Genomic DNA, 57,671 nt, shown 5'->3' on the forward strand with positions numbered 1-57,671 from the left:
GGGAGATAGATTATATGAGTTCGACCAGATAGAAGACCAAACTACAAGAAGAATTCTTATATAATCACAACTTATCTTCTGCCTTTTCTGATCACGATAGATTATCAAAATTGAATCAATATTTATCACAAAGTTTCAATACTCATACGCTTGCCGTTTCTGCAAATATCGTTACGTCTGATGGGTATCTTCTAATTGCAAAACGCTCTTCAGGGTCAATTGACTCTAATACATATTATTGCTCAGTTAATGGTCAATCAGAGTTTTATGATGAAAATGTACAATTCTATCAGAACTCAGTATATGAAGATTTGCCGACTATGCATTTTGATAAAAATAATCGTATTGATTTCTCCCACGAAATGAGCAGAGAAGCTATCGCTGAATTAGGTATTTATCATCTGAAAGATCAGTGGAATATTATTGGTTTATCATATCTTTCAATTAATAACAATAATCGACCTATTAAAAAGAGACGAATGCATTTCAATTTATTGATGGAAAATCAAACAGATCAAACATTCAAGGATATTTATGATAAAAAAGATAGCCAAACAGAAAGTTTTGAACACGATGATTTACTAGGGTTTAAAACTGAAATATTTAGATCAAGAGCCCAGCTATCAAGATTCTATATTAAAAAGTCAGTTGGTTGGATTTTAAATCAGCAAATTTACTCAGTACCTTTATTGACCGCACTTCTAATCTTATTGTATTTATTTGGACAAAATAACAGCAAAATTTTTCTTTCTGATTGGCAAAATCTTTTGCAGCCTTTCATTCAGGATAGCATTACTTGGTTAGTAATCAGTATACTTATCGTTTTCCATATCATTAAAGTATGGATGGGAAATTACTATCTAATATTCAAGAAAAATTCATATAAAGGCATTCTAAAAAAGGATGATAATATATTTAGCCATATTTATAAAGAGCATAAAAATTTTAGTCAGTACAATGTTGTTGCTAGGATGTTGATTGTATTACATTATAGAAACATGTTAAAAAAATAACTATCAACGAGGTATTGTGATGAAAAAAATAAAAAAAGCTATTATACCTGCAGCCGGACTAGGTTCCCGCTTTCTACCCGCTACAAAAGCTATGCCAAAAGAAATGTTACCAATTTTAGATAAACCCACTATTCAATATATAGTTGAAGAAGCAGTTGCGGCAGGAATAGAGGATATAATTATAGTAACCGGTAAACATAAGCGAGCTATTGAAGATCACTTTGATACTCAGTTAGAACTTGAATTAAACTTAAAAGAAAAAAATAAAATAGAACTACTTAAAAAAGTTGAACATTCTACTAATTTGGCTAACATATTTTATGTTAGACAGAAAGCACCAAGAGGATTAGGTCATGCTATATGGACTGCAAGACAGTTCATAGGTGATGAGCCTTTTGCAGTCTTATTAGGTGATGATATCGTCGATGCAGAAGTTCCAGCCATCAAACAACTCATTGATGTTTATGAAACAACGGGAAAATCGGTTATTGGTGCTAAGACTGTGTCTAAAGATGATACAGAACGATATGGAATAATAGAATTCAGTGAGAAACATGAGCGAACTTATAGGGTTGAGAATTTAATTGAAAAGCCTCAATTAGGTACTACAGAATCACAACTTGCCATAATGGGACGATATGTTTTAACGCCTGAAATCTTCAAGTATCTTGAAGCGCAGGAAATTGGGACAGGTGGAGAAATACAGTTAACTGATTCTATTCAAAAAGTAAATACATCCTCGGGTGTATATGCTTACGACTTTGATGGTAACCGATATGATGTAGGCGACAAAATCGGATTTGTTAAAACAACTCTTGAGTATGCATTACAATCTGAAATGAAAGAAGAACTCATTATTTATATGAAAGAATTATTAAACGCTGATAGTAAAATTAAGCTAGATAAGTAAAAAGCCTTCTGTGCTAAAATTAATATGTATTTCCGAGCAAAGAAAACATAAGGATTTAGTACAAAATGGTCTATACACATCTTAACACGGAAGAACTTGCGTTCATAGAATCATATTCAGTCAAATAGATAGCTAGCAGATTAAAACGTTCTAGACAGACTGTTTATAACGTAATCAAGGCTCTTGAGTCAGTAGATCTGCACTTGAACACTACCAAGAATACAAGAAAAGAAAATCAAATTGTGGCAGACGTAGAATCGTGCTTCCTGAAAACCAATCAGCTTATATCCGGAAAAAATAGCCGATGGCTGGACACCTGACACTATTATGGATTGTCATCATGGAATTAATGTTATTACCTTAGTAGAAAGAATATCTAAACTAATTACCACCATACGTTTTGATGGTCGCAAGGCAGTCGATATTGAAAAAGCTCTTCACTCTATGTTTTCGGTATTACCTTCTCATATCTTTAAATCAATTACATTTGATTGTGATAAGGAATTCTCTAACTGGAAAACAATTTGTAACTGTCATCTTCTTTGCTAATCCTGGTAATCCATCGCAGCGGGATTGGAATGAATATTCTAACGGGATACTTAGACGTAGCGGATTAGATAAAGAACTAGGCTTCAATTTAGTAACTGAAGATTATATCATTAGTGTCGCCCAAAACATCAATCATCGTCCTAGAAAATCTTAGGCTATAGAACACCGTTGGAAGTATTTATGAGTTTCATCGAAGATGAGAAACTGTCTAGCTTAATTTGACAATCTAAAACGTATAACTGGCACTACGATGAAATAGAAGATTATTTTATCTGTCCTGAAAATCATGAACTAAAATTCAGCTTTTACTCAACCAGAAAGAATGGAGATTTTAGTAGTGCATCAAAGGTCTATCAATGTGAGATGTGCCAAAGCTGTTTTCTAAAACATAAATGTATCTCAAAAAATACTAAAGGCAACAAACGTATTTTCAGAAACAATAACCTTGAATACTTCAGAACAGTGATTCGCAAGAAGCTTTCAGATAAGAATACCAGAGAAATCTACGCACAGAGAAAGATTGACGTAGGACCAGTATTTGGATTTCTGAAAGCTATTTTAGTTACACGCGAACAAAACTGCACGGGAAATCCAAAGTGAAATAGAGATAGGTCTGGTCTTAATGTCTGTAAATATAAGGAAATTAGCTACCGTAGGTAGTGAAATCCTCAATAAAAATAAAGAAATAGCGATAAAATCTTATTCTCATCAAATTTTATCGCTATTTTTATTGTACTGTGCATTTATGTCCCAGACTCTTTTAATGACTAATTCCTTCTGATTTAGCAACATTTCTAATTGTTTTCCAAATAATCCATATATCAAATGTAAAACTTTGATTATCAACATAATACTTATCGTATTTTACTTTTAACTCATCTGAGATATCATCACGTCCCATAACCTGCGCTAATCCTGTTATACCGGGTTTAACCTTATGGATTCCTAATGCAGTTCTCCTTTCAATAAGGTCATATTGATTGTATAGGGCTGGTCTTGGTCCAACTACTGACATATCACCTTTAATAACATTAATTAATTGAGGCAATTCATCTATTGATGTTCTTCTAATTATTTTGCCAATGGGTGTAATATAGGATACACCGTTACCTAATTTAGAAGTTTCAACATTGGGGGTATCTACCGCCATAGATCTGAACTTATAAATTGTAAATAAATGATTATCTACTCCTGGTCTTTTCTGTATAAAAAAAATGGGTCCTTTAGAATCTAATTTTATAGCAACTGCTGTTGTTACTAAAATTGGAGAAAGCGCTATGACACCAACAATAGACGACACTATATCAAAACTTCTTTTAATCATTTTTACTCGACCTACTTTTTTTATATTCATCAATTTGAAAACTGATACCATCTTTGAAAGCCATAGGTGAATAACCAAAATCCTTACTTGCTTCCTCATGACTGAATACTTTATCTTCCTGCATCCTTAAAACTTGCTCATCCTTTATTGGAAATTTAGGGATGAATTTTTGTCCTAATTTAGCTAGTTGATACGACAATTTTATCGGTAAATGAATAATTTTAGTATTCTTATTAAGTTGTTGAGTAATCAAGCTAATAATTTGGTTATAACTAACTTTATCAAGCCCTGAGAGGTTATACTCTTTATTTTTAGTTTGATTTGGATTATTAAGAATATCATATAATGCTTTTCCTAAATCCTGCGCACGTACAGGTTGCAATAGGTTTTCTCCGTTACCGAAAACAGGGAAAAACTTATTTCTATCTAAAAATTTGATAAGTTTACTCATATTATGATCTTTCATCGATCCATAAATCATAGTTGGTCTTATAATAGTTAAATTCATTTTTCTATCATTCAATAACTTATCTTCAATTTCTATATATTCAGCAGAGGCACTTTTAAATTGAGAATATCTACCCGTAGTGTGTACAGCAATGAGCCAATCAACTTTATTGCTAATAGCTGCATTTTGTAATAAAGGTGTGAACCTTATATTAGCAATATTAATAATTACATCAGTATTGCGAGTTACTTCTTTTAAAAAATTCAGATCAGTAATATCTCCTGAGACTATTTCAATAGGTAGTTGTTTAAATTTATTTAATTCAGTTATTTTTGTAGTCGGCCTGACCAAACATTTAATTTTTGAAATTTGTATATCAGAATGACTCAAATAATTTAAGAAAAACATGCCTGTGTGTCCCGCAGCACCAGTTATAAATATTTCCACTTATATATCATCCTTTTATATTATTAAAAACTTCAATTTGTTTTCTAACCACTTTATTCTCATCATAAAGTTCATGTGCTCTTTTCAAACCATTCTGTTTAAAAAGCTCTAATTTCTTTCTATCATTATTTAAATAATCAATAAAATGAGCTATTCGACCACTACTTCCAGTTTCAAATAGGTAACCAGTTTCACCATCGATTACCTCTTCTCTACTGCCACGGATATTTGTAGCTAAAACTGCATTCTTCATTGCCATTGCTTCAATTATTGAACGAGGCATACCTTCACGATACGACGGTAAACAAAAGATATCACTTAAAAACAAATAATCTTCAGCATTATTTACATGGCCTACAAATTTAATATTATTATTCAATTTGTAGTTTTCTAAACTATTATATGTCTCATTATCCCTTTCACCTTGTGGCAACATACCCATAACAATAAATGAAACATTTTTGTATTTCAATAAATCATATGCCTCAAGTAAATCTATTATACCTTTCTCTTTAACTAATCGCCCGATAAAAGACACTACTAGATGATCATTAGGAATACTGAGTTGTTTACGTAGTCCATAATTTTTAACTTCAGTTTTCAACTTAATATTGTATTTATTATCTAAATCAATACCATTACTAATCCAAACATAATTATTATTTTTATTTGAAGTTAGAAAACGATTTGTTTTTGCTACTTCATAATCTTCCTGACTTTGTGTGAAGATATAATCTGTACAAAGACGCCCCACATATTTTTCTATGTTATAGAAGAAACGATATTGTTTGGCTGTCATGCCTTCATGAAAGTAAAAACCATGTGCTGTATAAATAATATTAGGAACACCAGCCAATTTAGCTGCAATCCTTCCTAACACAGATGCTACAGGAGTATGAACATGCACGATGTCAGGTTTTTCTTTTCTAAATAACTTGATTAAACTTAGAATTGATTTAATATTAGAAATAGGGCTGATTTTTCTATCAATACTGACATTATGAAATTCGAATTTATCATTCTTAATATATTCAGTAAACAACCCTTCTTGGCAAACGCAATGAACATCCCATCCCTCTTCTTTAGTAGCTAAATTAAGTGGACGTAAAAAATTGTTCATTGTCATATCTATTGCGGATAGTTGAATAATTTTCTTTTGCACTTTACAACCTCCAGATTGATTGACCCTCTTTAACGTCCTCATCTTTGATAATTCCTTTAATATCAATAATCAGTCCGTTGTCGCTAACTTTACTTAAATATTTCTCTTTATCTTGAATATATTCACCATGTGATACAGCAAATATAATAACATCAGATTGCTTTAACTCATCAGCATCTAATAATTCAATATTATAAAAGCGTTTAGCTTCTTCTTTATCCGCTTCTACATCGTTAACAGCTAATTTAATGCCGTAATCTTTTAATTCGTTCAAGATGTCGATTACTTTAGTATTTCGAAGATCAGGACAATTCTCTTTAAATGTCAAACCTAAAACATTAATAGTCGTGTCTTGTACAGAGATGTTTTTCTTAAGCATCTCTTTTATTACAGTAGAAGCAATGTATTTGCCCATACCGTCATTAATACGACGCCCAGATAGAATAACTTCAGGATGATGTCCTAATTCCTGAGCCTTATGCGTTAAATAATATGGATCTACACCTATACAATGCCCACCAACTAAACCAGGATGAAATTTAAGGAAGTTCCACTTAGTACCCGCTGCTTCAAGAACATCGTTAGTGTTAATACCCGCTTTGTCGAAGATAAGGGCTAATTCGTTCATCAATGCAATGTTTACATCACGCTGAGTATTCTCGATAACTTTAGCTGCCTCTGCTACTTCAATTGAAGGTGCCTTATGTACACCTGCTTTAACAACTGAAGAATAAACTTTAGCAACAATATCAAGAACTTCAGGCGTCTGGCCACTTACTACTTTTGTAATAGTTTCGAAGGTATGCTCCTTATCACCTGGATTTATACGTTCAGGAGAATATCCAACGAAAAAGTCTTTACCATTTTCAAGACCAGAGAACTTCTCAAGTACAGGTACACAATCATCCATAGTAGCACCTGGATAAACAGTAGATTCATAAACGACAATAGTACCTTCAGTTAAAGCTGAACCAACCGTTTCACTTGCTTTAACAAGAGGTGTAAGATCGGGTTGATTATGCTCATTTATTGGAGTAGGAACCGCAACTATGATAAAATCTGCTTGCTTGAGATCTTCCTTGTTACAAGTGAACTTGATTTTAGTATTCTTTAGTTTATCATCCTCAACCTCATTAGTACGGTCATAACCACTCTTGAGTTCCTCAATTCGTTTCTCATTGATATCGAAACCGATAACTTCTGACTTATTTCCGAATGCAACTGCAACAGGTAACCCAACATACCCAAGCCCCACTACCGCTAATTTTCTATTCATTTATTTATTCTCCTTATTCAGATTATTAATTATAAATCTTGTTTTTCCTCCAGATGTTCTTTCTAACTCTTCAACAAAATAAATTTTGTAAAGTGTACTTTTTCCAAACCTTGTTTCCATTATATCACTGAATGTTTCGTTAATTATTGTTTTCTCATTATCATTATCAACAACGATATTAATAATAATTTCATCTGTTTGATTCTGTATAAATTGTGCTTCTTTTACATTTACATTCAATTTACTAATGACTGTTGACAAAATAGAATTGGTTACAATTCCTTTTTCATTTGATATCAGAAAATCATTATTTCTACCAATTATCCGCTTTATCTTAATATCTGATTGTTGATAATTTTTGGGTAGTGGCTCGCTAAGTTCAACTGCATCACCAATTTCATATCGTATTAATGGTGTCGTTGTAGTATAAAATGAGGTCATAATCATTTCGTAGATGTTATCTTGAATCTTTTTAAATTCAAAATAACCAGTTGCTGGACAAATATCATAACTACCGTCATTATTCTGTGTGATAAATGGGGCACCTTCAGATGAAGAATACTGATCAAAAACTTTGCAATCGAATGCTTTCTCTATATCAATTTGCATCTCTTCCGTAAGTGCTTCAGCAGTTGGGAAAATAGCTATCGGTTTGAATGTGAGCTCTATTTCATTGTCATTAATATACTGAGCCATACGATGAATCACACTTGCTACACCATCAATTGATTGTGGTTTAAATCTATTCAGCTCCTGTACATAATATCTTATATTCTCATTACCCGCATGAAATAATGAAAATAACAATTGATTGAGAATATAATTATGTCTCCAGAAAACTTTAGATTTTTGATTATCAGGTATCATCATCCTGCCACCGATACTTGCTCTCCTCATACCTTTATACACACCATGTTTTGATTTGAAGAAATCTAAATAAGCTATTCTTTTGGAGATATCAGAAGGATGAGTATAGATATTAAGTTTTTTTCCTGTACTACCACTTGTCGACATTTCAATCAAACTTTTGTTCCTAGTTACAATTTCCCCAACGTTTTTACGTATATCTTCTTTAAATAGAATTGGTAACTCTCTGAACTTCTGCAGTACATTATTTTCATTCATTTCAGGAATAATTGAAGCATAATAAGGACTGTTATCACGAGCATAATTAAGAAAATTACTTAGTCGCTTCAATTGTAAATCATATTCATCAGTAGATTTTAGAATTTCAAATTCTTGCCAGTAGGTCTTATTATAGCGTTGCTTATATATTTGTAATCCTTTCAAACTAATTAAAATATTCTGCAAAAAAATCGGTGATTTATCATAAAAAAAGTTAACCATATTCACATCTCTATTCCTTATATCTATTTTATATCTTAGATCAGAACAATTATATATTATCCATACCCATTATTTCTTAATTAAATTTGTCCAGATTATTAATCGTGAGTCTCGTTTTTCCACCTTGAGTTCTTTCAATCTCATCAACATAATTAACTTTATATTTAGTAGAATTACCAAATCTCATATTCATTACTTCTGTTAAGTTCTTTTCAATGAGTTCTTTATCTTTTTCATGATCTACGACTAGATTAATTATAATCTCATCTAATTTATTCTGTATAAACTGTGATTCTTTTATATTGGCGCCAAGTTGTCTCGAAACAGATGCTAAGTTAATATTGTAAACTATGCCTTTTTCATTTGACATCAGAAAATCATTATTTCTACCAATAATTCTTTTAATTTTAATATCTGTCTGTTTATAATCATCCGGTAGCGGTTCTATTAGTTCGACTGCATCACCAATTTTATATCGTATAAGTGGTGTAGTAGTAGTATAGAAAGCAGTCACTATCAATTCATATATATTACCTTCTATTTTTTCAAGCTCGAAATAACCAGTCGCAGGACAGATATCATAACCTCCTTCATTATTTTGAATAATAAAGGGAGCTCCTTCAGACGAAGCATACTGATCATAAGTTTTACATCTGAATGCTCGCTCAATATCTGCTTTCATTTCTATTGTTAATGTTTCAGCCGTGGGGAAAATGGCTATGGGCTGGAAAGTAAGCTCTATCTGATTATCATTAATATATTGAGCCATTCGATGAATCACACTTGGCACTCCGTCAATTGACTGAGGCTTGAAACGATTCAATTCCTGTACATAGTACTTAATATTATCAGTACCTGCATGAAAAATAGAGAACAGCAGCTGATTAAGAACATAATTATGTCGCCAGAAAACTTTAGATTTCTGATTAGCAGGTATTAACACTCTACCACCAATACTTGCTCTTCTCATACCTTTTTTAACACCATGTTTTTCTTTGAAATAATCTAAATATGCTATTCGTCTGGATATATCTGAATAATGTGTATAGATTTTCAATCTCTTCCCTGTACTTCCTCCTGTTTCCATCAATATTAAATCTTTTTTTCTTGTTATAATATCATCAATATGATTACGGATATCTTCCTTTGTTAAATAAGGAATATCCTTCATTTTATTTAGCTCATTCTCTTCATTTATTTGAGGTAATTTTAAAGCAAAGTATTCACTATTGTAACGAACATAGTTTAAAAATTCTTTCAGTCGGTACCGTTGCAATTCAAACTCATCTGTATTTTTAAGAATACTTATTTCCTGCATGTAATTTTTATTGTATCGCTGTTTATATATCTGAATCCCTTTTAGTGTGACAAAAATATTTTGAAGAAATATCGGAGAATGATCATAAATAAAGTTGACCATAATTACACCACTACTCCCGTTTAAGACTTTATTTGCTGATATATAGTATAAACTTTTGAAGAACCAATTATATTTATCAATCTTCTATATTTCTTAATATTGTTAAAATATTCTTGAGGTACTTCATTTACGATAACTTTCGTTTTAATAAAGATTTCTTCAATAATCTCTTTTCTGTCTTGCCAGTTCCATTTTTTTAAAGCTTCAAGTCTAGCAATTTCGCTCATTTCTTCTAGCCTACTTCGATTATCCACAAAAAACTGTAATTGTGAGATCAATGAATCTTGTTCTACAATTGATAAGGGCCAGTAATAGGCGTCTGCTCGGCAGGTGAATTCTTTTACTTTCACTAAGCGGCCTACACGTTCATCAATTACTTCATTCATCGGTGCATTATCCGTTGTAATAACTGGCATACCACATGCTAGTGCTTCGTACATGGTTAATCCTAGTCCATCCAGTTTTGTTGGATAAACATATACATTTCCTAGATGATAAAGTCCTGGTGCCCCTACAGTTTTTTCTACTATTTCAATATTATACTGTTGGAGTTCTGAAGGATTATATGAAAAAGTTTTTTCAAAATCTTTTTGAGTGTGAATAATAAGCTTTGAATTTTTGTAAATTCTTCCATCAATGAATGCTTCAATTAAATATGTTGTTCCTTTTCGTTTCGACATTCCTGCACTATGAAAGAATACTAATTCATCATATTGCTTGTTCATAGGTTTGAATATGTCAATATCAGTTCCCCAAGGCACATAATAGCATTGCGGATGGTCTTTAAAAACCGAGTAATGTCGTTTAGTATTACAGATTAAAAAATCATAAATATTAAACTCTTTAACTGTATTTTCTTTGTAATAATCAATATATGAACCTATTTTGATTTCCGGGAATTTTTTCTTTAAATAAAGTACTGGTTCAATTTCCTGCTGTTCATTAAAGAAAATAGTATCAATGCCATTCTCTTTAATCCAATTACTGAAGTGTGAAAATCTTATATTTGTTGAATATTGGTCAGGTGCCCATGTAACAAAATCTTTGTCCCAATTTTCATCCCCTTTTGCATGATTTCCACCCCCCCTTGCATATACAAAGATTTCATGGTTGTCCTTTAACAGGTCAATATATGCTTTAGTTACGTATGCAGCTCCGCGTTCCATCCATGTCGTAACAAATCCAATTTTCATTTCTTAAACCCCCTATTTATTTTAAACTTTTTTTTGCTCGTATCTTCATTATCTGATACCATACCTTTGATGGAATAAGTCCAATTATTATAGTTCTCAAAATAAATAGTTTGTCTTTTGTCGTTAAGTCTTTGTAAGAGTAATACTTAAATTTATTTCTTACGGCCTTTAATCTATGTTTCAGATTTCTTTTTCTCACTGTATCAATAGTTTCCTGATAATAGTAAAGAACATCCATCAGATTACTCCCCTTAAATCCCGCATTATACAATCTGATAAGAAGATCTCCATCTTGACCTCTCTCCGTATCTTTAGAAACTCTATAACCCTCTACTTGTAGCATTGCGCTTTTACGAAACATCATACTGCCGTGAACAAAAGGAAAACGTCCTTTATAGAAGTGAGAAAGTAGAGGAGTAGCATTCAATTGTGTTTTTTTCCATATTCCTTTGTCATCGTAACTATAGGCATTACTTCCCACGAAAGCAAATTCGTCATTTTTATCAAGAAATTGAACCTGTTTTTCAATCCGAGTATTGTCACTATAATCATCAGCATCCTGAATAGCAATTAACTCCCCAGTCGAATGCTTAATGGCTACATTGCGTGTAAAGGCCGCTTTAGAGTTTGTTTCATTCCGAAAAATTTTGATTTTTTCATGCTGTCCGTAGTGCTTGAGAAGTACTCCATAAGTATTATCAGTACTGACATCATCTACTATAATGATTTCAAGATCTTTATAAGTTTGTTCTAATATGGAGTCAACACATTTTTTGATATCTTTTTCAACGTTATAGGTGGGTATAATGACGGAAACTCTGCTCATCTTATTAAACCCCTTTCAGATTAAATTTTTGATAACGTTTTTAATATAGCCTCATCTATATAAGGTGTCATAGACTTAGTATATGTTGCTGTTAAATGATGGGTATCCCAATACATTAAAACATTCCCTTGTATGATCTGGCACTTATCTTCAGGACATAAAATTGGCGTGAAATCGATATAATCAACATTTGGTGGTTTTTTATCTAGCAGAGTCCATTTATCAACAGAAGAAAGAACTTCATTTTTTTCTGAGTAGCATTCATCTATATTTTTATTCGCACGTTTAAGACAATTCAGAGTATCCGCTTTCAACCAAGGCGTATCACGAAATGCAATTACTTTAGTATTTTTTTCTTCTAAATCTGCAAAATGCTGTAAGTATCCTTTCGGGATACCAGGATAATCTTTACTATTTATATCCCCATTGGTAATGACTATATCGATGTTATCTTCCACAAGTTGTTTCATAACGTTTTCATTCCATTTTACACAAGATTGATCTTTTAGTTTCTCAGCGGTAAATCGGCAATCTAATTTTGTATAAGTAACTAAATTGAAATTTCTCTCTTCTGCTATTATTTTGATTGGATCAAACCACTGAACAGTATGTGACCCTCCTACAAGAGCCACTTTGGTCTGTGCATCTTGAGGACCATAACTACAAGAGATTACTTCATCTTTTCTAGCTACTTGATTACAGTTATCTTTATATAAAGTACCGATATCTTGTTTAACAGTTTCCATTGAAGGTTCGACCTTCTCGAGTGAGGTTTGCTGTACGAGGTAATCAGTTGCACCTGGATATTGTTCACTCTTTAAATACTTTGAAACAGGTATCTTATGGTTCAACTCCAGATTACTGTTCGAATCATTATGATTACTAAAACTTAGACCAATCAATGTACTGATCGCCATTATTAAAGCCATGAGTCCCAATATGACTTTTCTTTTATTTTTTCCTATAGAACGCACGACTAAACTTGAAATATAAGCTAATAAAATGGCTATAGAAATGATAAACAGACCTTCAATAAGATTGAAATTTTGCTTGTTTAATAACAATACAGCATATACATAGATAACCCAATGCCATAAATAAAAAGGATAGGATAAAAATGAAATTTTTGTAATAACTTGATTGGTTAATAGCTTATTAATTACAGATAGCTCTGTTGAGCGTGTAGAAATTAAAACTAATGCAACACCAATGGTGGGAATTAAAGCGATATACCCGGGAAAGTTATTTTCAATATTGAGCAATAGTCCCATACTCAATATAATAAACATTCCGATAAAGCTAAAAATACTACTCAAAGTCTTGCTTATATTTATTCTGTAAAAATATAGATAAAGTAACCCTCCGGCGGAAAATTCAAATAATCTTGTAAAGGTATGATAATAGGCAATGGATTGACTGTTACGTGTCATTACTACAGATATAACAAATGATGAAAGAAAAATAATGACAAATGCAACAGACAATAGAATTTTGAGATTTATATTTAATTTTTTTGAACTTTTGAGTACTAAAACAAATAGAAGAGCCCATATCACATAAAATTGTCCTTGAATGGACGTAGCCCATAAATGTTTAAATATTGAACTATCATCTATCGTACCAATATACTCATTATACTGACTAATAAGCTCCCAGTTTTTACTGTACGTGAGTGATGACAAAACACCTAATACATAATTAAATGGTGAAAAATTTCTAACGATAAAAGGAAAGGTTAAAGTAACAAAACAAACTAGAATGAAGATATGGGGATATAAACGTTTTAAAATCCTGATTACAAACTGAAAGGGATGGATCTCATTGTTTTTCTCTATACTACTTAATAAAGATTTTGTAATGAGGAAGCCAGTGATGACGAAGAACACATCAACTCCACCCGAAACTTTATGTACCCATATATGGTAAATAGCTACTAAAAGAGCAACAATAATTCTCAAGCTTTCAATCTCAAGAATTTTCTTATTTTTCATTATGTTTAGCCTTTTTCAAATCAGATTTAAAATACTCCATATACCATTCGACGAAACGGTTAACACCTGATTGAATCGTAGTATTTGGTTTAAAATCTATTGTTTCAAATAAGTCAGATACATCTGCATATGTTTGAGGAACATCTCCAGGTTGAAGTTCCATATAGTTTTTTATCGCCTTAATACCAGTCGCATTTTCAATAGCATCAATAAAAGATTCCAGTTTAACTGGCGCATTGTTCCCGATGTTATAAATTTTATAAGGTGCATGTGATTCATTTGGTGCAAATGTTCTATTTGGATTTTGCTTATGTGGAGCCTTTTCAATTAAACGAGATATTGCTTCGACTATATCATCTACATAGGTAAAATCTCTCATCATATTACCATTGTTATAAACATCAATCGGCTTATGATTAAGTATAGATTCAGTAAATTTGAACAATGCCATGTCAGGACGTCCCCATGGCCCATAAACTGTGAAAAATCTTAATCCTGTGGTTGGAATATTAAATAAATGACTGTATGTATGTGCCATCAGCTCATTACTTTTTTTTGTAGCCGCATAAAGACTAATCGGATGATCGACATTATCAGAAGTTTTAAATGGTAAGTTTTTATTAGAACCATATACTGAGCTCGAAGAGGCATAAATAAGATGCTCACAATTTACAGAACGACATCCTTCCAAAATATTTAAAAAACCATTAATATTACTATCAATATAGACATCAGGATTCTCTAAGCTATATCTTACACCAGCTTGAGCAGCCAGATTGATTACAATCTCTGGTTGCTCTTGATTAAATATGGATTGAACATCTTTTTTATTTTGCAAATCAACTTGATAGTTTCTAAAATTTTCACCTAACAAAAATTTTATTCTATCTTTCTTTAATTGAGGTGAATAGTAATCATTGATATTATCAATACCCAACACATCATATCCCTTATTGACTAATTTACTTGCTAAATTAGAGCCGATAAACCCAGCTGTACCTGTAATTAGAATCTTTTTCATTTAATTTCATCCTCCAACTTATTTTGTCTGTTGATTATATAAGATACAAAAATTAAAAATATGAAATGATAAACAATTAAACGATTATAAATGAAGAATAAATTCTCAGTTAGTGATGTTAGGAAAAAATAGCTAAAAAAGTAGAAGGCTTTATAATTTAAAAAACTAGATTGAACAAATATAGAACGGGCGATATTAAACAAAAATATGATAAACAATATCAAAGGTATCATTCCATATATGCCCAAAATCTCTATAAATAAATTATGGGAATCACCAATTGAAAAATATTCAACAAAAAAATCTTTACCATTTCCCCAAGCCTTAATACCATATTTAATTGTTCCTTCCCAGAATATCTGTCTGTCAGCTAAGAAGTTATTTCCTGTATTCGATCTTTTATGAAAGATTAACTCGATGAACTTATTAACAATGGGAATAGAGAAAATCACTAAAAAGATTAGAAAGATAATATTTAGTAAAAAATTGAAATAAGTTAGCCTTCTTTTACGAAGGAAATAAATAAAATAAAAACTGATGAAAATAACAAAACTAAGTAATGTTGTCCTCGACCCAGTTAAGTAAATATAATAGAGTGCAATAGGTAAAATCCACATCATTAAGTAAATATTCTCTTTTTTAGTGAATGCAATAAAGAAACAGACAAAACCTAACGCGATCAATAATCCAAATGTATTTGATGACTGCACTGTATAAATCAAAGGTAATATTGATATTGCACCACTCATTAAGAATAAATTAAAGTTTGAGTAAATACGTTGATTGAGAAGAATAATGACAGGCATAACTAGATAAACAACTAATATTTCTATTTTAAATTCATGATTAAATCTCATAGAAACCATACAGCTTATCCAGAATAATACATAAGTAACGACTAAATTTATTGAATTCTTATTAAATGAAATAAGTTTAAAACCCACTATAAAGGTACTGATAAAAAGAATAAAACTAAACTTATAGATATTTTCTTCTGTATTGATTTGGTTATAATTTATTGAAATTAAATGGCAATAGAAAAATAGAATTGAAAAATAAATTATTAGAAACAATTTATATAAGTTTTTAATCGCCATATATTACTCCTTTACTATAAAATACTTTTCATGAAATATTTAAATTGATGACGAGAAAACATGATTAAAAAATTCAACAATATAACAGTTAAAATGATAGTTATCCATTTAATGTGAAGCAATGAATTCATTAATAAGAAAATCAAAATAATAAATCCTGTTACATCCGCTACTTTTATCTTTTTATGCTGATGACTTATCTTTTTGAAGAATAAAAGTCTGCAAATATAAATAGCAAGATAGGTTAAGAATAATGAGTAAGCTGCACCATATACCCCCCAGACCATTGAAAGAATATAAGAAGCTAAACTATTTACAACTAGTATAATGATAGAAATAAATAAATGATAACTTGTTTTTCTTTTAATAGTAATGAATGTTGAATATACTTCTGACATTATCATCACGATTGGAATAATCATTAATATGTCAAGTAAATGTGAACTGCCTCCAAAGTCATTACCTAAGACTTCAATAATAAGATCTTTAAATAACAAGTAAAAAATAATAATACAACAAGCGATTATCTGAAAAATCTGAGATGTTATCTCATAGTAATAGGTATCTCTCTCTTCTTCACTATCACTTATTTTCACCGCTTTAGGAACCCATACTAAGCTTATAACAGTATAAACAATACTTATGATTCCAATTAATTTAAAACTGGTATAATAATAACCCATTTCCTTATTAGAAACGAATTGACTTACTGCAAATTTATCCACATTTTGAGTAAGTGTAGTGAGTAATATAGAAAATAGCATTGGAAAACTGAAAGTTATTTGTTCTCTAATATTAATCTGTTCTTTATATAGGGAGCTTTTAATGATATTACTAATAGACTTAAGTTGAAAAATACTTACTAGTATTACACTCACGATAAATGGAAATAACAAAGTCTGATAATCTTCACTAAATGTATAAACAAATGAAATTATAAGAGTTAACTCTATCACTTTTGATAAAGAAGTTTGTATAAAGTAATTTTGAGCATCATTATTCATGCGAAATAATGTCAGAAAAACTTTATTGTTAACTAAAGCGATTGAATAAAATAAGGTAAGGAAAATATCTATTTTGTTAAAACTGATAGAAGAACTTATCAAAAATAGTATTGTTCCTAAAATAACCGATATTATTATCGAATATTTAAAATAATTCGTTAGTATTGATTTTAAACTTACTCTATAATAAAAATGGATTAGCACTTGATCAACTGCAAAGGAAACGATAGTACTTATGACAACTGCATAACTAATCAATAAATTAGCTTTACCATAGTCAGCCGGAGTAAATAGCCTAGTTAGTATCATTAAGCTTATCAGATTAATAATAGCTACTGACAAAGTGGACGAAGAAAAACCTAATAATTTTTTCATTACTTTTCGCGTGGCTGATTGACAAATTGTATAAGAGATGAGTAATCTCTGTTTTCAACCACCTCATTTATAAAATCTATTAAGTAATTAAGATCTACTTCCGTTGCTTTACCTAAATAAATTTTTTCATAAACTTGATCAGGATGAATTTCATTTTTATTTAAAAGTTCCTCGTACAATTTTTCGCCTGGTCTTATTCCTGAAAAAATAATTTTGATCTCGTCCTCTGTATATCCGCTAAGACGAATCATATTTTTAGCTAAATCAACAATTTTTACAGGTTCGCCCATGTCTAGTACAAAAACTTCACCACCACTTGCAAGAGCTCCAGCTTGAATAACTAATCTTGATGCTTCAGGAATAGTCATGAAAAAGCGGGTCATTCTTTCATCGGTTACAGTGATAGGACCTCCAGCCTCGATTTGTTTTCTAAATTTTGGTATGACTGATCCCCTACTGCCTAACACATTTCCAAACCTAACAGCTACTAATGTAGTGGAATCAGTTCGTTTGTCAAGCGCTTGTATAATCATCTCAGCTATACGTTTTGTTGCTCCCATTATATTTGGAGGGTTAACAGCCTTATCAGTTGAAATCATTACAAATCGCTTAACATTTGCATTTATCGCAGCTTCTGCCGTGTTTTTTGTTCCAAAAATATTATTTTTAATACTTTCACTTGGATTAGCCTCCATTAAAGGAACATGTTTATGTGCAGCTGCATGATAAACTATGTCAGGTGAATAATTTTTCATAATTTCAAACATTCTTTTTCTATCCTGAACATCAGCAATAACAGGAACATATTTTACTCCATTGGAGATTTGAGACATTTCTTCTAAAATAGTATAGATACTATTTTCACCATGACCGAGTAAAATGATTTCTTTGGGATCAAAATTAGTAATTTGCCGCACGATTTCTGAACCAATGCTTCCCCCCGCCCCTGTAACTAAAACTATTTTATTTTTAATCTGAGGAAAAATTTCTTTGGCATTTAGGGTAACTGGCTCCCTGCCTAATAAGTCCTCAACTTCAACTTTTTTTAATTGTGAGACTTCAAGTTTTCCAGCAAGAACATCATCAATATTAGGCATAATGAGTACATCAACATGAGTTTGAGAAGCGAACTCATGGATTTCTTGTAACTTTTGTTTACTTAATGAAGGAATAGCTATGACTATTTTTTTTATTGCGTACTTTTTGACTAGAGAAGCTATATCTTCTCTAGTCCCTTCAACTTTGACTCCCCCATTTAACTCTATTTTCTGTTTAGTTGGATTGTCATCCACTGCCACTATAGGCTTCATGCCCATAGCCGGAGTGTCTAATAATTGTCTAATCAGAATCGATCCACCTCGCCCAGCTCCAACTATCAGGGTAGATTTCAAATCTTGAATACGAGAATCTCTATCTATTACTCTGTATCTTAATACACGCCAAGAGAGTCGGGAACCTCCGATTAGAAGTAAATGCATCATCCACGTGATAATCATCAGCCTGATAAATGAAGTATTTAAAAAAATAAAGTTAAAAGCATAGGTAAACAATATTGATGCACTTACAGCTTTAAAAATAGCTATCAATTCTCTGACACTGGCATATTCCCATGCTCTGTGATAAAGATTGAATATATATGCGAAAAAATGATGACTAGCCAGTAAAACTAAAGATGCTATCATCAGTTTAATGAAAGAATAACCTGTAAAGAAAGGTGACATTAAATAATATCCAATAAAAATTGAGATGGTTACTACTATGGAGTCTATGACTAATAAAAGCAAATATCTTTGTTGAGAATTCAATACTTATCATCCTTTCAATAAAACAAAAACATTTAAATTTTATATAATACTTTAAATAAACTTTAAGACTTCTTTCATAACAAATGAAATAGTTTATTTTACCATTTACTGTTATACATAAGTTATTTATCTCCCCCGTAGTAATAATAATAACTATCACGTGTCGTCATTTTTTTATTATTAAGAACGATGCCTAAAATATTTGCATTAGCTTTTTGAAGAGATTCTTTTGTTTTCCTTAATTCATCTCGACTATTTGTTTTAGTATTTGTCACAATTAAAACTCCATCAACAATATCACTTAGAATAGATGCATCAGCTACAGAGAGTGCTGGTGGCGTATCTACTATTATGAAGTCAAAATTTGCTTCTAATGTTTTCATCAAATTCTTCATTTTAAAAGACTGTAACAACTCTGCAGGATTAGGCGGAATCGGTCCAGCCGTTAATAAATGCAAATTATGTATATCAGTCAGCTCAATAAGTTCTTGAATATTAATGTCATTGACAATCGCGCTGGAAAGACCATTAGTATTAGTAGTTTCAAAAGTATAATGCATAGTAGGTCTTCGCAAATCACAGTCTATGAGCAATGTTTTTTTTCCAGTCTGAGCAAAAGCAATTGCTACATTTGCAGCAGTAGTTGATTTCCCGGCATTTGGAGCTCCAGATGTGAGTAGTATAGTTTTCATTTCTTTATCTACAGCTGAGAAAATAATATTAGTTCGAATCGTTCTATACTGTTCACTTATAGGAGACTTAGGGTCGTTATGTACAATTAATTGTCGTGGATCTGAAATGTATTCAAGTTTATTCTTCTTTTTAAACATATTTGTTACTCCTCTTTATTTAAATTCTGCTACAGTTCCCATAACTGGTAATTCAAGATATTTTTGGACGTCATCTTCAGTAGTAATTCTTTTATCTAACATACTTCTGAATAATGCTAATGCAAGACCAATCAAACCCCCTACAATAATCCCTAATCCTAAATTAATAATAGGCTTAGGGAATATGGGCTGAGGGTTATCTCCAACATCTGCTTTAGCGAGTATAGAAACATTATCTACATTCATTATCTTTGGGATTTTCTTCTGAAAAACGTTCGCAAGTTCATTAGCTATTTTTTCTGCAGTTTCTGGTTTTTCATTTGTCACACTTATATTTAAGACTTGCGACTGATTCTGACTTGAAACATCAATCATAGATGAAAGACCTGACGTACCATATTCTAAATCTAAATTTTTTACGACTTCCTCTAATATAGATGGTGATTTGATAATATCGCTATAAGTATTAACAAGCTGTAAACTCGCCTGGATATCAGTATTAGTGATTGTTTCTCTACTCTGAGATTGACTGACTAAAACTTGGGTATTAGTTTCATATATAGGTTCAATTAAAAATGATGTAATTGCAGTAGAAACTAATCCCCCTAATAACATTAAGCCTATAATAAGCTTAAAGTTCTCTCGTAATACTTTAAGAAACTCTTCAAAATTAAATGTCTCGTTCATTTTAATCCTCCATTACTTTATTATATTTATAAATATATCATTAAAGTAACGAATTTACATTACAATCTATAGATTTAATGCCATATCTTTCAGCATATAACTTACAATAATCGAGCTATATGATACTATGTATATTAAACTAGATTTAAAAATAAAAGGAGAAATTATGAGTACAAGATTTGTATTGTATTGTATTATTTTATTGTTGATATTAACTGGCTGTAATAGAAAAAGTGAAGAAGAGCAAATAAAAGAAGGGATGGATGAAGCAAAAAAGGAACTAACAACAAGGGCAGAAAAAATTCAAAATGAAAAGTCAGAAGAGAAAATCTCTTATGAAAAAATAAACGATTTGCCTCAATCTAAAGATAAAACCATCAAACACAATGGAGTAAAAATAAAAATATTAAAGGCAAAGCTTGATTCTGCTTCTGGACAAAATGCTGAAAATAAAGTTAATATAACTTTTATTATTAAAAATGATAGCGATAGAGATGTTACAGCATTATCTACTTTCCAACAAAATTTTGAAGTTTTTCAGTTAGATGGTAATAAACTAGTTAAACTTGATGCTGTAAGCACAAGCATGTATAGAAATATGCAAAATGAAATTCAAAATCAAAATGAAATTATAGTTAAAAATAAAACTGTTAAAAGTGTTATTACTTTTCAAACTATTAATGTTAGCTCAAATATACTTATAAAAAGCAAACACTTACAAGAGAAAATTTTACTTAAATTAAATTAAATTTAAATACTATATCTGAATTCAACAAATATCTTTATACACTTATTGCAAAATATTATACTTAATTCCCTAATAACATTTGCCTCTTTATAATAATGCAAATGTTGAACTGCACCCCAAAAGTTAGCCCACAAATCTAACTTTTGAGGTGTTTTTAATTGGCTAAATATGACTTGAATTTCAAACTGCAGGTTGTAAATGAATATATTGAAAGTTCGGGCGGATACAAACATATCGCTAAAAAATATAAATGTCGCTTTTACAAATAATAAATTATATTATCATTTTATGTACATGTATAACTATAAGAGTAATAAATTATTTTACAAAAAAAGAAAAGCCGCTGCTTTTCTCTTAATCATGTACATTTATTTTATTCGGCTAGCACCTGGTTCAGTTTCTCGATATTACGCTCCCAGAGAAATTCCTGCTGTACAAGCGCCCGTGCATTCTGACGCATCTCCTGTTCCAGCGCATGATCATTCTTAATATCTTCAATCGCCTGCAGAATTTCCTCTGTCGTCGCCCGCTCTTTAGCAAAGCCGACGTTATTGTCATTAATCAGCTGATTGGCATAGCCGCCGAGGTTCGTGACAACGGGTACACCGCAGCCGATGCCATCAATGATTTTACCAGGTAGTACGGTCAGGAAGGTTTCTGTCTCTTTCATCAATGACAGCTGAATGTTATGTGTACGGATCATGGAGAGACATTCCTGTCGACTTTTCTCCGGATAGACTTTTACATAGTTGAAGGGCTGCGCTTCGATATAGTCGATAAAGTTGTGTGCGTTCATTCCGTAGACGACTGCGTTGAAGTGAATCTTTCTCGCTTCAAGCCCTCGCGCCACTTCTACGAGCTGGTCATAGCTCTGCGCAAAGCCGATATTGCCGGTGTAGATGACCTTGAAGTCATCAGTCACTTCACTGAAACTGATTTCCTCCTGATTGAAGGCATTCGGAAAGTAATGCTGCTCGACTTTTGGTGCGAGTCTTTTAATATGTGCTCTGAAGCCTTCGTTATTGATGATGACAGCATCTGTTACACGGTACATCCGCTTCTCAAGTAATTTCAGTACGGGGAAGATAAACCTGAATGACTTCAGCTTATCGACGCCGACAAGTGAGTCCGGCCACAGGTCTCTGACTTCGAGCACTCGCTTCGTCGTATGCTTCTGACCGAAGAATGCTGCCCATGGCATAAAAATATTCGGCGTTGTGACATAGAGAATATCGTATTGCTGCTGCTTCTGTTTAATGAGGCGACGGACTTTAAAACCCAGCTCGAAATAATAGAGCAGCCGCATCACCATCGACTTACTCTGCTTGCTGGTCTTCATCGGGATGCGGTGAATATCCGTCGACTGATTGATGGCTTCATCGTACCAGAACTTCTTGTCCTCATACATATGCGCGTTCGGGTAGGCAGGATGTGTCGTCAGTACATCGACCTGGTTACGACCCGATAGATGTTTGTATAGATTTCTGAAACGATTCGCACCTGAACCAATCTCAGGATAGAAGTTCTGTGTCACGAGTAATATCTTCATGTCTCTCACCCTTTAATATAGTGTTTCCATTATAGCATTTTACGTTATTAAGTTCTATGACCATCAAAAAAAGGAATCCATCGCTGGATTCCTGATCTATTGCAGTTCTAATTTCAGCAGTTGTTCTGATGTCAGTTCACTCATCGGACTGCCCGGCTCGACAAAGGCGATGATCGGCTGATGGCTGCCCATGTAGTCGCTCAGCTTACTCGGTAAGTACGGGTTACGTTTCTTGTAGGCTCTCGTATGCGCATCCATCACGAGCAGTGCATCCAGATGTGTCGTCATATTCAGAAATTCGAAGTATGACAGATACGGATAGACTTCGACACTTCGGTTCAGCCCATGCTTCATCAGTTCAAGTTTCGCCTGCTTCGGGTTAGAGGTGAAGATATGCAGTTTCAGTGGTCGCTTGTCTGGATTGAGTTCAGCGACCTGTTCAGGCTGTTTGACGAGTGAGATGATTTCATTTAAGCCCCGCGTCTCATAGAAGTTACCGAAGTATCCGATATGGAACTGCTTGTCGTCCAGCTGTATCAGTGCCTTATCGAGATGATAGAAGTCAGGCGCCACGACAGGGTGGGCTTTAATGACTGCCTTCTCTGTGATCAGCTGTCTGATTTCCGGTTCCTTGAAGCGCTCACACATACTGAACATCTGATTATAGTTCGTAAAGACGAGTTCGTCTGCGTGTGCGAATGCAATGATCTCTGTCATATTGAAGAGATTATGGTCGATATAAGGCTTCCAGCGACTATCCAGCTGACTGAATAATTTATGCATCTGTCGGCTGTTCAGTGCTGCACTCCGTTCATTATTCTTAATGTCCAGCAGCACAGGATCTGAGAATTCAGCAATCCATTTTGTCTCCGGACGCTGCATCTTCAGCTTGAACGCCAGAAAATGACTGCCCGGCCAGAGAACACGTGAATAGATTTCATCATACGTTCGCCCTTTAACCCGTCTTTCACCGAGCACAACAAAGCTCTCAATCAGACTCCAGCTGCTGAACGACGGTCTTGTCGGCAGTTCGAAGTGCTGATAAATATAAGGTGCCGCAATGGCATTCAATGAATAGTCCATCGTTCTCACCGCAGACATATCATTTGAGATGACGTCGCACGGTCTGCCGCGCTCGCGGATTCGCTTCGCCAGGACAATTCCGCTCGTATCAGCAAACGGTGTGAAGCAGTAGCCGATATACAGCGTTTTAACGTTATTGCGGTTGATGGCGGTGTACGGCTTATAGTCAGTCTCTAATGTCTGGAATAATTGAGTGACCCGTCCATAATCAGCGGGATGCTGTTCGAGATAACGGGAGACAAAGCCTGCCTGTGCATCCATACGATTGATAATGATCTGTCTGACTTCAGGATCTGCGATATCTGCCAGTTCGCCGAGCAGCCGGATGACATCATAACGCTGCTGCACATTAAAGTCATAGCTCAGCGCTGCACGACTGACTGAGTTATCGACAATATGACGATTGTAGACAGCCGTCTGTTCCGGCACCACTTTAATTTCAGGCATGTAGCGCGTCAGAATCGACATCATCAGCACGACATCTTCTCCGCTTCTTAAGTCTTCCGCGTATTGTGTATTGAGCAGATAGAATGTCGGAATGACTTTCGCACCGTTCATGGATAAGATTTTAGTCAGCTTATGATAAGCCGTTGTCGTCTGACCGAACAACGGCTTGATTTCCTGCTGGATGACATTGCTGCCGTTATCACTCGCTGTACTGATATTATGAATCTCAAACACCGTGATTGTGCCGAGGGCCAGATGCGGTTCCAGCTGATCGATAATATTGTCAGATAATGTATCATCACTGTCCAGCATCAATGAATGTGAATATTGTGCTGCTTCAATGCCGACATTTCTCGCTCTACCTGCACCTTGTTCTGATTCAAGCAGACGATAATGAATCTTGCTGTCACGGAGTGCTTGATTCAGCAGTTCACGGTCCTGTGCGACTGATGCTTGTTCACCATTTAAAATGAACAGCACTTCATAGGGGACCTGCTCTGAATGAATGGACTCAAGATTCGCAGCAAGCCGTTCGATATAAGGCGCACCGTTATACATCGGAATGATGATGGATAGACCGTGTGTATCATCTTTCATTCGATCACGGTCTTCCTGCACAGCTGGTAATGGCTGGTCATTCCTTAGCGCTTCAAGCATGCGGTTAATTTCTTTAATTCGGGTTCTACTGTTCTGCATCTATTTCAATCCTTTAACGAAGTTTTTGGATTTTAGCAGCACTTTGACAGGGGGAAGACTTTTAATTTTTTCGAGTCTTCTTTCATACGTCGCCACTTTTTTCTTCAGTTTGTCGATTTCAAGTTCACGTATATGCAGCTGCTGCAGCGCTTTTTTCTCTGACTCAAGACTTTGAATCAGTAGTGCCTTTAATTCCTGATTATCCATTATGATCACCTGCATCAATCGTCCGGTAGAGCTGAAGAAGTTTCTCCTTCTCCTCTTCCCAGTTATATATATGTTTCGCACGTTCGTTGTTTTTCACCCATTCAGCATGCGCCTCAGGATGCGTCATCACATAGCGGATGGCATGGACGAGATCTTCTTTATCTGATTCCTTGATCACAAGACCGATTTCTTCTCCTTCAATCACGCGGCAGATCTCAGGCATCTTCGTGCCGATGACCGGTACATGGGCCATCATATATTCATACAGCTTGTTTGAAGATGCAGAATAATGATTGAAGTTCGTGTTCTGAAGTATCTGGAAACCGACATAAGCCTGCTTCGTGTAGGCACGAAGCATCTCGTAAGGGACACGACCAGTAAAACGGACTTTATCACTGATGCCAAGTGACTCGACCTGTGCCTCGAGCTGCTGACGAATTTTACCATCGCCAACCATCAGCAGCAGTGCATCAACATCCGCCTCCTTGAATGCCTCAATAAGGAGTGGTAAGCCACGTCCTTCCTGCATCCCGCCCTGATAGAGCAGTATCTTCTTGTCTGACGTCAGTGCTGCCTGTACTTCATTGATATCGTAGTACTCCGAGTAGTTATGGACAGATAAAGGACGATAGCCATATAACATCTCATGATACGTCGCTCTTGTCTCATTCTCAACAATCGTATGATCTACGAAGTTCAGCAGGAACTTCTCGACTTTATAGACGAGACCGGTCTTATAGTGCGTCCGGCTCGTATTGACTTCATGTGAATCGAAGACCAGCGTGCGCTTTTTCGGTCTAAGTTTGGCGCAGACCACACCTTGGATCAATGTATTTAAGTCATGACTGTGATAGACATCCGTCTTCGTCTGATACCCTGCTCTAATCATCTTCAGCATCAGCAGGGCGTTCGGTATGTGTTTTTTGACCATAGTCGTTGCTTTGATCATCTTCGGTTTAAATGTCTCTTTATCCTGGCGATAGACATGAATTCCTGACGGCAGCTGTTCTCTTATTTTAAGGTCATGCTCGTTCTCCTCGCGTTTCGCGATGACCGTGACGTGATAACCTGCAGCACTGAGGGCCGAGCCTTCACGCGTCACCCGTGCATCATTCGTGAAGTTATTCCAAAGAAACATGGTAACGTTTTTCATCTGTATCACCTATTTAAGTAGATTTAAATAATGCATGAGCGGAATGATGTCGAGCTGTGACAGCAGACTGAAAATGAAGAATGCAACGAGTGCGAAGAGATAGAATAAACTCGAGATAGACGTATCCCCTTTTTCTTTCTCCGCTTTATACGGCGCATATTGTCCATCCGACATCTCTTTCTTGTAGCTCAGCTGTTCATCTTTCGGTTTTGCATTATATGCTTTGACAAATTGATTGTACTCTTCCACGATTGGCCGGCATTCACCTGCCGCCTTCACTTCTCCGTAGTGCAGCCAGATGGCCTTATTACACATCTTACGAATCTGAGCAGCAGAGTGACTGACGAAGAAAATCGTCTTCCCTTCCTCCTGGAACTGCTTCATGCGGTCGATACATTTATTCGAGAATGTGTCATCACCGACGGATAAGGCTTCATCCACAATGAGGACGTCCGGATCCGTATGAACAGCAATCGCAAAACCGAGACGGGCCTTCATACCACTTGAATAAGTCTTGATCGGCTGATTGATGAATTCACCGAGCTCAGAGAACTGAACGATATCATCGAACCGTGCATTGATCTGTTCTTCTGACAGACCATGCATGAGACACTTCATGCGAATATTCTCCACTCCGGTCAGTTCATTGTTCAGACCCGCAGAGATGGCAATCAGCGAGCTTCTGCCATTGATTTCTATGCGGCCTTCAGTTGGAATCGTCACTTCACCGAGCAGATTGGACAGCGTTGATTTTCCTGCACCATTCAGCCCGACCAGCCCGACACTGTCACCGGCATTAACGGTAAAGCTGACGTCACGCAGTGCGTAGTAGCCATTATCCTTGTCGTTATTCTGCCAGAACTTCAGCACAGATAACACTTTATCTTTTTTATTCTGATTGACCTCGTAGACTTTAGTGACATGTTCTACATTAACCTTAATATGATTATCCATTCTATTTCCTCGTTTCTTGCCTATAAATAGTCAACTAGACGATTCTTGAAGCGGTAGTGAATATGGCTACCGATAAACATCAGCAGCAGAGTGATACTCCAGAAATAAAGGTGATCTCCTATATTACCGTATATTGCTTCGTTCCCTTCAATGAAAGCATTACGATAGATGCCGACTAAATAAGCGAACGGATTGAGAGAAGCAATCTTCTGCAAAATCGGTGAAGCGGTACTGACTTCCCAGAAGATCGGTGTCAGGAAGAAGCCCATTCTTAAAATATTCTGCAGAATCAGGCGTGTATCACGGACCAGTATGACGAGCGTACTCATCAGTAAGTTGATGGCAAAGATAATTGAAAACGCTGCAACAATAAAGTACAGGAATTCAAAAAAGTGCATGTATCCTCTATAGCCATTGGCCAGTGACATCAGTACTACAATAACTGTCGTATAGAGCAGATTAATGAATGTATTGGTAAAGGAAATGGACAGCAGGACAGATGAAGGAAACTTCATCTTTGTGACCAGTCCGAGCTGTGCATAGATCGCATTCGCACCTGAGTTAAGAGACTGGGAGATAAAGAGCCACGGAAAAAGCCCTGATACAAGATGAAGGAGATAAGTCAGTCCTGTACTGCCATGTCTCAGCCCCATACCGAATACGACGTAATAAATGACGACCTGCAGTAACGGCTGCAGGATATTCCAGAACATCCCGAGGTAATGGTTTGAGTATTCCGTTTTCATATTATATAAAGCAAGCTTACGGATCATATGAAAATTATCTATTTGTTCTTTAAGTATCATCCATACTTCTTTCATCTAAAAACCTCATTTTATCTTTCATCTGTTTATAGTGCGCTGTGCAGGTACAAAGTAAAAACAAGAAAACGTACACGCTATGCAGTTTTCTTGTCGCTGTTCTGTTATTTGTTTTTCTGAAGCTTTTTCTTTTTGCGATTGTTACGCATTTGCCAGTACTTTTTCTGCAATCCACCCAGTTTAGAGGACGACAGGCTGTTATATTTTCTCTGGACATCTGACAGGCTTTTCTTCAGCTTCAAGTTCTCAGCTTCAATATTGGCAGGTGCCGCGGCTTTTCGTCTAGGCGCTGCTTTCACCTGGTTCTGTTCAGTCTTATAGATGATCAGGCGTTCAATATCATCTACGCTCTTCATCGAGTGATCAAGCGCTGTATGCTGTGACAGCTCCTTGACGACAGCAATAATGTCTTTCACTGCATTCTGTTCACCTGGCTGAATCTGGCACAGTGCCACATCATTGCGCATGCTGACTGATTTAAGACGACCTAATTGTGCTGCCTGCTGGATGTATAAGTCATCATGACCATTCAGCGGGAAGGCATAGAGTCCTGCTGATTCATTATAAACAGGTTGCTCCTGAATCAGCACTTGACGCTCAATCTCTTCAGTACGGTTATTGGCTGCGCCAAATAGATGCGGCGCAAGTCGGTGGTAAGTCGCTGTAAATGAAAATTGCTTGGAGATGGCATAAACCTTCTCAGCGGTGGCCTCGTATAACGCCGGGTTCTCAATCACTTTAATCATCTGCTCATGGAACGTGCGGTCATCGTTCGCATAGTAAGGATAATCTATGCCAAATATCGCTTCATGCATCTCTGTACGATTTAAGATAGGCGGTACAGCCATACTGCAATATTCAAGTAATTTAGTGGATAATTCCAGTGAATCGTCCAGGTCAGCTGCACGATAAGAAATGCCGACATCACTAAAACGGATCAGATCCATCGACTCATCGCGGTTTAATCCGCCAAGCCACTTCAAGTTCTCAGTATTGCGCAGTAAATAACCCGCTTCATGAACGAAGCTTGGATGATCCACATCATTCTTGAAGTAATCGCCAGCAAAGTAAAGTGTAGCATCCGGATACTGCTCGGTCACTTCACGGAACTGAGCGACGATTGGCACGATATTCCATTCTCTCGCAAATTTCCCGGTATAACAGAAGCTGCTATAAATCTCTTTAGCAGTGAAGAGCTGCTGGAATGTATAAGGATTATCAGGAATCATCGGATTCAAATAGATGATATCGGACGCTTCGATCTGTACAGACTGACAAATATAACGCTTCATTTCATTCGTCTGACAGAGCAGTTTCCCCCCCTTTGCAATAATATCATTCAGCAGGTGCTGCGTGACTTCAGGAATGGCTGTTGTGTGACTTGTAATACCTGTGATGTATGCAAAAAGCTTACTGATAACACGGCTGTCCATACGCACAAGTTCCTGTACAACCTCAAGGGAACGGATGATGACGATATCATAGTGCAGCTGCTGGAATGTAAAGTCAAGCATCAAGGCCGCTTCACGTGGTGTCATTCCGCCTTTTTTAAAGAATGGGAAATCGCTGTATGCTTCCTCCGCAAATGGATCGATGATGCGGACATTAGGTAACGTCATTAAGTCCTTCAGAACGACATCACGTTTAAATGGTACAGCCAGAAGAAGGTCTATCTCTGCATCAGGATGCATCGCAACGACTTGTGTAATACTCGATAGAAAGATGGCTGAACCATCCAGTACATTCGTATTGATAAATCCATTAATCAAGATTCTCTGCTTACTCATACAATTCCTTCCTCCTGATTAAGTACTTTTGTTACATTGATATCATCATAGCCGCCATGTCCCTGATTCTTGATTGAAACTCTGACCCTGAATGGTTCATTGATCAGCTGTGTATTGAATTTATAAGAGTTTTTAAAGTGCGTGAACTTTTTTATCAGCACTTCTTCTTCCAATGTAATCAGTTCAAATAAATACTGTGCATCGGAAGACTTCGATTTCACGATTACCTCCAGCTGTTCATCAATCATCATCGTGTTAATACCTGTGATTTTCGCACTCTGATTATGGACTTCCTTATCCACAAGACGTGCTGTCATCTTCATCATATCAAGCATCTGTTCCTCAAGATCAATATAACGTGCTTTCCAGTCGATATGATCATTCACCTAGAATCACCTTCACTTCTTTATCGATAACTACTTCTTCACTTGCTTTTTGTCTGATAGATTGCGCTGCCTGATAAGAGATATCTTCAAGCAGATATGAATTGAAATAAAGTCGCTCAATCTGATAGGCGATAGAAGCTGGAGACTCAGGCTCAGCCAGCAGACCACTCACATTATGCTCGACGTATTCTGGAATCGCTGTAATATCTGATGCCACGACAGCCAGTCCACTGCTCATCGCTTCACACATAGAAACGCCCTGGGAATCCAGACGAGTCGGACATAAGAACACATCGAATTCTTTATGTATTCTGGAAATATCCTTCTGTTCAAGGAATGTATTGTGCAGGAAAACATTATCATAGGTCTTCAATGGTCCTGTAATCTCAGCATAAAGTTTCCCTTCACCGTAAAGATGAAACTCAAGATCCTTGAAGAATGGTTTTTTAGATAACAGAATAATCGCATCTCGAACTTGATCATTGGCATACTTATAAGAGGCATAAGGACGGATTGATAAGATCTTCAGTTTACCTTCTCTTTTCTTCTGAACGAAATCAAAGACTTTGCTGTCTACGATGTTCGGGATGATCTGATAGTTCTGCGGTGAGTATTTAGCATCAACATCCGCGATATGATCTTTAAACCACTGAGAGACGTGGATGAATGTGATATCCACCTGATCCTCCCTATAAAGACTGTTCATAAACTGCAGCTGCTTCTCGTAATAATCCGTCGATTTATTAAGGATGGCCTTCAGTTCCTGAGAGCTCGATAGGAAGTTGAACCATCTTCTATGCCATGCCTCAGCTTCAAAACCATGAATCCAGACAACAATTTTAGGATTGCTGACATATTCAATAATCGGATCATACATATGAGGATTAATGAAGTGAATCAGAAAGCTTACATACTCATTATGATGCGCCTGAAGATAGCGTCTATAATGCGCCTCATTCCCCATCGTCACGTGGACACCATCATAGTCATATTCCACTTCTTCCAGTGCTGTCACGTGCAGGTAGAAAACCTCGGCTTCAATATTTCTCTTTTGATATGCTTTTACGCGTCTATGAATAAATCCATTGCGGTAAATATTATCCTCCGAGGGATAAGCATTACACACGACTAATACTTTCGACATTCCTTTTCCTCCGCATTTACTATTTTTGAATTCGTTCTTAAAAAGACATAAGAACTTATATTCATGTGAGTGAAATATAAGTTCCCATGCAAGTCATTAAAATGTATACAGATTACCGAAGTTAAAGTATTTCGCTTCTTTAAAGTCAGTCTTCACAACATTTTTAGTATCAAAGATGATTTTATCTTTCATCACTGCTAAATCTGATTCATTCAGTTGTTTGAACTCTGAGTGATCGCTTAACACAAGAACAAGTGAGCTATCCTTCACTGCTTTTTCAATATCTTTCTCAACGAAGTCGAGTTCAACGTGTGGATCATATGCAACCACTTCAAAGTCTGCATCTTTCAGCATTTCATAGATATCGAATGCAGGAGATTCACGGATGTCATCTACATCCCCTTTATAAGTAAGACCGAAGACTGTCAGTTTGTGACCATCCACTGCTTTTAAGATTTCTTTTGCTTTATTGACAACATAATGCGGCATCTGGTTGTTGATTTTACGGCCGACTTGAATGATATCAGTGTTGATCGGGTCTTTAGCGATAATGAAGTAAGGATCGACAGCAAGACAGTGACCCCCAACGCCTGGTCCCGGCTGGTGTAAGTTAACACGAGGATGCTTGTTCGCCATCTCGATGACGTCAAGCGCATTGATTTCAAGCTGGTTACAGACTTTAGCGAGTTCATTGGCAAGCGCGATGTTGACGTCGCGGTATGTATTCTCCATCAGCTTACTCATCTCAGCTGTTTTGGCATCTGTCTCAATCATTTCACCCTGAACAAATGTACCGTATACTTTTTTACCTGCTTCAATACACCCCTGCGTTACGCCACCGATAATACGGTTGTTGTAAATTAATTCATGCATGATCTGACCTGGCAGCACACGCTCGGGACAATGCACAAGGTAGATATCCTCACCGATTGTGAAGCCCTTAGATTCAACAAGTGGTTTAACGAAGTCATCCATTGTACGTGGTGCAATAGTCGATTCAACGATAATGATATTTCCTTTTTCGATCAGAGGTAAAACAGATTCAACCGCTGACATCACCATAGAGATATCACATGATTTGAACTGATCCGCATGATTAGGTGTCGGGACAGCGATAATAAAGCAGTCAGCTGCTTCAGGCTTCGTAGTTGCCTTAAATCTGCCGCTCTCAAGCACTTCTTCAAATGCTTCCTGAAGGCCTGGCTCTTCAATATGGATTTTACCGCTGTTCAGTGAATCGACAGCCTTCTGATTGATATCGACACCGACCACATCGACACCATGCTTCGCAAACATAATTGATGTCGGTAATCCAATATAGCCAAGTCCTACTGTAGTTAATTTCAAAATAATCCCGCCTTCTTAATTTATATAAGGTAATATCCCTTTTTAAACAGTTTAATTATAATCAATAACAATCAAAGTAGCAAGGTAAAGCAAAAGTTAGCGTATAGCCTGTTTAAATATATAAATGCTATAATATGTTGTGAATATACAATCTATCTATTATAATGATGTAGTTTAAATAGAAGAAAGCAGGAGATCGCCACTTGAAAAAACCTATGAAAATATTACTGATTCTGCTCAGTCTCAGTCTTGTTGTAGTACCTGCTGCCTATGCCGGTTACCTCTACTTCCAGACGAAGCATGCAGTTGATCAGTCATTCAGCCAAGATAGCAGCCACTCAAAACTCCGGGACAGCTCAGTTGACCCGGCGATGAACCACGTTTCTATTCTATTTCTCGGTATAGATGACAGCCTCTCTCGCCGTGAGGATGGTCAGACGATGGAAAAAGCTCGGACGGATGCTATGGTTCTAGCGACATTCAACCGTGATGACCGCCAAATCAGACTCGTCAGCATCCCGCGTGATACACTCAGCTACATCCCCTCAGTGGGTTACTACGATAAAATCACACATGCACATGCGGACGGCGGACCGACTTCTACCATGAACACAGTGGAGACCCTGTTCAATGTACCTGTTGATTACTACGCCCGCATCAATATGCAGGCCTTTGTCGATATCATCGATGAACTCGGCGGCATTTATTTCGATGTTCCATTCGATATGGATGAACCGACCAAAAATGACCAAGGACGGATTAAAATCAAAAAAGGGTATCAGAAAATTAACGGCGATCAGGCACTGGCACTCGCCAGAAGCCGCCACGTCGATACCGACCTGGGTCGCGGTAAACGTCAGGTTGAGATGATTGAAGCGATTATCAAAAAGGCTAAAAACACAGATTCACTCGCTAAAATCGATGAACTGATTGACATTGTCGGCAATAACGCTAAGCACAATATGTCATTCGACAATATCGCATCTCTTGCAAAAACTTACTCTAATGAAGATGTGAAATTCGAACGCGGACAATTATCAGGTAGTGACTATATGTATAACGGCGTTTACTACTATAATCCTAAGTTTGAGGATGTCTCAAAATTATCAGCAGCACTGCGCAAAGATTTGGCATTACCAGCTGCCAGTGAAGATAAACTATTGAGTTATAAAGTGACTAAAATATATAGTGATCTTATTCCGCTGATGCCGATTAAAGTGGATGAGATAAACAAAGCCTACAAAGAAAAATTCGAGGCTAAAGAAAAAACAGCAACTGAAGAACCTGAGACGGAACAACCCGCTTCAGAGCAGCCTGTAACAGAAGCACCACCGACAGAAGAGACATTTACAGAATTACCTTCGACAGAAATACCGGCAGCCATTGTCACGACTGAAGAACAGACGATGCAGCTACCGACGACAGAAGTGGCAACAACTGAAGCTGTACCTGCCTTTGACGCAACTTCTATTTAAGTTATTAATAAATAAAGGGATGATTAGATGACAACTCGAAAAACATATGAAAAGTATCATCAGATCGACGAAATGTTCAACCGTCTTGAACATCAGATCGTCAATGGTGGAGACCTCTCATATATGAGACAGCATTATTTCTTTTTAGATGAGTTCCATCGTCAGAACTATGAATCACTCAGATTGTATTATTACCAGGCAGATGACAGCCCGCTGATTGACGGTGCCTGCTACTTGATTTCCATAACTGAGATTTTCAATGAAATCAATATCTTCGACTATGAAGTCCCATTCGATTTCATCTTTGATAACGGTGAGCTCAGTACGACCTTCCAGAACCTGAATATCTACTATCAATATCTGCTGGCAGCAGCGCTTGAAGTATCTGATGTCAAGATATTTAATCCTTCAGGCTATTCACTCGGTATGAACCACTGGAATATCACGCAGATGAAACTATTCTGGCAGTACACAGCTATTGTCAGACGAGAAGCACAATAAATGATACTCATCCCAATGAGGGATGAGTATTTTTTGTCGCTGCAATTTCCCCATTGTCCTCATTTGCTTTGACATTCGATATATAGAACAGGTAGATGAAGCTTCAATAAGATATGTAAATATTTGATCGTCATTATTAAAGTAAGATTACAAAATTATTGAGAAGCTATACTTCAGTCACTAAAAATTTTATACTAAACATGCTCAATCATTCGATATAAGGAGACTTAAATGAACTCAAACTATTTTTACAAAACTTCCTCACTCTTATTAACTTTATTCGCTGCTTCAACAGCTGCTGCCCATGCTGCTGAAAATCAGACAATAAGTGAAAACAATGATTCGACTGATCAAAAAGCATCTGACACTACAGAAGCAGCGGTGACTTATCCGGTTAAACAAGTTATCGATGCCTCAGCGAAACCTTATAATTTAGAAGAAACAACAGAACAACCACTCGCTCAAGCGCCCGTTCAAGCTCAGAATGAAGTGACCCCTTCTGAACAACCACTCGCTCAAGCGCCCGTTCAAGCTGAAGAAGAAGTGGCTACTGCTGAACAGCCGGTCGCTCAAACGCCCGTTCAAGCTGAAGAAGAAGTGGCTACTGCTGAACAGCCGGTCGCTCAAACGCCCGTTCAAGCTGAAGAAGAAGTGGCTACTGCTGAACAGCCGGTCGCTCAAACGCCCGTTCAAGCTCAGAATGAAGTGACCCCTGCTGAACAGCCGGTCGCTCAAACGCCCGTTCAAGCTGAAGAAGAAGTGGCTACTGCTGAACAGTTAGTTACTCAAACACCCGTTCAAGCTCAAGAAGAAGTGGCTACTGCTGAACAGCCGGTCGTTCAAGAGCCTGTTCAAGCCCAGAATGAAGTGACCCCTGCTGAACAGTTAGTTACTCAAACACCCGTTCAAGCTGGAGAAGAAGTGACCCCTGCTGAACAGTTAGTTACTCAAACACCCGTTCAAGCTGGAGAAGAAGTGACCCCTGCTGAACAGCCGGGCGCTCAAGCGCCCGTTCAAGCACAGAATGAAGTGACCCCTGCTGAACAACCGGTCGCTCAAGCGCCCGTTCAAGCTCAAGAAGAAGTGACTTCTTCTGAACAGCCGGTCACTCAGCCTGATTTAAAGACTGCTTCTTTTTCGACGCGTACTTTGTCAGTAGCTCCTACTGCACGTACGATGTCCCTGACTGCCCCTTCAACTTCAACTGGTTCTGCAATCAATGACTATATTCTTGCACAGAATTACACAGTGCCGACTTATCAGCAGGATTTTTCTAGTGAATTACCTCAAATTGCTTATCGTAACGGGGTGGCTAAGCCGGAAGGTGTGGTCGCACATGAGACAGCGAATTCGACTTCAACTATTTACGGTGAAGTGGCCTATATGAAAAACAACTGGCAAAGTGCTTTTGTTCATGCTTTTGTGGATGATAACGCTATCATTGAAACTGCGAACACGGATTATTTAGCATGGGGTGCGGGTGCTTCTGCTAACGCACGTTTTATTCAAGTTGAACTTGTGCGTGTGTATGGTCAGGACCGTTTTGCAAAAGCCATCAATAATTACGCTGACTATATCGCTACAAATCTTCATTATTATGACTTACCTGTTGATTCAGCTGAGTATGATGGAAATGGTACGTTATGGTCTCATAAAGCGGTTTCAAATTTCCTGGGCGGTACTGATCACGTCGACCCTTACGGCTGGTTTTATGAAAATGGTTATTCAATGGATGAACTGACTGCACTTGTGACATTGAAATATAACCAGAAGGTAAATGCAGCGAGTGGAACAATCGGCACTCCGCCGACAACGACTGTCCCCCCTGAAGTTCCAGTTACTCAACCTGTTGCAGTAGAAGCTCCTGTTATTACGTCTGTCTCTAAGATGGCTCGTATTAACTCTACTTCGGCTCCTGTCTACACGAGTGTCACAGATGCGACTGCTGTACCTGCTGCCCAGAAAGCCGGGCTGACATTCTATGTTAATAAACAGGCTCTCTATAACGGTAAAAACTATCTTGCTCTGTCTGATGAAAATGGTGTAGCAAGAGGCTGGGTTCAGTCAAGTCAATTAACACAAGCAAGTCGCGGCAGTCAGAAAGCATTAACCTTGAAGTTTAAGACCAATTCAATGATTAAAGGGCTCTATGCTGTACCATGGGGGAGTGAAGCTCAAAAGATCGCTGACCTGTCATCTAGTATCAACAAAGACTTTGCACCTACTAAATATTCGATTGTCAATGCAGTGCCTTACTATTACGGAATGATCAATAATCAATCCGGCTGGATAGATGGCAGACAACTGACTTTAGTAAATGCACTGTCTAATATGAAAACTGTCGATATGATGGCTCGTACTTCACAGCAAGGTGCGGTCGTTTATACTGATCAGGCTCTTACACAACGCCTGACAAACAAAGTAATAGATACACAGTATTACATCAAAGCTTCTGCTACGAAAGGAAGCGAAGTATATTACCAGTTAAGCGATAACAGCAACCGCATTATCGGCTGGACTAAAGCCTCTGACCTGAATGTCAGCACACACCAGACCGTTGCAGCAAAGCCTGCACCGTTTAAAGTAAATGCATCAGCCACTGCTCTTTACTCTATACCAGACGGTGGTGCCAGCCAGAAAATCGCTTCACTGGTCAATGATATCAATACCTTCTTCAATGTCTTCCAGACTGAAAAGGTGAATGATTATTACTGGTATAAAGGCACCCTTGCCTCTTCTCAGTTAACTGGCTGGATTCGCGGCAGACAGCTGACTCAGCAGTCAAAAGTCTTCACTACCATGAAACCAGTTGATATGATGGGACGTACTAGTCAGCAAGGTGCGGTTGTTTATACTGACAATAACCTGACTCAAGTGTTACCTGCTAAGATTGTTGATAAGCAGTACTATATCAATACTGCTGCAACAAAAGGCACTGAACTTTACTATCAGCTGAGCGATATCAATCAGAATGTGGTCGGCTGGACTAAAGCAAGTGAACTGAATGCCCAGTCACATCAAGTTCTGAACTACAGTAAGAACACCTATTATATTAATAAGCCATCATTTATTTATTCTATTCCGTCTGGCGGGGCATCACAGCGTCTACTCTTATTAAAAGACTACATGAATAAACCATTCAATGTCGTTAAAGCAGAAAAAGTAGGCGATGCTATATGGTATAAAGGTACATTACCAGCTACAAATACAGTGGGCTGGGTTTTAGGACAGTTCCTATCTGCTAAACAAATTGCCTATATCACTGCTCCTTCGACATTCAATGAAGCTCTATCAAAACAAATTGCGCTGCCATATGGTTCAAAACCACAAGTCGTCTACGCAGATGACAGTGGTAGAACATTGACACGTAACGCCACATCTGCTGAAGTGAGCGCACAGATGAAGACTACTACGACTCGTTATGACGATGTGCAACAATATCAGTTCCTGAATCTGCATCAATCTCAGAATATTTCTGCCACTGTGCTAAACCGTTTACTGGTTAACCAAGGAATTCTCGCTGGTCAGGGAGCTGCTTTTGCCGAGGCAGCTCAGCGCTATAACATCAACGAGATCTATTTGATCAGCCATGCGCTCCTTGAATCCGGTAACGGTACAAGTCAGCTGAGTAAGGGTATGGGCTATAACCCGTCCACAGGACAAGCGTATGCCACAACCGGTACAAAATACTACAATATGTTCGGAACACGTGCAACCGATGTCAACACGATTAATAGCGGCATACAATACGCCTATTCACAAGGCTGGAATACGCCTGCCAAAGCCATCATCGGCGGTGCTCAGTATGTAGCTCAGAATTATTTCGGCAATAAGCAGTTTACCTTGTACGAGATGCGCTGGAACCCGGCAAATCCCGCCACTCATCAATATGCGACAGATATTGCATGGGCCGCGAAGAATGCATCTCGTCTCGCCGACTTCTATCGCCGGATTGAACTGACTGGCCTCAACTTCCTCATCGATCAATATCAATAAAGAAGAAGCGATCAGATGCACATGCATCTGATCGCTTCTTTTGTTAAAACTTAAATGGATCTCTAATCGTAAATGACTGATAGATTTTCTCCAGTATGACGATCAGTTCATCCACTTCTTCTCTATTCAGTTCTTTCATAAAACTAGCGACGACTTTAGATTTAATGCCGTCTGCCATCTCAACAATTTCTCTGCCTTTATCAGTCACATTGAGTACTGTGGAACGCAGATCATACATACTTTGTTCTTTCTCGATATAACCGTACTCTACCAATTTTTTGATAGAGCGTGATACAGCTGTCTGTTCCTTGTTCAATCTGAAAATCAATTTCTTCTGTGTCATATTCTCTTCGTTGTTAATGAGCTCAAGCATATAAATCTGTTCTCTTGAAATGCTATAGTCAGCAAGTTCAATGGCGTTGATTTCATCAATCTTAGAATTAATGAAATAAATCAGTTGTCCAAATCTTTTTAAACGATGATCTTCCATACACGTTTCTCCTTAAATATATAACAGGTTATTCAAATTATAATCTAAGTTTATATTGTGTGCAATCACTTTAAAATTTTTTCAAAGTAAATTGCCTGCTATCTATTCATATAATATTTGATTTTACAAAAATCGTTTTTTTAATTTAGTGAAATAATCTGTCGCTTTAATTGCTTTTAGCTGATGTTTTTCTATTTGATCGGCTTTATCAGGAACGATAAGCGAGCGTCCATTCGTAAAATAGATGATAGTATCTTCAAAATCAATGGCCTGCAGAAAATGCTGATTATTGATGTAGCACATCTCATAACTCTGCCTTTTATGTAAAGGAAAGAAGACAAAATTCTGACTCGCATCAATAACGACAGGTGGATAGTGTGAATACTTCATCACGATTTTCATCGATTCCCGGCTGGCTGTCAGGCTACTGTTCACCATGTGCAATGTTTCGTTCAGCAATTGATCGGGTGTTTTATCAACCCTCTCAGTTTTACCATCATAATATGCGATTTCAGTCATCCCACTTGTGCTGTTGCTTCTTCTGATGTAGACAACATTGCTTCCTATGAACTGTTGCATAACAGGACCCTCCTTTAGCTTTCTTAAACATTATAAGGTTTTAAAGGCAAAAAGAGTATATTAAAAGTGAAATTTAACAAAAAATGCATATTTTTTAACATTATCTACAAATCTGACTTAAAACATGATTTTTATTGCAGTGATTTTCCCGCTAAGATGAAGATATCCGGAAATAAAGAGTCGATCGATCGCGTCAGGACACCCGATGTTTGAAGAATGGTACCGCAAATACGACCGCATGATTCATCATTTACTGCATCACTATCACATCACTTATGACCGCGACGATTACTATCAGCTCGCTTTAATCAGACTCTGGCAGCTGAGTGAACAGTATGATGCAGTTAAAACGCCTAATGAATCACAGTATGTCTATTTACAGCTGAAGTTCTGTCTGATCGACGAAATGAGAAGACGTATTAAGTATCAGGAGCGCTTCCAGCTGATGGCAGATGAAGTATTACCTGTTGTGATGTGCTATGATACGTTCACCCTGTCCTCTTCTTCACTGACTGCAGCTGAGAATGAATGGTATGTTCTTGCCCGGGCTGGTTACCAGCTCTCTGAAATAAGTAATCTGATGGGTAAAACATGTGCGCAGATTAAATATATCCGCAAGAAGGCGCGGGAGAAATTGCGACAAAATAGTGATTTATCATTTAAATGTGAGCAGTAATTTAGTATAATGACGGATAGTATATTTTGAGGAGGTTATTATATGGATATCGCTAAATTAGGAGACATCGTAGAATTCCACGAGGGATTGCGCGGCAAAGTAGAGAAAGTCAATGAAAACTCAGTGATTGTCGACCTGACTATCATGAAAAATTTTGAACAGCTTGATCAACCGGAAAAAACGGTGATCAACCATAAACGTTATAAAATTATCAATGAGTAAGCTGGCTCGTAAGCCTTCTCTTTTTATTCTATCCTTTCTTCTGTTTCATCTGCTGCTTTTTCTGATGAGACATGAGAACCGTGTATTCTGGTATATGATTACAGGTATCTTTCTTCTGACATCATTCAGTTATATAAGATATAGTCGTCATCTGGCGTCGAGACGAATTAGCCAATCAATCGCTGCCGGGCTCATAGCAGTTATACTGATTGTTCTGTTCTATACAGTCGCTGCCCAGTATATACCGGATATCAGCTATAATAAAGTGATGAAGACGTTGATTACATCAGGGGTTCATTATCGCTGGCAGCTGATGATTTCACTTGCGGTCACAATACCACTTCATGAACTCTATTTCAGAACGATGTTACAGGAAACGATTCCGCATCCTTTAGTCGCCGTTGTGCTGACGTCTGTAGCATCAGTCAGTCTATTCTACTGGGCGCTCAGTCCGGCTCAGCTGCTGGCGATGTTCATCATGCAGCTGATTCTGGCAGCCTCGTTCCAGTTTACTAGACGACTGATCACGCCGATCATCGGTCAGATTGGATCAGTCATCGCATTGATTTTACTCTTCACATAGCAACAGCACCCTTTAACGGGTGCTGTTCTTTTTTTGCCATTCCTGATGTGTATAATAGAGTTCATCCATCAGCCAGGCATCTTCTTTGAAGGCCTTTAAGCTGACCAGTTCTGCCCGGTAGTCTGTCAGTTCAAAGGTTGTCGTCCGCTGCTTGAACTGCAGCTGCATATGACAAAGCTCAGAAATATCATCCGCCAGGCCGACATGCCACGTACTGTCGATGACTTCATTCAACTTAGATGCGGAGAGCATGAGATCGACCCCTTCAGTCGCACGCAGCATCTTCTCATGTGATGACATCCGCTCGATATCACCATAATACATGACGATGACAAAATCAGGATTCTCTTTATCACGCATATGCCGAATCCAGCGTCTCGCCGCATCGACCGTCTTCTCCATATAAAATTCCTCACTGAATCGCTGTCTGAATTCACTCGTCGCTGTCATCCCTAGAATACCGATTTTCATCGCACCCATCTGTCTGATGATATAAGGTGTATTAAAAAATGTTTCTTTCGTATATGGATGCAGAATATTCGCACAGAGAAATGGAAATTCAGCCATCGCCTGGGCCTTATTGAAGTAAGACAAGCCTTTGTCCAGATCCTGGATGCTGATGCCACTTGCATCATAGCCGATTTGATTCATTACACGCATAACAGGACTCCGCGCATATTCTTTTTGTGCAGCGATAAAATCCGCATCTTCCGATCCACAGAACGTATTGGCATTGTTCAGCACGAGGAGATGCGGCGAATTACGGCGGACTTTTCTGATGTAACTGGCCGCTCTTAACAGATTGTTTTCTGAGAAGAGCATGCCGCGCGTGTTATTTGTTGCTATAATATGTATATCCATGCGATTCACCCTTTTTTATTATATCAAATATCGATACAGGAGTACCTATGAATCAGCTAAAGAAGTATATTCTCGTCAACCTTGCCATTACACTGACCCTATCCATTCTCTCCTTTTCCATTATCTATAATTATGATAAATCATCAGAAGAAATGAATATGATGCGCAGTATGAGTCTGCATCAGCAGCAGATTGAAGCGCTGATTGATGATGCGATGGGTACAGTCGAGACATTAGCGACTGTTATCGACGTCGCTCCGGATGACCAGGCTATCTTGAGCTCAATGAAGCGTATTAAAGAGCGCGATGTCCGCTATAAAAATATTTACATCGTCAACGATGAAGGTCAGGTCATTCTCTCTTCAAATAATAGAATTATGGGCAGTGCTGAACATCCCTATGCTTTCTATCGTCAGCATGCCGATACCCATCAGATAGCGATCAATTTCAATACCGAGGAACTGAGCGGTATTGATGATATCTATGTCTCCAAACTGATGACCTATAAAGACCAGCCGGTTGCAGTTGTCACTGAGATGGATATCAATACTACGATGGCTGCTATCGATGCCATTCAGGAAGCAAGAACGGTCGAGCTGGCTGATTTAAATAATAATATTATTTTTAAGTCATCACTGAATATCGAGGAAAGAATTCGCAAAACGGCTCTGCTGCAGAATGTGGACTGGAAACTGACTATTATCTCGCCGCGTCATTTGGTCGTCGAATCATTCGAGAAGTCATTTATTTTATTCTTGCTGCTGACGTTGATTGTCGCGTTAATTCAGCTCTTCAGAAATGTCTATGAGCGTCAAAAAGAAAAATTGCACCTGATTGAAGAAATCAATGCACAGAAAAAAGAACTGATCGGGATGCTCGCCGCTAATACAGCACACGAAATTAAAAATCCCCTGACATCTGTCAGAGGATTCGTGGAATTGCTCGAACTGAAATATGACAGAGAAGGTAAAAATCCGCACTTCTCTATCGTCATGAAAGAAATCGACCGTATCACAGATATTGTCGGCCAGTTTCTGCTGCTCGGTAAGCCTACTGAGCTGAATAATGAGCCGACCGATGTCGTCGCAGTAGTCAAACACACACTGAATTTCATGAAATATGACTTCGATGTGCATCAGATGCGACTCGTCAGCAGCTACCGGCATCCTGAACTCTACACGATGATGTCAGCCGATCAGCTTAAGCAGGTGCTGATTAATATACTCCAGAATGCCAAGGAAGCGATACCTGAAGAACGTAACGGCATCATCGATATTAAAGTACAGCTGCAGGATGATATTATCATCACCATCCGTGACAACGGCGTCGGTATTTCCGAACATGAATTGAAACGACTATTTGAACCTTTTTATACAACAAAAATAGCGGGCACAGGACTCGGTCTTCCTGTTACCCGCAATATGATTGAGTTAGCTGGCGGTAAGCTGGACGTTCTCAGCACTGTGAATGTCGGTACAACGTTCATCATCCGACTCCCGCTTATCCAATCATGATCCGTTCCTTAGGATAATGATATTTGACTGGTTCCGCCTTGCCTCCAAGCATAATTACAAATGAAATCAACCCGACACGCCCGATAAACATCATCGCCATGATGACCAGTTTAGAGGGCGTTGTGAGATCAGGCGTGATACCAAGCGACAAGCCGCATGTTCCAAAGGCACTCATCACTTCGAAGTAGATTTCCAGAAACTGATGCTTGCCATTTTCAAAACCGAGAATAATCGCAAGACCGATAAAACAGATTGTAATGGCAAGTACCATCACTGCGAATGCACGCTGTAAGTCAACAGGGTGAATTTCTTTATTGAACACTTGAATGGTCGTTCGTCCATTACTGAAATTAATAATAAAAAGAATCATAATGGCAAATGTCGTCGTTCTGATTCCCCCACCGACTGAGCTCGGTGATGAACCGATAAACATCAGCCCACCCATAAAAAACTGGGTCGCTTCAGTCAGTGTGCTTAGATCAATCGTCGTCAAACCCGCACTCCGAGTCGTTGATGACTGAAAGAGTGCGTAGAAGAGACTCTTATGCCATGTCAGTCCTTTAAAAGCATTCCCTACTTCAAGAAGATAGATGACTATCGTTCCGGCTACGAGAAGTGCCGCATAGGTTGTCATCGTCAGCTTAGCAAAAAGACTGAACTTAAAATTCGGTACTTTATTTAAGATATAAGTCTTAATTTCAATGATAACGGGGAAACCGATGGCGCCGAGCACGATAAGGATCATCACGATGGACTGGACGAAGTAATCGTCTGCATAAGGATTCAACGAGGCACCGGTTATATCAAGACCGCCGTTCGTTGTTGCCGCTACACTCGCGAACAGACCATGATAGAGGGCGTCTTTCACCGAATGCATATCCTTATAAAAATAGAAAGCGAGCAGCAATGCGCCGACGAGTTCGATAATCAGCAGCACTTTGACAATCTCCTTCAGCAGCTGCACCATACCTGTCATCTGCTCCTGATTATTATCGACCATGATCAGCCTGCGCTCCCGCATACCAATTCTCTTGCCGAGAATAACCCAGACGAGCGTTCCCATCGCCATAACACCCAGCCCTCCGATATTCAGGATAATCAGAATGATGATCTGCCCGAATAAGGAGTACGTGTCTGCAATAGAGACAGGTGTTAATCCTGTAACGCTGATGCCTGACACCGCCAGAAACAATGAATCGACATACGACATATGCACACCCGGCTGATGAACACCCGGTAACCTCAACATCGCAAAAGAAATGAGCATCGCAATGAGATAATAGACGACAATCCATTGCTGCGGTGTCAGTCTTCCAAAACTTTTCTTCAACGGATTCACACCTTTACTTTAGCGTCACTTTCATATGTTTCGTGTGACCTTGACTGAAGACTGTTAAGTCCAGCGTGTCACCCGGTTGATGATCATAGTAGAGTTCTTTTCTGAACTGCACCATACTGTCAATCTTTTTACCGTTAAGCTGGGTGATAATATCCTTCGTTTTCAGACCTGCTGCTTCAGCTGCTGAACCCGGCTCAATAGTTGTAATAATAATTCCCGTCGTCATATCTGCCGGAAGACCGAGCTGCGCCTTAACCGCCTCAAACTGCAGGCTAGTAATATCATCTGCTTTTAAGCCCAGTTCCGGTCTGACAATATGATGCTCCTTCTCAAGTAGCGCTGTAATTTTCTTAACATCATTACTCGGGATGGCGAAACTGATACCTTCTACATTGTCGAGAGAAATCTTCATGGCGTTGATGCCCACAAGCTCCCCTTTATCATTGACTAGAGCGCCACCTGAGTTACCCGGGTTAATCGCTGCATCTGTCTGTATAACATTCGACTCCCAGTCATAAATACCGTCTGCATCCAGATCCACAGGCACTGAACGATTCAGCCCGGAAATAATGCCTTGAGAGACGCTACCCGCAAAAGTCTGGCTGAGTGGACTGCCGATTGCAATAGCAGTCTGACCGACGATGATTTTATCACTGTCAGCGAATTTCACGTAACTGCTGATACTGCCTTTTGGTACTTTGATAACGGCAAGGTCAGTCCACATATCGCCGCCTACTACTTGCGCAGCCACTTTATTATGATCTGCAAGCGTCACCTGAATACTTGCTGCATCCTTGATCACATGAAAGTTCGTGACAATATACGCGTCCTTATCAGTCAATTTATAAATCACACCACTGCCAATGCCCACTTCCGTCGGTACTGCACTTTCATTCAGTAAGTTGTTTACTTTCTGCATATTGACCACACTGACGACGTGACTACGCGTATCCTTGACCGCCTGTTCTGTCTTCGTCAATGTCTCAGTTACCGGTCGTTCAGCAGGTTTATCAGCTCTTTTTTCCGGTTGATCCATAAAGAGATTGACGAGCATCATCAGTGCAATACCGAATAGTACGGCAGGAATCAAATAGAGCCAGCTGAATTTAGAATGTTCATTTTTATGCGGTATAATGTCCTCATCATCCACATCCGGCTGCTCTGTTACGAGAGGGACTTCATGGACAATTGTTTCTTCTACGACCGGCTCCCGGACAGCAACACTTGTATCCCCTATAACTTCCCGGTCTTTTGCAGCAGGTTCATCGATTTCAGACTCATCCATCTCAGATTCCTCGATTGATTTCTCTGCTGCCTCCGCTTCTTCTTCGTGATGTTTAAATCTTCGCTTCGGTCTGAAGTAATCCTTCTTTCTGATCGTGATTTTCGACATGCGCATCCCCTCCTCTTACTACAGTAAACTATACAGCTTAATTTCAGGGAACTTATCCTGGAACCAGCGCGTCGCAAACTCATTTTCAAATAGAAATACTTTGTTGTCGTAGCGGTCATCCACAAGAATAGAACGGCTGGAGTTCATTGCATCCGTAATCGCATCCTCGTTCTCAATCCAGCGGGCAATCTTACGACCGACCGGCTCCATTACAACGTCTACGTTATATTCGTTCTTCATACGATGCTCGAATACTTCAAACTGTAATTGTCCGACTGCGCCGAGAATAATCTGATTCGTATAAAGTGTTTTATAAAGCTGAATTGCACCTTCCTGAACCAGCTGTTCAATACCCTTATGGAAATGTTTCTGCTTCATGACGTTCTTCGCGCTGACTTTCATAAAGATTTCAGGCGTGAACTGCGGTAACTTCTCGAAATGGAACTTCTGGTTGGCACCGACGAGTGTATCGCCGATCTGATAATTACCTGAATCATATAAACCGATGATATCACCGCTGACTGCATGGTTGACAGTCTGAGTATCATCCGCCATAAATGATGTCGATCTGGAGATTTTCATCTTCTTACCTGTGCGTGTCAACGTGACATCCATACCGCGTTCAAATGAACCAGATACGATACGCATAAAGGCGATTCTATCACGGTGCGCCGGATTCATATTAGCCTGAATCTTAAAGATAAAGCCTGAGAACTGTTCTTCAAACGGGCTGACAACATCTCCTTCTTCAGTTGTACGACCAGACGGCATCGGTGCAAAGTCAACGTATGCATTCAGGAAGTTCTGGACACCGAAGTTCGCAAGTGCTGAGCCGAAGAAGACAGGGGTCAGGTCACCTGATAACAGTTTATCCTGGTCAAATGCCTCACCGGCACCGTCAACCAGCATCAGTTCTTCAATCGCTGTCTCAAACGCCACATCATTCTGAATCGGATGTTCTGTCGTCAGTTCAAAATCTTCATTCAGCTGCAGAACATTTCCCTCATCACGGAATGGCTCGATGGTCTTATGTTTACGGTCGATGATACCGAAGAATGATTGTCCCATACCGATCGGCCAGTTCATCGGATACGTCTCGATTTCGAGTGTCTTCTCAATCTCTTCCAGCAGGTCATAAGGTTCCTTGCCGACACGGTCGAGTTTATTGATAAATGTAAAAATAGGAATACCGCGCATCTTACAGACCTTAAACAGTTTCAAGGTCTGCGGCTCTATCCCTTTCGCTGCATCGATCACCATGACGGCACTATCGACAGCAAGGAGCGTACGATACGTATCCTCAGAGAAGTCTTCGTGACCAGGTGTATCGAGGATATTGATTTTATAGTTGTCATAGTCAAACTGCATCACTGAACTCGTCACCGAAATGCCACGCTCTTTCTCAACGTCCATCCAGTCACTCGTAGCAAATTTGCCGGTCTTCTTCCCCTTGACAGTCCCCGCCTCACGGATGGCACCACCGAATAATAATAATTTCTCAGTCAATGTTGTTTTACCGGCATCCGGGTGAGAGATGATGGCAAAGGTCTTTCTTGTTTCAACTTCTTGTTTTAATGTCATAATAGTCTCCTTATACTTCGCTCGTCCACTGGGCAATACGCTGCGCCAGTTCGTTCGCTTCCTGTTCATCCAATAAATTAAATAGATGTAAATAGAGGTGTTCTACAAGTGATTCACCGTACAGTTCATAATCAAACTGAATCGAGAAGAAGATGTCCGGTACACTGACCAGAAAATTCTCTTCTTTTTTATTTTCATGGATATATACTTTACACGTCAGATTTTCACCGTTACTTTGTCTGATTTTCATCTGGACCTCCAAATTTACTGTAAGCCGCTTCTATACCAATCAGGTCATCTCTGTGCGGTACTTTAACGTAATTCGCCATAATCTGATAAGGTTCGCGTCCTTTACTTGCGAGTACGACCATATCTCCCGGTTCCGCCATATCGATGGCATGCTGGATACCTGCTTTACGGTCATCGAATGATCGGAAGCGCTCATGTGTCGCGCCTGCTTCAAGTGCATCTGTCAGCTTCTTAGGATCATCGTTCGCTGGATTGTCAGGTGTGAAGATCACATAGTCTGCGCGACAGGCGATTGCACCCATCTCAGCCGTCTTCGTCAGATCACGCTCGCCCGCCATACCGACAAGGAATATCAGCTTCCCTTTGACGAAAGGCTGCACGGCGTCAATCAGCTTATTCATGCCGTCCGGCGTATGGGCGTAATCGATGATCAGGTCAATCGGCAGAGAGCGGTCCAGCACTTCCAGTCGCCCTTCAACAGGCGGCAGTGTCGGAATCGCTGAAGTAACCGTCGCAATAGAATGACCCGCTGCAAACAGGGCTGCTACTGCGGCCATAATATTATAGATATTAAAACGACCTAAATACGGACTTTCGACTTGATAGTCGCCTTCTGGTGAGTGCAGCGTGAAGGTCGTGCCGTAAATCGTCTCTTCAATATGAGTCGCCTTGAAATCTGCTGCACTGTCGATGGCATATGTCAGAATCTCACGGGATGTCACCGTTCTAAGAGTCTCAGAAAACGAGTCATCACTATTCAGCACTGCATACGACGGATGATTGCCGAGCTGACTGAAGAGAAGTGATTTCGCGTAGCCGTAATCTTTCATTGTGCCATGAAAATCAAGATGATCCTGTGTCAGATTAGTAAATATCGCGACATCAAAATCGATGCCGTTCAATCTGCCAAGCACCAGACCATGGCTCGACACTTCAAAACTCATAGCGTCTGCACCCCGTTCCAATGCTTTGACGATACTTTTCGTCAATGTCACTGTCTCAGGTGTGGAGTTAGCCCCTTTTTTCACTTCCTCGTCCAGCTGCAGACCATTCGTACCAAGATAGGCACTATGCAAATCAAGTGCGCGGTGCAGATGATGGATCATGGTCGCGACACTGGTCTTACCATTCGTGCCCGTCACACCAAACGTCTTTAACTTCGTTGCGGGATAGTCGAATATCGCCTGTGCGAAGATGCTTGCCACGCGGAGTGTATCCGTCACGATAATCTGAGCAATATCAAGATCAAGTCTGTGGTCCGTAACGACTAACTGACAGCCTTGTTCCATAACGTTCGGAATAAAGCGATGACTGTCGACCGTATACCCCTTCGATGCGACAAAGATGCTACCTGGACCTGCTGTGCGTGAATCTGTTGTAATATCAGTAACTTCTGCCGGCAGAACGCCTTCTATTTGTTTAACTTTTATCAGTTTCAGTAATGCCTCTACTTTCACAGGAAAACCTCCTTTAATTCAATTCTTTATTATACACTTTTTCGTCTGAGCAGGCTTAAAAAATTCGATATTCTCTTATTTCTCAAATATTAAGATTCATCCCTTAAATTGTAATTTTTTTGTAATTTTCTCGAAATCTTTGCCGAAAGTCATTATAATGAGATAAACTAACTAAGTACAATTATACTTCTGGAGCGTGTCTATGTTGATAAAGAATAAAAAAATCCTTATTATCACTGGTTCATTCGGTAATGGTCACTTGTCTGTGACGAACAGTATTGTCAATCAGTTCAATCAGATGGACCTGCCAAGCTTAACGCTTATACAGCATGACCTTTTTTTAGAAGCACATCCATTGATCACGTCTGCGCTAAAAAAATGGTATATCAACAGCTATAAATATTTCCGCTCAACATACAAAATGTTCTATTATTCTAATCCAGATGAAATTGATAAGTGTTTCTATAAATACTACGGTCTGAATCGTCTCATCAATATTCTGCACAATGAAAAACCTGACCTGATTCTGCTGACTTTCCCGACGCCCGTCGTATCTCTGCTCACACAGCAGCTCAAACTGAAGATTCCGATTGCGACTGTCATCACAGACTATAATATGCATAAAAACTGGATTACCCCTAATTCTCAGCGCTACTATGTGGCTGCTGAGCATACTAAAGAGCAGCTGGAGTCCATCGGCATTGAGTCAGACGCTATTCAGGTGACTGGTATTCCGATTCATCCAAAATTCGAGGTAAAGCGTGACCGGGATGAATGGCTTCAGTCTCAGGGACTTGATCCCGGCAAGAAAACCCTTCTGATGGTTGCGGGTGCGTTTGGCGTCGTAGAAGGATTCAGTGCCATGCTCGACGATATGAATCGACGTGCCGACCTTCAGTTTGTTGTGGTCTGTGGCAGCAGTAAAAAACTGCTGAAGGAACTGAGTCCATTCAATGAAGAACCGAATATCAAGATTCTCGGCTATACAAATGATATGGATGAATGGATGAATGCCTGCGATCTGATGCTGACAAAGCCAGGGGGTATTACCATCTCTGAAAGTTTAAGTCAGTCCATTCCCCTCGTCTTCTTCAATCCGGCACCTGGACAGGAAGGCGAAAACGCGATTTACTTCAGTCAGATGGGCTATGCAAGAATCACCTATACCATTGATGAGACCCTGCATGTGCTGCTGTCTTTACTGACTGATGAATATGAGCTGAACAAGATGAAGATTCAGATGTCTCGCCATTATCGCGCCCATTCATCTGAAGTCATCTGTCAGGACTTACTGGATATGCTGAATACATCCCTTCTTACACAGCAGCTCCAGTCGAAAGCCTCACTCTATGCACGAATCTTCGCAAGGTAAGTTAAGAGGGACTGATTTCTCACTGATGCTGGTTATTCTATTTCTGATGGAATTTGCCAGAGGGATGTTCATCTTGAGTTATCTGCCTATCCTGCCGACGACTGCGCTCGGTATTTCAGTCGGCGTGACTTCACTGTGCATCACGCTCCACTTCGTCAGCGATGCGCTGATGAATTTTTCGACCGGCTTTCTGCTCAGACGCTTCGGTACAAAGAAAGTGCTTAATATCTGCTTCCTGCTTGCTGTCATGTCGCTCGGACTGATTGTCATCAATCATTCTATCATCGTTTTCATGCTTGCAGCGATATTGCTCGGTATCGCCGTCTGTCCCATCTGGGTCGTTATGCTCAGCTCGGTCAACGAGGAACGTCGTGCCAAGCAGATGGGCTATGTCTACTTTGCCTGGCTCGTCGGGATGATGGCCGGCATGATCAGCATGAACTTAATATTCAAGGCGCATCCGACCCGTTATATCTTTGTTATGGGGCTCGTAGCTTTTATTGCCTGGCTGCTCTATTTCTTCGTTAAGACAGAAGTGTCGTTCATTGAGAAGAAATCCATGAAGGCTCAGTTCAATTTAATCAAGCACGTGATGACTGCCCATCTCGTACTCTTTCCCGGTATACTCTTCCAGGGCATGGCAATCGGTATGCTCGTCCCGATATTGCCGACTTATGCAGTCAATCACCTGGAAGTGACGACACTGGAATATACTTATCTGCTGATTGCAGGCGGTATCGGCTGCACGATTGCCATGCTCTTCATCTCCAAGATGATGGATCATACACCGCGTATCGTGCGTCATAGCGTAATCATCGCAGGCTTCCTCGTCTTCGGTATCAGCATCTTTATTTTAAGTCAGGTCCATCTCTTTATCGTGGCACTTGTCATGGGTCTGATGATCGGTCTGTTCTACGGCATGCTGTTACCCGGCTGGAATACATTTATCGCTGAAAACGTCCACGAAGAACAGAAAGAAGAGTCGTGGGGTGTTTTCAACAGCTTGCAAGGTATCGGTACCATGGTCGGCCCAGTGATCGGTGGTTTTGTTGCTGAACTATTTAAGGAGGTCAATATGACCTTATATTTATCGGCACTTATCTTTACCGGGCTTGCCTTGTTCTATTGTGCATTTTTCATTAAAAATCATCGTCAAGCATAAATAAAGAAGGACCGGAAACGCCTGCACAGCGTTTCCGGTCCTTCTATTGTTATTTTTATGAACCTACTTCTTTTTTGTGTTCTTCTTTCACTGTCTTAGTGGCCTGCATCGTAATTGCCTGACGGTGATGATAAATATTCGTTACAATTGTTTTTAAAACTGCGTATGTCGGTACTGCTACTAAAATAGCGACAAAACCACCTAAGTTACCTGCAGCAAGGATGACCGTAATAATCGTCAGCGGGTGAATATTCAAGGTTTTACCCATAATATTCGGTGTGATGACGTTTCCTTCCAGCTGCTGTGCTACTGTCATAATAATAATAACATAGACAACCATAAGCGGATCCTGAATCAGTGCGATAACCATTGCCGGGATGACGGCTAAATAAGGTCCAAGGAATGGTATCAAGTTAGTGACCATCCCCCACAGTGCAAGCACGAGTGCATAATCGAGACCGATGACTAAGTAACCGATTAAGAGCAGTGTCCCAAGGATAATACTGACCGTGACCTGACCTTGGATATAGCTTCTTAATGTGCGATCGATATCTGTAAATAATGTCACGACGAACTTTTTACGTCTACCTGTGAATTTTGATGCGATAAACGGAATAAACTTATCATGGTCTTTCAGCATATAGATCAGGAAGAAAGGGACAAGAATGAGCAGGAATAATGTTGAAACGAATGTCGTGACATACTGAACGCTGTTCTTCATTAAGTTACCTGCCATATCGCTGAGCTGGGAAATCGCGTCATTGATACGTGTCTTAACATCCACAGGCAATTTATCTCGCTGATCAAGTGCATAGCTGACATAACTCTGAAATTCTTTCTGAATCGTTGGGAAGTTCTGAATAAAATTGGTAATCTGCCCTGCAAGCAGTGGCCCAATGACCATGACAAATGTCGCGATAAGGACAACCATCAGTAAAATAATGATGAGCAGACTTTTCCAGCGCGGCATATTTCTCTTTTTTTCAAGAAAGTTCTGGAAAGGTACCATTATATAGTACAGAAAGCCACCGAGTACGAGTGGTAGAGCCACGGAACTGAAAATCACCACAAGCGGATAGAAGATGTGATTGATTTCAAGAAAATATTTAATGATTAAAAAGACGAGCAACATCGTTACGGCTACTCTGAACCAGACCTTGTTAAACATAGAGTCCTCCTTAATAAGTATTCAATTTATTATACTCTATTACCCCGAATTTTTTGTCTTAAATTGAAATATGATAAAATTTAGAAAAAGAAATGAGGGATAGAATGTTCACACGTGGCTTAGTAACTCCTTATGAACTGGCAAGCACATATCTTAAACGTACAGTGAAGCTCGGCATTTATTTAGCTGAGGATTATTCTGCTCTGCATGAACACGCAGTCGTTCTCGCATTTGACGGTCAGGATTTCAGTCAGCTCGGGCAGTTGCATAGACAATATCAGCGTCTTTATGACGAGAGAGAACTTCGCCGGGCTATTATCATATTTATTCATTATCCGGATATTGAGACACGTTCTAACGACTATCATCCAGAAAGTACAGGACAGAACGAGATGATTCAATTCGTGACATCTGAACTTGAACCCTTTTTGACCGAACACTTTATGGTCAGTGACGAACGGCTGGCAATGGGCGACAGCCTGTCAGCAAGTCTTGCGCTCGCCCTGTCGCTAGCTGACAACCGCTATGATCAGGCGGCGCTGTTCAGTCCCATGGTGACTGATACTACACTCCGTGCCGTTGATCAGCTGGAGCATCAAGTGCGCTATTACCAGGTCATCGGCAACGAGGAAAGTGCCTTTCAGCTGAAGAACGGTGAAACGGCAGACTTCCTTACACCTAACCGTGCCCTCCATCAAGCATTTGAAGAAAAAGGAATTGAACATGTCTATCATGAGATTGACGGTGGACATACATGGAAGACATGGAAACCTGAAATCGCTTCCGCACTGCAGTATTTTTTAACGGTGTAATTTGCTATAATAACTTTATCAGACAAAGGAGGCGTTCATATGAAGCTAGGTATCGTTATCTTCCCCACTTTAGAATTGCAGGAGAAAATCAATTCATATCGTAAACGCTATGACTCTCACTATACAGTCATTGCCCCGCATTTAACACTTAAAGAGACATTTGAAGCAAATGATATGAAGGAGGCAGCTGAGCAGATCGCTACCATCGCAGAGACAGTAGAACCTTTTGATATTCATATCAATAAAGTATCAAGCTTTGCACCTTCTAAAAATGTGATCTATTTCAAGGTTGAAAAAAATGAGGCACTTGAAAAGCTGCATGCTGCATTTGCTGGACAGTTCGGTGAGAGTGCACATCCATTCGTCCCTCACTTCACCATCGCACAGGACTTGACGAGTCAGGAATTTGAAGATATCTTCGGACAATTACAGATGACAAGCGTCAACTATAGTGAAACTATCGATAAAATCAGTTTATGTTACCAGCTCGAAAATGGTAACTGGAACGTCTTTGAGACATTTAAATTAGGTGAATAATAAATAAAAAGAAGAAGCACGAGTGATGACAGATAGCTGTCTACTCATGCTTCTTCTTTTAGCTGTTTATAAGGGAGCGGAGGAGAATTTTGCTGCTCGACTTTCCTCACTCTTATCGGACGATATGGTAGCCTGCGTCCACGTGGATATTCTCACCTGTAACTCCACTTGATAAATCAGTCAGAAGATAAGCGGCTGTACGTCCGACATCTTTAATATCTACATTACGCTTCAGCGGTGCACGTTCTTCCACTTCGTGCAGAATCGTGTTCAGTCCACCTACTCCTTTTGCGCTGAGCGTACGGATAGGGCCTGCTGAAATTGCGTTGACACGAATACCTTGCGCCCCTAAATCAAGCGCCAGGTAACGGACACTGGATTCGAGTGATGCTTTTGCAGCACCCATAACATTGTAGTTCTGAACAGCGATCTCTCCGCCTAGATAAGTCGTTGTAACGATACTGCCGTTATCAGCCATAATTTTACTTGCTTCACGTGCTGCGATGACTAATGAATATGAACTGATACTATGCGCCTTCAGGAAACCTTCACGTGATGTATCTGAGAAACGTCCGCGTAAGTCTTCTGCATCAGCAAATGCAATTGAATGATATAAGCCGTTGATCTGACCTGACTGACCGATTTCCTCGAATGCTTTCACGACTGCTGCATCATCTTCTACATCACACTGAATCAGCTTAGCTTGACTGTTATTCTTAAAGTCCGGCAGCAGTTTCACGAGTGCGTCTTTCGAGCGGTCTTTACGATAAGTGAAAATGACTTCCGCGCCTGCTTCGTCAAGCACTTGAGCCACCCCGTATCCAATACTCCGTTTATTCGCGACGCCCATGATGACAAAGCGTTGATTTTCTAAATTTAACATGTTATTCCCTCACATTCATTAATTAGTACCTACTACTAATTTATCATTATCCATTCAAAATGCAAGAAAAAATACCTCTGACAAGTCAGAGGTATTTCATCTAAAAGAGTTCAAGTTCACGTTTCAGCTGATCAACATAGTCTCTGCTGCCGGTCACGATGAGGCGGTCTTTAAAGTGCAGTTCCGTGTCACCATGCGGCACGATAGAGTTTTTGCCGCGCAGAATACGGACGAAAATAATATTGCCGCCGAACGGGAATTCCCGCAGCGTCATCTCGTGATAGCGTGTATTCAGCATCTCGATTTCATAGAGTGATGATTCTACGTTTGATAACAGACTCAGCATATTCGGTGACTCTATCATACTCTTCAGTAATGTTTTTGTACTATCAAATTCATTGAATATCTCGACCCCTGCTGCAATCAGCTCTGCATCTGCTTCTCCTTGGGTCTGACGGCAGATGACACGGGCGACGTTATGTGCTTTGGCCATAAGAGCCACTTTCACATTGATCTCACTGTCATTGGCTGAGCAGACAATGATATCATTATCGAACAGCCCCATGCGTTCAAGTATTTCAGGTGTATAGGCTTCGATTTCAATGGCTTCAAGTTCAGTGATTTCCTGTTTGTAGGCATTGTTCTCGAGATAATACAGTGTCGGATTGTACAGGTCAGAGTTGAATGTCTGTGCGACGGGTACTGACAGCTGGTTTTTACCGATAAATGCAATATTGATAGTACGTTCTTCGCTGTGTTCAACCGGGAACAGCTTCTTGAAGAAAATCGGTACGATAACACATGTGATGATCGCACTTAAAATCAACGTGCCTGACAATGTGTTTGAAATGGTCCCGAGCTGCTCAGCAAGTTTCGCTGCGACGATGACAAGGGAGAGTGTCGACGTTAACAGGAATGATGACGCAATGACCGTTTTCTTGTCGTACCATTTCATGAGCACGGTCAGTGGAATCAACTTCGTCAGGAAGAAGATAACGAACAGAACCGGAATAATCACAAGAATAGATGGATCTTTCAGTAGCTCACGAATATTCAGATCAACCCCGACCATGATGAAGAAAATCGGAATGAAGAAACCATAGCCGAATGAATCCAGCTTATGAATCATATCTTTATCCGGTCCGAGCAGGCTGACTACTACACCTGCCAGAAAGGCACCCAGGATATTCTCCGCTCCGACTCCTTCAGCCAGGGCCACGAGCAGGATGATCATAGCGAAGACTGCACGGATACCAATCTGCGTCGTCCCTTCCATCAGTCTATGAATCATCGCTGAATTTTTAAAGTAGCCCCCCATAAAATAGAAGACCGCTGTAAAGACCGCTAAAATACCGATCAACCAGATGGGTGAATCTCCTTTAGCATGCAGTGTGCCGTATACCGTCAGAAGCAGCATCGTCGCAAGGTCCGCAATGACGGCAACGAGGAGGATAATCTGTCCGATTGATGTACGGAGTAAATTCATTTCCTTCAATGTCGGCACTACAACACCAAGTGAGATGGTGGAGATAATAATGACCATTAACAGGACATCATCGATCAGACCTGTCCATTTCAGCACGTAGGCAGCTAGTGCAGATAACAGGAAGATCGCCAAAAAGATACCTGACGTCAGTCCGAGTCGGTTCGGTTCCTTACTCTTCTTATTATCCTTATCCTTTGATTTGAAGGCAGAGAAGTCTATCTCAACACCACTCAGAAACATCAGAAAGATGACACCGAGAGTGGATAAGATTTGCAGGACTTCATTGGT

The 57,671-nt window shown here is 38.8% G+C and carries 51 protein-coding genes and 1 pseudogene (1 of these 52 only partly in view); 16 read left to right on the plus strand and 36 right to left on the minus strand.

Going from position 1 to position 57,671, the window contains the following annotated elements:
- The first annotated feature begins 110 nt into the window (after positions 1-110).
- The 4 genes and pseudogenes from ERX37_RS04555 to ERX37_RS11765 all read left to right on the plus strand — a co-directional run bounded on the left by ERX37_RS04555 (position 111) and on the right by ERX37_RS11765 (position 3,072).
- Entirely contained in the window at positions 111-1,013 is a 903-nt protein-coding gene (locus ERX37_RS04555; protein ID WP_133429456.1) for a hypothetical protein, read from the plus strand.
- Positions 1,014-1,032: 19 nt separating this feature from the next.
- Positions 1,033-1,923: a UTP--glucose-1-phosphate uridylyltransferase GalU gene (galU, locus tag ERX37_RS04560; RefSeq protein ID WP_133429457.1), complete on the plus strand. Its 891-nt coding sequence runs from the start codon at positions 1,033-1,035 to the stop codon at positions 1,921-1,923.
- Between the two features lie 65 nt (positions 1,924-1,988).
- Positions 1,989-2,694: pseudogene (locus ERX37_RS04565) on the plus strand (IS30 family transposase).
- A 48-nt stretch (positions 2,695-2,742) separates the two neighbouring features.
- On the plus strand, positions 2,743-3,072 hold the full coding sequence (locus ERX37_RS11765; RefSeq protein ID WP_373282933.1) for a transposase: 330 nt from the start codon (positions 2,743-2,745) through the stop codon (positions 3,070-3,072).
- Between the two features lie 160 nt (positions 3,073-3,232).
- Here ERX37_RS11765 and ERX37_RS04575 read toward each other — a convergent pair whose 3' ends face one another.
- The 15 genes from ERX37_RS04575 to ERX37_RS04645 form a co-directional block, all read right to left on the minus strand.
- A complete protein-coding gene (locus tag ERX37_RS04575; protein ID WP_133429677.1) occupies positions 3,233-3,793 on the minus strand; it encodes a sugar transferase in 561 nt (186 codons plus the stop codon).
- Positions 3,789-4,691 carry an NAD-dependent epimerase/dehydratase family protein gene (locus tag ERX37_RS04580; protein WP_133429458.1) on the minus strand — a complete coding sequence of 301 codons (903 nt, stop codon included), beginning with the start codon at positions 4,689-4,691 and terminating at the stop codon, positions 3,789-3,791. Before ERX37_RS04580 ends, ERX37_RS04575 begins: the two co-directional genes overlap by 5 nt.
- 7 nt (positions 4,692-4,698) lie before the next feature.
- A complete protein-coding gene (locus ERX37_RS04585; RefSeq protein WP_229713073.1) occupies positions 4,699-5,853 on the minus strand; it encodes a glycosyltransferase family 4 protein in 1,155 nt (384 codons plus the stop codon).
- Position 5,854: 1 nt separating this feature from the next.
- A complete protein-coding gene (locus ERX37_RS04590) occupies positions 5,855-7,129 on the minus strand; it encodes a nucleotide sugar dehydrogenase (protein WP_133429460.1) in 1,275 nt (424 codons plus the stop codon).
- Positions 7,130-8,476, minus strand: a complete 1,347-nt coding sequence (locus tag ERX37_RS04595) for a phenylacetate--CoA ligase family protein (protein WP_133429461.1) — start codon at positions 8,474-8,476, stop codon at positions 7,130-7,132. It lies immediately after the preceding gene.
- 76 nt (positions 8,477-8,552) lie between these two features.
- Positions 8,553-9,896: a phenylacetate--CoA ligase family protein gene (locus ERX37_RS04600; protein ID WP_133429462.1), complete on the minus strand. Its 1,344-nt coding sequence runs from the start codon at positions 9,894-9,896 to the stop codon at positions 8,553-8,555.
- A gap of 20 nt (positions 9,897-9,916) precedes the next feature.
- Positions 9,917-11,089 (minus strand): glycosyltransferase family 4 protein, encoded by a 1,173-nt coding sequence (locus ERX37_RS04605; RefSeq protein WP_133429463.1) that lies wholly within the window; start codon positions 11,087-11,089, stop codon positions 9,917-9,919.
- Positions 11,090-11,105: 16 nt separating this feature from the next.
- Positions 11,106-11,915: a glycosyltransferase family 2 protein gene (locus ERX37_RS04610; RefSeq protein ID WP_133429464.1), complete on the minus strand. Its 810-nt coding sequence runs from the start codon at positions 11,913-11,915 to the stop codon at positions 11,106-11,108.
- A 20-nt stretch (positions 11,916-11,935) separates the two neighbouring features.
- Positions 11,936-13,906 carry an acyltransferase family protein gene (locus ERX37_RS04615; protein ID WP_133429465.1) on the minus strand — a complete coding sequence of 657 codons (1,971 nt, stop codon included), beginning with the start codon at positions 13,904-13,906 and terminating at the stop codon, positions 11,936-11,938.
- Positions 13,896-14,927 (minus strand): NAD-dependent epimerase, encoded by a 1,032-nt coding sequence (locus ERX37_RS04620; RefSeq protein ID WP_133429466.1) that lies wholly within the window; start codon positions 14,925-14,927, stop codon positions 13,896-13,898. The genes ERX37_RS04615 and ERX37_RS04620 overlap by 11 nt, the downstream gene beginning before the upstream one ends.
- A complete protein-coding gene (locus ERX37_RS04625) occupies positions 14,924-16,024 on the minus strand; it encodes an O-antigen polymerase (protein WP_133429467.1) in 1,101 nt (366 codons plus the stop codon). Before ERX37_RS04625 ends, ERX37_RS04620 begins: the two co-directional genes overlap by 4 nt.
- Positions 16,025-16,038: 14 nt before the next feature.
- Positions 16,039-17,403, minus strand: coding sequence for a lipopolysaccharide biosynthesis protein (locus ERX37_RS04630; RefSeq protein WP_133429468.1), 1,365 nt, complete (start codon positions 17,401-17,403; stop codon positions 16,039-16,041).
- Positions 17,403-19,208 (minus strand): polysaccharide biosynthesis protein, encoded by a 1,806-nt coding sequence (locus ERX37_RS04635; RefSeq protein WP_229713075.1) that lies wholly within the window; start codon positions 19,206-19,208, stop codon positions 17,403-17,405. Before ERX37_RS04635 ends, ERX37_RS04630 begins: the two co-directional genes overlap by 1 nt.
- Before the next feature lie 122 nt (positions 19,209-19,330).
- The gene (locus ERX37_RS04640; protein ID WP_133429469.1) at positions 19,331-20,038 is read right to left on the minus strand and encodes a CpsD/CapB family tyrosine-protein kinase; all 708 of its coding nucleotides are present in this window, start codon (positions 20,036-20,038) and stop codon (positions 19,331-19,333) included.
- 15 nt (positions 20,039-20,053) lie between these two features.
- Positions 20,054-20,725, minus strand: coding sequence for a YveK family protein (locus tag ERX37_RS04645; RefSeq protein WP_133429470.1), 672 nt, complete (start codon positions 20,723-20,725; stop codon positions 20,054-20,056).
- 166 nt (positions 20,726-20,891) lie between these two features.
- Between ERX37_RS04645 and ERX37_RS04650 the strand changes: the two genes are divergently transcribed.
- The gene (locus ERX37_RS04650; RefSeq protein ID WP_133429471.1) at positions 20,892-21,473 is read left to right on the plus strand and encodes a hypothetical protein; all 582 of its coding nucleotides are present in this window, start codon (positions 20,892-20,894) and stop codon (positions 21,471-21,473) included.
- Positions 21,474-21,846: 373 nt separating this feature from the next.
- Here the strand turns inward: ERX37_RS04650 and ERX37_RS04655 are convergent, their stop codons facing one another.
- The 10 genes from ERX37_RS04655 to ERX37_RS04700 form a co-directional block, all read right to left on the minus strand.
- Complete coding sequence (locus ERX37_RS04655) at positions 21,847-23,022, minus strand: glycosyltransferase family 4 protein (protein WP_133429472.1); 1,176 nt, start codon at positions 23,020-23,022, stop codon at positions 21,847-21,849.
- 96 nt (positions 23,023-23,118) lie between these two features.
- A complete protein-coding gene (locus ERX37_RS04660) occupies positions 23,119-25,248 on the minus strand; it encodes a glycosyltransferase (RefSeq protein WP_133429473.1) in 2,130 nt (709 codons plus the stop codon).
- Entirely contained in the window at positions 25,249-25,455 is a 207-nt protein-coding gene (locus ERX37_RS04665) for a hypothetical protein (RefSeq protein WP_133429474.1), read from the minus strand. It abuts the gene before it with no gap.
- Positions 25,448-26,608: a glycosyltransferase family 4 protein gene (locus ERX37_RS04670; protein WP_133429475.1), complete on the minus strand. Its 1,161-nt coding sequence runs from the start codon at positions 26,606-26,608 to the stop codon at positions 25,448-25,450. The genes ERX37_RS04665 and ERX37_RS04670 overlap by 8 nt, the downstream gene beginning before the upstream one ends.
- Positions 26,609-26,617: 9 nt before the next feature.
- Positions 26,618-27,562 carry an ABC transporter ATP-binding protein gene (locus tag ERX37_RS04675; RefSeq protein ID WP_133429476.1) on the minus strand — a complete coding sequence of 315 codons (945 nt, stop codon included), beginning with the start codon at positions 27,560-27,562 and terminating at the stop codon, positions 26,618-26,620.
- A 20-nt stretch (positions 27,563-27,582) separates the two neighbouring features.
- A complete protein-coding gene (locus ERX37_RS04680; RefSeq protein WP_133429477.1) occupies positions 27,583-28,383 on the minus strand; it encodes an ABC transporter permease in 801 nt (266 codons plus the stop codon).
- A gap of 104 nt (positions 28,384-28,487) precedes the next feature.
- Positions 28,488-30,170 carry a glycosyltransferase family 1 protein gene (locus tag ERX37_RS04685; protein WP_133429478.1) on the minus strand — a complete coding sequence of 561 codons (1,683 nt, stop codon included), beginning with the start codon at positions 30,168-30,170 and terminating at the stop codon, positions 28,488-28,490.
- The gene (locus ERX37_RS04690) at positions 30,167-30,556 is read right to left on the minus strand and encodes a hypothetical protein (protein ID WP_133429479.1); all 390 of its coding nucleotides are present in this window, start codon (positions 30,554-30,556) and stop codon (positions 30,167-30,169) included. The genes ERX37_RS04685 and ERX37_RS04690 overlap by 4 nt, the downstream gene beginning before the upstream one ends.
- Complete coding sequence (locus tag ERX37_RS04695) at positions 30,549-31,700, minus strand: glycosyltransferase family 4 protein (protein WP_133429480.1); 1,152 nt, start codon at positions 31,698-31,700, stop codon at positions 30,549-30,551. The genes ERX37_RS04690 and ERX37_RS04695 overlap by 8 nt, the downstream gene beginning before the upstream one ends.
- A gap of 96 nt (positions 31,701-31,796) precedes the next feature.
- A complete protein-coding gene (locus ERX37_RS04700; RefSeq protein WP_133429481.1) occupies positions 31,797-33,047 on the minus strand; it encodes a nucleotide sugar dehydrogenase in 1,251 nt (416 codons plus the stop codon).
- Between the two features lie 203 nt (positions 33,048-33,250).
- Here ERX37_RS04700 and ERX37_RS04705 point away from each other — a divergent pair, with 203 nt between their 5' ends.
- The 3 genes from ERX37_RS04705 to ERX37_RS04715 all read left to right on the plus strand — a co-directional run bounded on the left by ERX37_RS04705 (position 33,251) and on the right by ERX37_RS04715 (position 39,019).
- Complete coding sequence (locus ERX37_RS04705) at positions 33,251-34,522, plus strand: LCP family protein (protein ID WP_133429482.1); 1,272 nt, start codon at positions 33,251-33,253, stop codon at positions 34,520-34,522.
- A 27-nt stretch (positions 34,523-34,549) separates the two neighbouring features.
- Positions 34,550-35,023: a DUF2538 family protein gene (locus tag ERX37_RS04710; protein ID WP_133429483.1), complete on the plus strand. Its 474-nt coding sequence runs from the start codon at positions 34,550-34,552 to the stop codon at positions 35,021-35,023.
- 231 nt (positions 35,024-35,254) lie between these two features.
- Positions 35,255-39,019: an N-acetylmuramoyl-L-alanine amidase gene (locus ERX37_RS04715; protein ID WP_133429484.1), complete on the plus strand. Its 3,765-nt coding sequence runs from the start codon at positions 35,255-35,257 to the stop codon at positions 39,017-39,019.
- A gap of 43 nt (positions 39,020-39,062) precedes the next feature.
- Here ERX37_RS04715 and ERX37_RS04720 read toward each other — a convergent pair whose 3' ends face one another.
- Together ERX37_RS04720 and ERX37_RS04725 are read right to left on the minus strand one after the other, a co-directional pair.
- The gene (locus ERX37_RS04720) at positions 39,063-39,509 is read right to left on the minus strand and encodes a MarR family winged helix-turn-helix transcriptional regulator (RefSeq protein WP_133429485.1); all 447 of its coding nucleotides are present in this window, start codon (positions 39,507-39,509) and stop codon (positions 39,063-39,065) included.
- A 123-nt stretch (positions 39,510-39,632) separates the two neighbouring features.
- Positions 39,633-40,088 (minus strand): competence protein ComK, encoded by a 456-nt coding sequence (locus tag ERX37_RS04725; RefSeq protein ID WP_133429486.1) that lies wholly within the window; start codon positions 40,086-40,088, stop codon positions 39,633-39,635.
- A 205-nt stretch (positions 40,089-40,293) separates the two neighbouring features.
- Here ERX37_RS04725 and ERX37_RS04730 point away from each other — a divergent pair, with 205 nt between their 5' ends.
- From ERX37_RS04730 to ERX37_RS04740, 3 genes are read left to right on the plus strand one after another with little or no spacing between them, the layout of a single operon-like run.
- Positions 40,294-40,764 carry a sigma-70 RNA polymerase sigma factor region 4 domain-containing protein gene (locus tag ERX37_RS04730; protein ID WP_133429487.1) on the plus strand — a complete coding sequence of 157 codons (471 nt, stop codon included), beginning with the start codon at positions 40,294-40,296 and terminating at the stop codon, positions 40,762-40,764.
- 42 nt (positions 40,765-40,806) lie between these two features.
- Positions 40,807-40,986: a YkvS family protein gene (locus ERX37_RS04735; protein ID WP_133429488.1), complete on the plus strand. Its 180-nt coding sequence runs from the start codon at positions 40,807-40,809 to the stop codon at positions 40,984-40,986.
- On the plus strand, positions 40,979-41,569 hold the full coding sequence (locus tag ERX37_RS04740) for a CPBP family glutamic-type intramembrane protease (protein ID WP_133429489.1): 591 nt from the start codon (positions 40,979-40,981) through the stop codon (positions 41,567-41,569). The genes ERX37_RS04735 and ERX37_RS04740 overlap by 8 nt, the downstream gene beginning before the upstream one ends.
- A gap of 12 nt (positions 41,570-41,581) precedes the next feature.
- Here ERX37_RS04740 and ERX37_RS04745 read toward each other — a convergent pair whose 3' ends face one another.
- The gene (locus tag ERX37_RS04745; protein WP_133429490.1) at positions 41,582-42,430 is read right to left on the minus strand and encodes a bifunctional UDP-sugar hydrolase/5'-nucleotidase; all 849 of its coding nucleotides are present in this window, start codon (positions 42,428-42,430) and stop codon (positions 41,582-41,584) included.
- A gap of 47 nt (positions 42,431-42,477) precedes the next feature.
- On the opposite strand from ERX37_RS04745, the gene ERX37_RS04750 reads away from it, so the two are divergent.
- Positions 42,478-43,944, plus strand: a complete 1,467-nt coding sequence (locus ERX37_RS04750; protein ID WP_133429491.1) for an ATP-binding protein — start codon at positions 42,478-42,480, stop codon at positions 43,942-43,944.
- Here the strand turns inward: ERX37_RS04750 and ERX37_RS04755 are convergent.
- Genes ERX37_RS04755 through ERX37_RS04775 form a run of 5 tightly spaced genes read right to left on the minus strand, consistent with a single transcriptional unit; the run spans position 43,931 to position 49,963 of the window.
- Complete coding sequence (locus ERX37_RS04755; RefSeq protein WP_229713081.1) at positions 43,931-45,283, minus strand: TrkH family potassium uptake protein; 1,353 nt, start codon at positions 45,281-45,283, stop codon at positions 43,931-43,933. The two genes, ERX37_RS04750 and ERX37_RS04755, sit on opposite strands and share 14 nt — an antisense overlap.
- A 4-nt stretch (positions 45,284-45,287) precedes the next feature.
- Positions 45,288-46,676 carry a S1C family serine protease gene (locus tag ERX37_RS04760; RefSeq protein WP_165981963.1) on the minus strand — a complete coding sequence of 463 codons (1,389 nt, stop codon included), beginning with the start codon at positions 46,674-46,676 and terminating at the stop codon, positions 45,288-45,290.
- Positions 46,677-46,694: 18 nt separating this feature from the next.
- Positions 46,695-48,257 (minus strand): peptide chain release factor 3, encoded by a 1,563-nt coding sequence (locus tag ERX37_RS04765; RefSeq protein WP_133429493.1) that lies wholly within the window; start codon positions 48,255-48,257, stop codon positions 46,695-46,697.
- Positions 48,258-48,267: 10 nt separating this feature from the next.
- Positions 48,268-48,507, minus strand: coding sequence for a YueH family protein (locus tag ERX37_RS04770; RefSeq protein WP_133429494.1), 240 nt, complete (start codon positions 48,505-48,507; stop codon positions 48,268-48,270).
- Positions 48,488-49,963: a UDP-N-acetylmuramoyl-L-alanyl-D-glutamate--L-lysine ligase gene (locus ERX37_RS04775; RefSeq protein WP_133429495.1), complete on the minus strand. Its 1,476-nt coding sequence runs from the start codon at positions 49,961-49,963 to the stop codon at positions 48,488-48,490. The genes ERX37_RS04770 and ERX37_RS04775 overlap by 20 nt, the downstream gene beginning before the upstream one ends.
- 202 nt (positions 49,964-50,165) lie before the next feature.
- Here ERX37_RS04775 and ERX37_RS04780 point away from each other — a divergent pair, with 202 nt between their 5' ends.
- Positions 50,166-51,335 (plus strand): diglucosyl diacylglycerol synthase, encoded by a 1,170-nt coding sequence (locus ERX37_RS04780; RefSeq protein WP_133429496.1) that lies wholly within the window; start codon positions 50,166-50,168, stop codon positions 51,333-51,335.
- Complete coding sequence (ltaA, locus tag ERX37_RS04785) at positions 51,313-52,497, plus strand: lipoteichoic acid biosynthesis MFS flippase LtaA (protein ID WP_133429497.1); 1,185 nt, start codon at positions 51,313-51,315, stop codon at positions 52,495-52,497. Before ERX37_RS04780 ends, ltaA begins: the two co-directional genes overlap by 23 nt.
- A gap of 55 nt (positions 52,498-52,552) precedes the next feature.
- Here the strand turns inward: ltaA and ERX37_RS04790 are convergent, their stop codons facing one another.
- Positions 52,553-53,665, minus strand: coding sequence for an AI-2E family transporter (locus ERX37_RS04790; RefSeq protein ID WP_133429498.1), 1,113 nt, complete (start codon positions 53,663-53,665; stop codon positions 52,553-52,555).
- Positions 53,666-53,769: 104 nt separating this feature from the next.
- Here ERX37_RS04790 and ERX37_RS04795 point away from each other — a divergent pair, with 104 nt between their 5' ends.
- On the plus strand, positions 53,770-54,477 hold the full coding sequence (locus tag ERX37_RS04795) for an alpha/beta hydrolase (RefSeq protein ID WP_165981964.1): 708 nt from the start codon (positions 53,770-53,772) through the stop codon (positions 54,475-54,477).
- 39 nt (positions 54,478-54,516) lie between these two features.
- The gene (locus tag ERX37_RS04800; protein WP_133429500.1) at positions 54,517-55,014 is read left to right on the plus strand and encodes a 2'-5' RNA ligase family protein; all 498 of its coding nucleotides are present in this window, start codon (positions 54,517-54,519) and stop codon (positions 55,012-55,014) included.
- A 112-nt stretch (positions 55,015-55,126) separates the two neighbouring features.
- Here ERX37_RS04800 and fabI read toward each other — a convergent pair whose 3' ends face one another.
- Positions 55,127-55,897 carry an enoyl-ACP reductase FabI gene (gene fabI / locus ERX37_RS04805; RefSeq protein ID WP_133429501.1) on the minus strand — a complete coding sequence of 257 codons (771 nt, stop codon included), beginning with the start codon at positions 55,895-55,897 and terminating at the stop codon, positions 55,127-55,129.
- 100 nt (positions 55,898-55,997) lie between these two features.
- Positions 55,998-57,671, minus strand: partial view of a monovalent cation:proton antiporter family protein gene (locus ERX37_RS04810; RefSeq protein WP_133429502.1) — the 3' portion only. The gene runs 159 nt beyond the window's last position; 1,674 of the gene's 1,833 nt are visible here — the last part of the coding sequence; the start codon falls outside the window, past its right edge — the gene reads right to left on this strand; its stop codon occupies positions 55,998-56,000.

The organism is Macrococcus hajekii (genome assembly GCF_004359505.1).
GTDB classification, from domain to species: domain Bacteria; phylum Bacillota; class Bacilli; order Staphylococcales; family Staphylococcaceae; genus Macrococcus; species Macrococcus hajekii.

Coding starts and splice junctions, on each gene's coding strand:
- ERX37_RS04800 (WP_133429500.1), top strand. CDS start 54,517: ATGAAGCTAGGTATCGTTATCTTCCCCACTTTAGAATTGCAGGAGAAA.
- ERX37_RS04695 (WP_133429480.1), bottom strand. CDS start 31,700: ATGTCGAAAGTATTAGTCGTGTGTAATGCTTATCCCTCGGAGGATAAT.
- ERX37_RS04710 (WP_133429483.1), top strand. CDS start 34,550: ATGACAACTCGAAAAACATATGAAAAGTATCATCAGATCGACGAAATG.
- ERX37_RS04740 (WP_133429489.1), top strand. CDS start 40,979: ATGAGTAAGCTGGCTCGTAAGCCTTCTCTTTTTATTCTATCCTTTCTT.
- ERX37_RS04735 (WP_133429488.1), top strand. CDS start 40,807: ATGGATATCGCTAAATTAGGAGACATCGTAGAATTCCACGAGGGATTG.
- ERX37_RS04620 (WP_133429466.1), bottom strand. CDS start 14,927: ATGAAAAAGATTCTAATTACAGGTACAGCTGGGTTTATCGGCTCTAAT.
- ERX37_RS04720 (WP_133429485.1), bottom strand. CDS start 39,509: ATGGAAGATCATCGTTTAAAAAGATTTGGACAACTGATTTATTTCATT.
- ERX37_RS04715 (WP_133429484.1), top strand. CDS start 35,255: ATGAACTCAAACTATTTTTACAAAACTTCCTCACTCTTATTAACTTTA.
- galU (WP_133429457.1), top strand. CDS start 1,033: ATGAAAAAAATAAAAAAAGCTATTATACCTGCAGCCGGACTAGGTTCC.
- ERX37_RS04590 (WP_133429460.1), bottom strand. CDS start 7,129: ATGAATAGAAAATTAGCGGTAGTGGGGCTTGGGTATGTTGGGTTACCT.
- ERX37_RS04605 (WP_133429463.1), bottom strand. CDS start 11,089: ATGAAAATTGGATTTGTTACGACATGGATGGAACGCGGAGCTGCATAC.
- ltaA (WP_133429497.1), top strand. CDS start 51,313: ATGCACGAATCTTCGCAAGGTAAGTTAAGAGGGACTGATTTCTCACTG.
- ERX37_RS04630 (WP_133429468.1), bottom strand. CDS start 17,403: ATGAAAAAATTATTAGGTTTTTCTTCGTCCACTTTGTCAGTAGCTATT.
- ERX37_RS04675 (WP_133429476.1), bottom strand. CDS start 27,562: ATGGATAATCATATTAAGGTTAATGTAGAACATGTCACTAAAGTCTAC.
- ERX37_RS04615 (WP_133429465.1), bottom strand. CDS start 13,906: ATGAAAAATAAGAAAATTCTTGAGATTGAAAGCTTGAGAATTATTGTT.
- ERX37_RS04640 (WP_133429469.1), bottom strand. CDS start 20,038: ATGTTTAAAAAGAAGAATAAACTTGAATACATTTCAGATCCACGACAA.
- ERX37_RS04790 (WP_133429498.1), bottom strand. CDS start 53,665: ATGTTTAACAAGGTCTGGTTCAGAGTAGCCGTAACGATGTTGCTCGTC.
- ERX37_RS04730 (WP_133429487.1), top strand. CDS start 40,294: ATGTTTGAAGAATGGTACCGCAAATACGACCGCATGATTCATCATTTA.
- ERX37_RS04745 (WP_133429490.1), bottom strand. CDS start 42,430: ATGGATATACATATTATAGCAACAAATAACACGCGCGGCATGCTCTTC.
- ERX37_RS04770 (WP_133429494.1), bottom strand. CDS start 48,507: ATGAAAATCAGACAAAGTAACGGTGAAAATCTGACGTGTAAAGTATAT.
- ERX37_RS04600 (WP_133429462.1), bottom strand. CDS start 9,896: ATGGTCAACTTTATTTATGATCATTCTCCGATATTTCTTCAAAATATT.
- ERX37_RS04625 (WP_133429467.1), bottom strand. CDS start 16,024: ATGGCGATTAAAAACTTATATAAATTGTTTCTAATAATTTATTTTTCA.
- ERX37_RS04685 (WP_133429478.1), bottom strand. CDS start 30,170: ATGAGTAAGCAGAGAATCTTGATTAATGGATTTATCAATACGAATGTA.
- ERX37_RS04680 (WP_133429477.1), bottom strand. CDS start 28,383: ATGAAAGAAGTATGGATGATACTTAAAGAACAAATAGATAATTTTCAT.
- ERX37_RS04765 (WP_133429493.1), bottom strand. CDS start 48,257: ATGACATTAAAACAAGAAGTTGAAACAAGAAAGACCTTTGCCATCATC.
- ERX37_RS04650 (WP_133429471.1), top strand. CDS start 20,892: ATGAGTACAAGATTTGTATTGTATTGTATTATTTTATTGTTGATATTA.
- fabI (WP_133429501.1), bottom strand. CDS start 55,897: ATGTTAAATTTAGAAAATCAACGCTTTGTCATCATGGGCGTCGCGAAT.
- ERX37_RS04725 (WP_133429486.1), bottom strand. CDS start 40,088: ATGCAACAGTTCATAGGAAGCAATGTTGTCTACATCAGAAGAAGCAAC.
- ERX37_RS04760 (WP_165981963.1), bottom strand. CDS start 46,676: ATGTCGAAAATCACGATCAGAAAGAAGGATTACTTCAGACCGAAGCGA.
- ERX37_RS04610 (WP_133429464.1), bottom strand. CDS start 11,915: ATGAGCAGAGTTTCCGTCATTATACCCACCTATAACGTTGAAAAAGAT.
- ERX37_RS04670 (WP_133429475.1), bottom strand. CDS start 26,608: ATGAAAAACGTTACCATGTTTCTTTGGAATAACTTCACGAATGATGCA.
- ERX37_RS04655 (WP_133429472.1), bottom strand. CDS start 23,022: ATGAAGATATTACTCGTGACACAGAACTTCTATCCTGAGATTGGTTCA.
- ERX37_RS04660 (WP_133429473.1), bottom strand. CDS start 25,248: ATGCAGAACAGTAGAACCCGAATTAAAGAAATTAACCGCATGCTTGAA.
- ERX37_RS04595 (WP_133429461.1), bottom strand. CDS start 8,476: ATGGTTAACTTTTTTTATGATAAATCACCGATTTTTTTGCAGAATATT.
- ERX37_RS04645 (WP_133429470.1), bottom strand. CDS start 20,725: ATGAACGAGACATTTAATTTTGAAGAGTTTCTTAAAGTATTACGAGAG.
- ERX37_RS04795 (WP_165981964.1), top strand. CDS start 53,770: ATGTTCACACGTGGCTTAGTAACTCCTTATGAACTGGCAAGCACATAT.
- ERX37_RS04780 (WP_133429496.1), top strand. CDS start 50,166: ATGTTGATAAAGAATAAAAAAATCCTTATTATCACTGGTTCATTCGGT.
- ERX37_RS04665 (WP_133429474.1), bottom strand. CDS start 25,455: ATGGATAATCAGGAATTAAAGGCACTACTGATTCAAAGTCTTGAGTCA.
- ERX37_RS04750 (WP_133429491.1), top strand. CDS start 42,478: ATGAATCAGCTAAAGAAGTATATTCTCGTCAACCTTGCCATTACACTG.